This is a genomic window from Allomuricauda sp. M10 (assembly GCF_020782875.1).
GTDB lineage: Bacteria > Bacteroidota > Bacteroidia > Flavobacteriales > Flavobacteriaceae > Flagellimonas.
The window spans coordinates 288,358-346,028 of record NZ_JAJGBN010000003.1 but is presented as its reverse complement, the minus strand read 5'-3'; the positions used below and the strand labels follow the sequence as shown (position 1 = coordinate 346,028).

Genomic DNA, 57,671 nt, shown 5'->3' with positions numbered 1-57,671 from the left:
AGATTATCGAATTTCAAGAAGAGAATTTATAAGATTCTCATCTATAGGGATTAAAAAGATTAAGGATTTTTAAAGCAAATCAGCCAAGGTATTGTTTCTGTACACATCCAACGCACTGTCCCTGATCTGGATCATCAGTTTATGGACGGAGCAAGTGGCTTCATCCGGACAATCCACACATTTTTCGTAGAAATTTAGGCTTACACAGGGCACCATGGCTATGGGTCCTTCCAACACCCGCATGACGGTGGTCATCGGAATTTCATGGGGTTCTTTGATCAGGTAGTAGCCCCCACCCTTTCCTTTTTTGGAACCCAAAAAGCCATTCCTTCTTAAGGTTAGTAGGATGCTTTCCAAAAACTTTTGCGATATGTTCTCATGTTTTGCGATTTCCGCAATCTGAACAGGCTCATTTCCCTTGACCCTAGCAAGGTATGTAAGTGCCTTTAAACCGTATTTTGTCTTCTTGGAGAGCATCCCACGAATATAGGGAAAATTAACAATCCCCTATGCAAAATGTTCTATTCCGAAATCCTTATCCTAGGGCCTGATCAATATCGGCAATGATGTCATCAATATGCTCCAAACCAACTGAAATCCTGACCATTCCATCAGTAATTCCCACCGCTTCGCGTTCCGCTTTGGACAGTTTGCTATGCGTGGTGGAAGCCGGATGGGTAACGATGCTTCGGGAATCACCCAAGTTTGCTGAAAGGGACAATAGTTCTATACTATCGAAGAATTTTCTGCCGGCATCCAATCCTCCTTTTACTTCAAAAGCCACCACACAACCGCCAGCCTTCATTTGTTTTTTGGCCACTTCATACTGTGGATGCGATTTCAGGAACGGATATTTCACCCAGGCTATCTTCGGGTGATTTTCCAAAAAAGTGGCCAATTGCAGGGCGTTAGAACAATGCCTATCCACCCGTATGGCCAAGGTCTCTAAACTTCTAGACAATACCCAAGCATTGAAAGGCGATAACGCTGGACCAGTAATCCTTGAGAAACGGTACACTTTGTCCATCAACTCGTGGCCGCCAACCGTGATACCGGCCAATACCCTTCCTTGACCATCCATCAATTTAGTACCGGAATGAATAACCAAATCAGCTCCGAATTTAATGGGTTGTTGCAGATAGGGAGAAGCAAAACAATTGTCCACAATAAAAATGAGTCCATGTTTTTTGGCAATGTTGCCCAACACTTCAAGGTCCAACACATCTACTCCAGGGTTTGTTGGCGATTCGGCATAAAGAATCTTGGAAGTTGGTTGGATCAGATTCTCGATGCTCTCCAAATCATTGGCATCAAAAAAGCTGGTACTGATGTTCCATTTAGGAAAAAACTGGGTGAACAAGGTATGGGTCGAACCAAAAATGCTGCTCGATGAAATCACATGGTCCCCTGAATTCAACAAAGCCGCCAAAGTGGAATATACCGCTGCCATACCAGAAGCAAAGGCAAATCCACTTTCCGCCCCTTCCATTTTGCATACTTTTTCTATGAATTCGGAAGAATTCGGGTTGGAGTATCTGGAATAAATGTTCCTGTCCTTTTCTTCGGCGAACGAAGCCCTCATATCCTCCGCATCCTCAAATACAAAACTGGAAGTCAAATAAATAGGACTGGAATGCTCCAAATATTGGCTGCGCTCCATTTGTGTGCGGATCGCTTCTGTTTCAAATTGCTTTTTCATTGTATAATTTTTGGGTGGCTGAGCGTAGTCGAAGCCACTTTATTTAACCTCTTTAAAATATCTATAATTGCTTTCGTTCTTGCATTCGGATAAATCGGGTAATGCCTGATATTCACCCATAACAAGTGCTTCCTTCTTCGCCCTGGACCAACCTTGAATTTGCTTTTCCCTCTCAAAAGCCGATGCTATGTTTAAATATTCTTCAACATAGATCAACTTCACTGGTAATCTTTTTTTGGTATGATTTGCTCCTTTTCCATCCTGATGTTCGCTGATGCGCTTCTCCAAATCAATGGTACTACCTGTATAGTAGCTTCCGTCTGAGCACTTCAAGATGTAAACAAAACCTTTCATCCTTAGTTTGTGGCTTCGACTCCGCTCAGCCACCATTTCATTTGAATTCTGTTACCATTTCGACTCCGCTCAGCCACCATTTCAATTGTTTGCTTTTTTCATTTCGATTCCGCTAGCTGGCATTTATTTAATCACAATTCCAAATCTGAAAAGCCAGGTAGCTGAGCGGAGTCGAAGCTATATCTTCTCTGCTATTCTTAAAATATCACCAAAAACGCCCCTGGCAGTTACGGCAGCTCCAGCTCCAGCACCTTGTATCACCAACGGGTTTTCACCATAGGATTCTGTATAAATTTCGATAATGGAATCGGAACCTTTCACTTGTCCCAAAGCACTTTCTTTGGGAACCGATACCAATTTCACTTCCAATATTCCTTTGTCTTGTTGCAAATCGCCATGCAAATCACCAACATATCGCAACACATGGCCTGGCCTTTGTTGACTCTTCACTTCGGCGTAAACCGAATCCATTTCTTCAATTCGTCCTTTAAAATCATCAAAATCCAACGTCTGTAGTTCCTTTGGAATCAAATTCTGAATCTTGATATCCGAGAACTCATTTTGAAGATCTAGCTCTCTGGCCAATATCAGGAGTTTTCTTCCCACATCGTTCCCTGACAAATCCTCACGAGGATCGGGCTCTGTATACCCTTTGGCCATCGCCTCCTTCACAATATCAGAAAATTGGGCATCTTTCTCCGAAAAAGTATTGAAAATATAGCTCAACGACCCAGAGAACACCCCTTTGATGCTCGTAATGTTCTCCCCGGAAAGGTGAAGTAATTTAATGGTATCGATCAAGGGAAGCCCTGCCCCAACATTGGTTTCGTACAAATATTGTTTTTGATTGGCATCCAAGGATTTCCGAATGGATTTGTATCGTTCAAAACTAAGGGTATTGGCAATTTTATTGGAGGACACCAAATCAAAACCATGCTTGATAAAGGGTTCATAATTTTCCACAAAAGCACTACTGGCCGTATTATCCACAGCGATCAAGTTTTCCAAATGATGTTGTTTGGCAAATGTGATTATGTCCACAATCTGATAGGGTTTTCCCTCTTTTTCCAAACGTTCTTGCCAATTGGCTCCAATCCCGGAAGCATCCAACAACACTTTTCTGGAATTGGCCACCGCGAACACCCGAAGGTCTATCCCTTTTCTGGCCTCAATACTTTTTTCTGAACCCAAGATTTGGTCGATTAAAGTACCCCCCACATTTCCGTGTCCGAACAATGCAAGGTTGATACGTTTTGCAATCCCGAAAATCTGTCCGTGCACCACATTCACCGCTTTCGTTAGATCAGATTTCCGCACTACCATGCTCACATTCTTTCCTGTGACCGTATTGTTGAAAAGCAACGGTACCACCTGGTTCTTCGCCAAGGCATTGAAAGGTTTGTGGAAACTGCTCAGATCCATCCCCACGATAGAGATGACGGAAACATCTTTTACCACCGTGATTTGGTTGATATCCTGGGACGAATAATCTGTTTCAAATTCGAGGTCCAGTAATTTTTTAGCCTTGTCCGCCTTGGAAGCATCCACTACCAGACCAATACCTCTCTCGGACGATCCTTGTGAAATGATCCCTACGCTGATATCGTTTTGGCCCAAAGCTCGAAAAATCCGCATATCGACACCAACTTTGCCCAAAAGACCCCTTCCTTCCAAGTTGATGAGTGCCATATTGTCCAACACAGAAAGGGATTTGATTCCACCATTATCCGTTTTTGGACCGATTAAGGTTCCCTCGTTATCATCATTAAAGGTATTGCAGATACGCAGCGGGATATTTTTCTCGATCAATGGAATAATAGTCTTCGCATGCAAAATATTGGCCCCGAAATTGGCCAACTCATTCGCCTCGCTATACGAAATCACATCAATCAATTTGGCATCTTTTACCAACTCCGGATTGGCTGTAAAAATACCATCCACATGGGTATAATTGATCAATTCCCCTGCATCCAAGAAATTGGCCAGAAGGGCAGCGGAATAGTTACTTCCATTTCTACCCAAGGTGGTTGTGGCCCCCTCACTTGTAGATCCGATAAAACCGGTGACCACGGCAATGGTATCGGCCTTTAATTGATGAAAATAACGGATCACATTTTCTTTGGAAGCCCCTTGATCTACCTCGGCATTGCTAAAAGTGTCATCGGTCTTGATCAATTTACGGGAATCGAAGAGCTCCGCCTTCAAACCGGATTGGTTCAAAAGTGATGTTACAACTTTGGCCGAAATCAACTCACCGAAAGATAAAATCTCATCCTTGGTCTTTAAACTGTAGTCGCCGGTTAAGGAAACCCCGTTCAGAATACGCTCAATAGTCTTAAGTTCATCCTGAATATCGACTCCTTTGAAATTATTCTTTTGATAGGTGGCAAAACTCTCCAAATCTTCCTTGAAGTCTTCCCCACGAGCCGCTTTCTCCAACAAACTTTCCAGTTCGTCAGTTGCTTTTCCACGGGCGGAAACTACTACGGCAAAGTTTTCGGCAGCTTTTGACCGTTTGGTGATGATCTTCAACACACGTTCAATGCCTTCTCCATTGGCGAGGGATTTACCACCGAACTTCAATACTTTGATTCGCTCTTTTTTTCCATTTTTCTGAAAAACGGTCTCCAAGAGTTTTTCCAGCTGCTCAAACTCCATTAAAAAGGCATCGTGTCCGTGGAGCGATTGCACTTCACCATAGGTGACATTGGCATTGGCCCTGGCCAAACGTTTAAAGGTCTCACGGTTTTCTTCAGCAGTGAAAAAGAGGTCGGAATTGACCCCGATGATATGGATCTTGGTATCGCTTTCTTGTAGTACTTTGAAGGCATCGTCCCCGTTACGGGTAATATCGATAGTCTTCAACAATTGGTTCATCAACTTGTAGGCCGACAATTGAAAACGCTCCTGCAATTTCTTGCCATGGTGCATTAACCAACTTTCCACATTGAACACCTGAAGTTCCTCGTTTGTACTCCTCTTGAACCGTTCTTTGAACGACTCAGGTGTGCGATAACACAACATGGCATGCATACGTGCATCGTGTACGGGTTGTTTGGAATTGACCAAAAACTGCTCCTGAATCTGACAGTTGGCAATAAGCCAGTCCGTAGATTTCCAGTCAGATGCAACAGCTACCAAATGTTCTGTTATATTCGGATTCAAAGCAGTCATTTCCCAAGCGATCCCACCACCAAGAGAGCCACCGATGATGGCGTATAATTTTGGGATTTTCAGTTGCTGCAACCCCAAAAGGAAGATCTTGGCGATATCGCCCGCAACAAAATCCTTATAGTTTTCGATTACGAAGCCATCATAGCCATTCCCTGGAATGTTGAACGCCAAAATGGTGTACTGATCGGTATTGATACATTTTCCTTCCCCGATCAAATCGGACCACCAACCCTGTTCTCCAGCAACATTGGAATTACCGGTAAGGGCGTGATTCACCAGAACAATGGGGGCCGAATGCAGAGGCTGCCCGAACAATTGATAGGACAATTGCATGTCCTGAACCGATCCATTGATCGTTTTAAAATTTTCTATGGCCAAATGCCTTATATCCATAATGCAATGTGTGACCCAAAGGGTCAAGATTTATTAAATAATATGGTTATAAGAAAGAGGGGCAGAAACTACCTGTTGCGTTATCTATTCCCAGTGGGATAGAATGTAGCACCTTCTTGAACTTGGATGTCAAGGGTTGCTAAGGCTTCAACGGGTCTATTCCCTCCACCTTTCTTGATAACTTTTCAATACGTGTTTGAACTTCGAGCGACAAAGATACTGATGGAAAGATGGAATTTCCTAATCTTTTGGAAAAAAATCATCAAAGTTCTCCCTTTGATTCCTCTCAACAAAAGGTGCTGATTATTTCAGCACCGTAAACTCAATGTTCGAATCCGTGAAAACGGTATGCGTTTGTGTTTTGAAATCGGACTCGTCCGCGTTGAAGATATTGTCCACAAAGGTCTGTGGGTTCAAATCGATGAGCGGGAACCAAGTACTCTGCACCTGAACCTGCAACCTATGCCCTTTTTTGAAGGTATGGAACACGTCCTGAAGTTTAATGTCCACTTCGGTTTTTTGATTGGGCACGAAAGGCTCCGGATCTGAAAAACTGTTTCGGAACCGGCCACGCATCACCTCGCTACGCACCATCAAATGATAGTTGCTCATCTTAAGATGATCCTGCATTTCTTCATTGGTTTTGGTATCCGCTGGATGCACATCAATCACCTTCACGATCCAGTCGGCCGCGGTACCTGTAGTGGCGACCTTCAAATTGGCCAAAATATCCCCTGCCAAAGTCAAATCTTCCGTCAAAGGTTCCGTTTCAAAAACCAAAACGTCCGAACGGCGTGCCGCAAAACGCTGGTCGTCCGTCATGTATTTTCTTGGAGTGAAAACGGTTTTGATATCCTCAGAATATGGCACTGGTTTTTTAATGTCACTGATAAACTGGATTCCTGCGGCAGCTTTTGGTTCCATGGTCAATTCTTGGTCCTCGGAAAGATACATGGTCTGTTTGGAAGCATTGGCTGGTGGCCAGGTTGGGTATTGCTTCCATTCCTTTTTGCCTGTATCAAAAACATAGGCTTCAGGCAATCCTGAATTCTGACTTCCATCTCCTTTTAAAAAGTGATTGAAGAACTTGGTTTCAATATTTTTTTGGAAAAACAACGAAATGGAATCACCGAAATAGTAGTTACCCACCACATTTCTTTCTACAGTACGAGCCCAGCCTCCGTGGTCCCACGGACCGAAAACCATGGTATTGTAGTTGCCCTCGTTGTACTTTTCAATATTTTTATAGGTTTCCAATGGTCCGGAAAGATCTTCCGCATCAAACCAACCTCCTACAATCATGGTGGCCACGCTGCTCTTCACATCCTTCAAATGTTGGATCAAGCCCTTACTCTGCCACATCTCATCATAATTCGGATGGTTTTTCAGCTCGTTCCAAAAATAATCATCAGTAACCCCTTCTGGTCGCATGGTAGGCGTATCGGCAGTATCGTATTCAAAAAAGTGGTCCAAGTTCTTTAACGGACCTGCATCCAAAAAGAACTGATATTGATCCTCGGTGGGCAGACTTGGCAATGTATACCAAGCTGTATCAATCGGCTGGTCGCCATTGGGCCTCGGAGTCCCGAACAAGGATGTCGCCCTAAAATAGCTCAACAAATAGGCCCCGTTGTGGTGGAAATCATCAAAAAAGAAATCGCCGATACACGCCTGTGGCGATGCTGCCTTCAAAGCGGGGTGTGCATCAATAGTGGCGTAAGTAGCATAAAAACCGGGATAGGAAATACCCCAAACCCCAACATTTCCATTGTTGTTTTCCACATTGTTTACCAACCAATCAATGGTATCATAGGTATCGGAACTTTCATCCACTTGATCATTGGACGTTTTATTGGGAATGTAGGCCCTCATATTTTCGTAATGCCCTTCGCTGAGCCAACGACCACGAACATCTTGATACACGATGATGTTCCCTTCTTTCATCAAAACTTCATTAGGACCAATTTTGGGACGAAAATTTTCTTCGCCATAAGGTTGTGAACTGTAGGGCGTACGCTGCATCAAAATTGGATATTTTTTGGAGGTATCCTTTGGCGAATAGATGGTGGTATGGAGTTTTACCCCATCCCGCATAACAATATCCACTTCCTTTTTCGTGTAATGTTCGGCCACATAATTGGTGGTGGAATCCATTTCCACCGTTCCCTTTTTCTTGCAGCTCACCGTTACGAGCAATACACCGACAAATAAGATTAGGATTTTGAATACGTTTTTCATCTCTTCCAATTTTGAGCTTTAAAGCTACTAAAGTTAGCTGGGTACGACAATAAAAAAAGGAGCCTTGATCAAGGCTCCTCATCTATTTTTAATCTGATGTAGAATTTTAAAGACCAAATGCGGCTTTCACTTTGTCCACCATATCCAGTTTTTCCCAAGTGAAAAGCTCCACTTCCTTTTCGATCCTTCCATTATAGGGAGATTCGAACACCTTGGTCAATATTTGGGGTTCCTTGCCCAAATGTCCGTAGGCAGCTGTTTCCAGATAAATTGGATTCCTCAGTTTGAGTCGTTCTTCAATGGCAAAAGGTCGCATATCGAATAGTTCGGCAGCTTTTTTGGCAATCTCGCCATCGCTTAGTTTCACATTGGATGAACCATAGGTTTCCACAAAAATGGAGGTAGGTTCCACCACCCCGATGGCATAACTCACCTGCACCAAAATTTCATCGGCTACCCCGGCAGCCACTAGGTTCTTGGCCATGTGGCGTGCGGCATAAGCGGCACTACGGTCTACCTTGCTCGGGTCTTTTCCACTAAAAGCACCACCACCATGGGCACCCTTGCCTCCGTAAGTATCCACAATGATTTTTCTACCGGTCAATCCGGTATCACCATGTGGGCCACCAATCACAAACTTCCCTGTCGGGTTAATATGGTATTTGATTTTATCGTTGAAGAGTTTCTGGATATCCATCGGCAAAAGACTTTTTACCTCAGGAATAAGGATGTTGATGATATCCTTCTTGATCTGTGCCAACATGACCTCATCATCGGCAAAATCATCATGTTGTGTAGAAACCACGATGGTATCAATGCGTTGTGGCACGTTATCATCGGAATATTCGATGGTTACCTGTGATTTGGCATCGGGTCTCAAATAGGAAATCCTATCACCTTCCCTACGCATATCGGCAAGCACTTGCAAAATCTTGTGCGATATATCCAAAGCCAGCGGCATGTAATTGGCAGTTTCCTTGGTGGCATAACCGAACATCATCCCTTGGTCCCCGGCCCCTTGCTCTTCCTTACTACCGCGATCTACCCCTTGGTTAATGTCCTGTGATTGTTCGTGGATCAAGGAGATTACCCCACAGGAATCACCACTGAATTTGTATTCACCTTTGGTGTAGCCGATTTTGTTGATCACTTCCCTTGCAATACTCTGAAGATCCACATAGGTATGGCTCTTTACCTCACCCGCCAAAACAACCTGTCCGGTGGTTACCAAAGTTTCGCAGGCCACTTTGCTCTCGGGATCAAAGGCTAAAAAATTATCCAAAAGGGCATCGCTGATTTGATCTGCAATCTTATCCGGGTGTCCCTCGCTAACAGATTCTGATGTAAATAAATATGGCATTGTACTACTTTATGGGAAAGCTCTAACGGAAAGGCTCTAAGGCGTTTTTACATCTCATGGGAGATGCCTGAAGTGTATTCAGAACAAAACTGCTTTAGCATTTTTTAGAGGTTGCAATCAGTCAAATCTTTCCTCGTTTGATGAGCAAAAGTACATATTTGAAACATATTTCAAAACTTTGTTTTGTACGGTTATGAACTAACGCCATTTCAACCAGTTTTTTTTCGTCAAGTAGATATACTTTGTATATTGCGGCGATTAGAATTTTCCCTGATCCATAAACACCAACTTAAAACACAATCACCCTATGCATATTGCGGTAGCAGGCAACATTGGCGCCGGAAAGACCACTTTAACCAACTTACTTGCAAAACATTACAAGTGGGAAGCCCATTTTGAGGACGTAGTGGACAATCCATATTTGGACGACTTTTACACCCAAATGGAGCGATGGAGTTTTAACCTGCAGATCTACTTTTTGAACAGTAGGTACCGCCAGATCCTGCGAATAAGGGAAACCGGTAAAAATGTGATCCAAGATCGTACCATTTATGAGGACGCCCACATTTTCGCCCCCAACCTGCATGCCATGGGGCTGATGACCAACCGGGATTACGAGAACTATCGCAGCCTTTTCGAATTGATGGAAAGTTTGGTGCAGCCACCCGATCTGTTGATCTATCTGAGAAGTTCCATTCCCAATTTGGTAAACCAGATCCACAAACGTGGCAGGGATTATGAAAATTCCATTTCCATTGATTACCTCAGCCGATTGAACGAACGCTACGAAGCTTGGGCCAACACCTATGAAAAAGGGAAATTGCTCATTTTTGATGTGGACAACCTCGATTTTGTCGCAGAACCCGAAGATCTTGGGGTGGTGATCAACCGCATTGATGCGGAAATCCATGGGTTGTTTTAAAAACAATCTTTCCTTACATCCACTATAGCTTGGGTTACCAAACATTTGTATCTTAATCAAAATTTATTCCGATGAAAATTGATCGACTTCTCAAATGTTCCACAATTCTCCTGAGCCTATTTCTATATTTCAATGCGGGTGCCCAAGAACTGGTAAAGGTTGCACCCGAAGAAGTGGGAATGTCATCGGAACGACTGGAGGTCATGACCCGCACCTTCCAAGATTATATTGAAAACGATAAACTACCAGGCGCAGTAATCCTTGTCTCCCGAAAAGGTAAAATAGCCTATTTTAAATCCTTTGGCAAAAACGATATTGCACGTGAAATTCCCATGACGGATAGTTCCATCTTTAGAATTGCCTCACAGACCAAAGCCATTGTTAGTGTTGGAATTATGATCCTTCAGGAACAAGGGAAACTTTTGATTTCGGATCCCGTTGGAAAATACATCCCAGCCTTTATGGAAACAAAGGTTGCCATAGCCAAGGAAGATGGCACTTATGAGGTGGTAAACAGCAATAGGACCATAACCATCAGAGATTTATTGACCCATACTTCTGGTGTTTCTTATGGTGAAGGTATTGCTGCCGACCAATGGAAAAAAGCTAAAATTCAAGGATGGTATTTTGCCGATCGGGAAGAACCTATTTTGGCAACCGTTACCAGAATGGCCTCACTACCTTTTGAATCGCAACCAGGGGAACAATTCGTGTATGGCTACAACACCGATATACTAGGTGCACTGATTGAAGTTGTATCAGGCAAACCATTGGATATTTTTCTGCAGGAAAACATTATCGGGCCATTGGGAATGGCCGACACCCATTTTTATTTACCAAAAGAAAAAAATGATCGTTTGGCTGTTGTGTATTCTCCCAAGGACAATGGATTGGAACGCGCCCCAGAACCAGGTGGAATGGTGAGTCAAGGGGCTTATGTGGATGGACCCCGAAAGAGTTTTTCAGGCGGCGCAGGCCTTTTGAGCACATCGCTGGACTATACCAAATTTCTTCAAATGATGCTAAATGGTGGCATCTTTAACGGAAAGCGAATCTTATCCCCAAAAAGCGTTGAACTGATGACGGTAAACCATTTGGGTAATGCATCATTCCCTTGGGTTGGCGGAACCGGGTTTGGCCTAGGCTTTTCCGTTGTCGAAGATTTAGGGGATAGGGGCATGCTCGGAACTGTTGGCGAATATGGTTGGGGAGGCGCCTATCATTCAACATATTGGGTAGACCCGAAAGAAGAATTGACCGTGGTGTATTTCACGCAATTGATTCCCTCAGGCGACATTGACGACCATGGGAAATTGAGGTCTTTGGTTTATCAAGCTATAGTGGATTAGAACAAAAATCCATTTCCCTCACCCAAACCACCCGTTCCCTCATTCCTACTTTTAATAGGTTGATTTTCAAACTAGTTTAGGATTCAGATTACATCCATAACTATTAACTGCGCCCTTGTGGCCAAAAATTTGAAAATCATGGAACCAAAGAAAAATCCGCAATTAGATCTGAAAAGGAACAGCAAACTCTATTTTTCCATAGGGATGACCTTCATCCTCCTGCTCGCCTATATGGCGTTGGAATGGAAAAGCTACGACACCCAACAAGATTGGGATCATGCCGGTTTGAAAATCGACAAGGAATTGATTGAGGAAGCTCCCATAACCATTCAAAAAATGGAGCTTCCGAAACCTAAAATCCAAACCCCGCCAGAAATCAAGATAGCTGATGACGAAGAAAAGATTGAAGAATCTGTTATTGAAGCAGAAGATACCAATCAAGATACTGAAATAGTAGATGTTGAAGACATTGAAGTTGCAGATGATGACATCCCAGATGTGGTGCCTTTCATTACCATAGAAAATGCGCCTGTTTTCCCAGGTTGTGAAAATGAACCCGATGAAAAGGCAAAAAAAGCCTGTTTTCAGGAAATGATGCTCAAACACATAAACAAGACCATCCGTTATCCTGAATTGGCACAAGAAATGGGTTTACAAGGTAGGGTGAGTGTAGTTTTTACCGTTCAGAAAGATGGTAGCATTGGGGACGTAAAACTGCGTGGTCCGCATGAAAGTTTGGAAAAAGAAGCTGGTCGTATCATTTCAAAATTGCCCAAAATGACTCCAGGAAAGCAACGAGGTACACCAGTAAAGGTTCCCTATGCCATTCCGATTACTTTTAAGTTGAATTAGTCATTGTACCTATTGGATTTCTCACACTCCCAAGGTCGGTTCGAAAGGACAGGTGTTGGAAGAAACATTACAAATGAGATTTAGCAAATGAGTCATTTCGAAATGAGGATTGCAAAGGCGATTGAGAAATCTATACCCAAAACTGAAGAACAATGGGATTTCTCACACTCCAAGGTCGGTTCGAAATGACAGTTAGTTGATGGGTCGGTCAAAATGGGATATGGTCGATAGGTCATTTCGAAATGAGGAATGCAAAGACGATTGAGAAATCTATACCCAAAATTGAAGAACGATGGGATTTCTCACACTCCCAAGGTCGGTTCGAAATGACAGTTAGTTGATGGGTCAGTCCAAAATGGGATATGGTTGATAGGTCATTTCGAAATGAGGAATGCAAAGACGATTGAGAAATCTATACCCAAAATTGAAGAACGATGGGATTTCTCACACTCCCAAGGTCGGTTCGAAATGACAGTTAGTTGATGGGTCAGTCCAAAATGGGATATGGCAGATGGGTCATTTCGAAATAAGGATTGCAGAGACGATTGAGAAATCTATACCCAAAATTGAAGAACAATGGGATTTCTCACACTCCCAAGGTCGGTTCGAAATGACAGGTGTTGAAAGAAACTTTACGAAATGAGATTTGGCCCATGGGTCATTTCAAAATGAGATTTGGTAGACGGGTCATCTCGAAATGAGGATTGCAAAGACGATTGAGAAATCTAAACCTAAAATCGAAGAATAAAAAAACCACGCCAAGGCGTGGTTTTTCCAGCTTTACTTTAAAGCGAGAGCTAATTCTTTGCCCTAGCACTCTTGTATTCTTCAATCTTTTTTTCAAGTTCTTCCTTGGAGTTGGCCGTGAACTCTTCTACCTCTTCAACAGTTTCACCGTTGATTGTGGTACTTGAGGTCACCATCGCCTTGAAAGCACCCTCTTCGGTATTGCTTACCTCCACTCTGATTTGCTTTTCAACTTCTTTGGTTTCCTTCATATCATCAGAAGAAATGGTAACAGAAACTTCCTCTTTTACCATTGCCATATCATCAGAAGAAAGGCTCACCAAACTTGGGGCGATAACCAACGCCACTACGGACATCAATTTAAGCAAAATATTCAAAGATGGACCAGAAGTATCCTTAAAAGGATCACCAACGGTATCACCAACAACAGCGGCCTTGTGTGCATCGCTACCTTTACGGCCTTCGGCCTCAATGGTTTTTTTGGCGTTATCCCAGGCTCCACCTGCGTTGGATTGGAAAATAGCCATCAAAACACCGGCAGTGGTTACCCCTGCCAAAAGACCTCCCAACATTTCGGCACCACCAATAAAACCAACGGCAACGGGTACGGCAATGGCCAATAAACCCGGCATTACCATTTCTTTAATGGACGCCTGTGTAGAAATGGCCACACACTTTTCATATTCGGCCACCCCATCGGCAGCTTCAAAAATTTCCATATCCTCCTTGGTTGCCTTGGAAAGATCGGAATCGTATTTTCTCATGATTTCCAAAGCTGCTTTTAGTTTTGGAATTTCTTTGAACTGGCGACGCACCTCTTCGATCATGGACATGGCCGCTCTACCTACTGCATTCATGGAAAGGGCTGAAAACACGAAAGGCAACATACCTCCGATCAAAAGTCCGGCCATGATATCTGGCTGGGAAACGTCAATCGATTTTACATTGGCTGTCTTCATAAAGGCTGCGAACAAAGCCAAGGCCGTCAATGCAGCAGAGGCAATGGCAAAACCTTTACCAATGGCAGCAGTGGTGTTTCCAACGGCATCCAATTTATCGGTACGCTCACGTACTTCTTTTGGCAATTCGGCCATTTCGGCAATACCACCTGCGTTATCGGAAATCGGTCCATACGCATCAACTGCCAACTGAATACCTGTATTGGCCAACATTCCCACTGCGGCAATGGCAATTCCATATAAACCTGCGAAATAATGTGAAACCAAAATTGCAGCTGCGATCAAAATAATCGGAATGGCAGTGGACATCATACCCACACCCAAACCGGCAATGATGTTGGTAGCGGAACCTGTTTCGGATTGGCGAACAATGGAGTTCACCGGTTTGGTTCCTGTTCCAGTATAGTATTCGGTAACCTTACCAACCAATAGGCCGGCAACCAAACCTGCAATCGTGGCCCAAAAAACACCCATTGCGCTATATTCTTTTCCGCCTTCCATCCAAGATTCAGGCAGCATTCCTTTAATGATGAAATAAGATGCGATCAACATAAGTGCTGCGGAACCGAATTCCCCAATATTCAAGGCAGTCTGAGGATTTCCTCCATCCTTCACTTTCACAAAGAAGGTTCCAATGATGGACATCACAATCCCTACCGCAGCCAATGCCAATGGCAAATACACGGCACCTAGGCCATCAAAAGCTGTCTGAAACTCTGGTAGTCCTGCAAAAATGGCACCCAATACCATGGTACCGATAATGGAACCTACATACGATTCAAAAAGGTCGGCACCCATACCGGCCACGTCACCTACGTTGTCCCCAACGTTATCGGCAATGGTAGCTGGGTTCAAAGGGTGATCTTCAGGAATTCCAGCCTCTACTTTACCCACAAGGTCAGCACCCACGTCGGCAGCTTTGGTGTAGATACCACCGCCCACACGAGCAAACAATGCGATAGATGAAGCTCCAAGCGAAAATCCGGACAGTACGTTCAGGATTTCACCCAACTCCCATCCTTGACCACTATAGATCATGAAAAGTCCACTTAGGCCCAAAACACCAAGGCCCACAACACCAAGGCCCATAACGGCGCCACCGGCAAAAGCTACCTCAAGGGCCTTACCCAAAGAGGTACGGGCCGCCTGTGTAGTTCTAACGTTGGCTTTGGTGGCCACTTTCATACCAATAAAACCGGCCAGGGCGGAACAAACGGCCCCTACCACAAAGGAAACGGCCACCATTCCATTGGAGCCTGCCTCATTGCTTCCCTTGAAATAAAGCAATATGGCAACAGCTACCACGAAAATGCTGAGTATTTTATATTCTGCCTTTAGGAAGGACATTGCCCCATCGGCAATGTTCTTGGCAATCCTTGCCATTTTTTCATCCCCAACTTCCTGTTTGGAGATCCATACGTTTTTAATAAACACGTACAATAGGCCCAGGATACCAAAAACGGGCAAAAACTTAATTATTAAATCCATAGATTGAGTTGTTTAGAAAATTTTTAATGGCAGCTAATGTAGTAAAATACGAAGTAATAAAAAAAATGCGCTTTTCATTACAAAAAGCGCATTTTATTAAAGTTATTATTACCTATATGGTGTAGGTCCGTTTCTTTTTGTGTTCGCTTTCTTCGTAGCGTTGTACACATTCGTGATAAATTTTAATGGCTTCGTTCACATCGCCCCAACCACCAGTATCTACTTTCTTTTCTTCCAAATCCTTGTACACTTGGAAAAAGTGTTCAATTTCCTTCAATCTGTGTGGGTTCAGTTCGCTGATATCTTCCCTCTGGCTCCAAATGGGATCGGATACCGGAACACAGATCAATTTTTCATCAGGACCTTTTTCATCGGTCATGTGGAACACACCTACCGGTTTCACTTCCATCACCACCATTGGATAGCTAGGCTCGGTGGCCAATACCAATACATCCAGTGGATCTTTGTCCAATGCCAAGGTCTCTGGAACAAAACCATAATCGCCAGGATACATCATGGACGAAAACAGGGTTCTATCAAAACGGATCTTGTGAAGGGTAAAGTCGTATTCGTACTTATTTCTACTACCTTTTGGGATTTCTATGAGCACATCAAAGGTAACTTGTGGTTTTTTAGACATTTCAGAGATTTATTTATTGCAAAAATAACCAGTACAACTGGATTAGGGCGCATAAATTGCCTTATTCGTATTAATTAAAAATTAAATCCGAAGGTTCCTGTAATGCCAAAAGGTCTTGCATCTGGATTTTGGAGGTAATTACCCCTAAAATTGAAGTCAATCCTGAGTATTTTGAAGATATTCCCCACCCCGAAAGAGTATTCCCAATAGATCTGATCCTCCGGTGCCGACAAAGGAATATTGGTCGGAGCGCTCAAAGCAATATTCTCATCCGAAAGTTGACCCCATGCACCACGAAGGCCCACAATTTCACGTAGGTTAAATTTTCTCAAAAAGGGTATTCTGGAAAACAAACGTCCGTTGAAGTTATGTTCCAAATGAACGGTGGCATAGGTGTCGGTCACAAACTCGTAAAAATCCAGGTTTGGAAACGCATTGTACAAAGAGAAAAGGGTCTGGTTACCCGGCACCACACTCAAAAGTCCCAAAGGAACGGCTCCAAAGGTCTTACCGAGTTCCACGCTACTTGTCAATCTTCCCAATCCACCAATCTGCCATGGTTGACGATAGGAGAACTGGATTTTTTCATAATCGAAATCACTTTCCAAAAAGCCACTTACTCCTTTGGTATAGTTCAGAACCAAGGTGCTGTAGTTATCATTCACATTAACACGCTCCACCCCATAACCAATGGTTTTTTTACCTGGCGTGTAGATCAAGGTGGTATTGAGATCAAATTGTTTTACTTCCGAAGAAATGCCAGTTGGAGAAGTGGGATCCATATAATCCAGACTGAAAGCATCCGGCAAGGCCGAACTCAGGGTACGGAAGGAACTACCCACACTTATCCTGAAGTTTTTTACCGGTTCCATTTCCACATTAAAGGTGGATAGGTTGATATTGGTCAACCTGTTGTTGGAGCCAACGGTCACCAAGGACGACGAAGCGATGCTCCTTCCCATGACATCGGTGGTGCTGGTCAAGCTTAGACCCAATTGTTCAATATCCCTTCGGTTACCGCCAGAGATGATGAGCCGATTTTTCCGATCCAATAAAAACTTGCCCGAAAAGCCATGCTTGAACTTTCTATCATCAAAACCGTAGGCCATATATCCTTCCAATCGCCAAGTATCGTTCTGCCCAAAATAGGTTCGCGCCCCTCCACGTAAACGGATTCCTTCTGCATCGTTGTAACCGAAAGTGCTGTAAATATCGCCAATGTCGATGTTCCACTTATCGATTTCCACATACCCGGAACCCAAAATGCTCACAATGTCATAATAGGTTCGGAACTTGGGTACCGTCTTTAAGGTATCCAACAGTTTGAAGATACCCGATTCATCTGCGTTCAGGTTCTCCAGTCGGGCGTTCTTCCAAAAAACACTGTCCTGTGCAAAAACCCGCGGATCATAAGGATCGGAAACTGCCTTGTAAAAATCTTCGGAACGGTTGGTATCAAAAATATAATTATCAAATACCGTAGTACGCTTACCATACACTCCCCTTGACTCTTCTTTTTTGGAAAAACTAAAGTCGCTCAGCATATAATCCCGCTTCAACAAAAACACGGAATCACTCACCACATCAAATTCCTGTTCAATATAAATTTCCTTTACCCAGTTAATGTTGGCACTCTTGGTGACCTGCATGTTGATCTTCTTGATGGCAAAAGTGGTATCGTTCACCCAAAAATCGCCTTTAAAGGTGAGCTCGTTTTTACGCCGTGGGTAATAAATAATGTTGTAACACCATTTATTGTCTATGAACGTACTGTCGGAAAGCACATAATTATACACATCTACACCAGTTTTGGACAAGGGACTGGTAAAACTTTTGTCGAAAAACTTGAGGTAATTGTCATAGATGTCATAGTCGGAATAAAGGTCCTCGACAAATGCAGCAATGGCCTGGTTACCACTAAACCCGGAATTTTTGTTCCCCAACACATCCTCTTTTTCCTTATCAATGACATTGTCCCCATACACTTTGGAGAACGTTTCGTTCAAGAAAATGGGCAGATAGGTCTTTCCTGTAATTCGGGAGGTATCGAGGTCTTCAAACATAAACTCAAGACCCTTGAACAGTTTACTCTTGATGAGGGCACTATCTATGGTATTGAGGTCGAACTCTATTTTCTCGTATTTATCGAATTGGTATTGCTTGAACATCCTAACCCCGTTCTGCCTTTCCTTCGCCCAAATTTTTCTGAGGATGTCAATGGCAGGATTGTTCTTTTTGGATTGCTTTCCGGTATACACCACCACTTCCTTTAACTCTTCGGTCGATTCGGCCAGAACTATCTCTAAGCCGTAGTTCACTTTTTGGGCGAGTTCAATTTCCTTGGTCTCGTAGCCTATAAAAGAAACTATGATGGTATTATAGGTATTGTCCGATTCAAAATAGAAACGGCCATTATCATTGGTGATGGTTCCTTCGGAGGAATTTTTGAAAATGATATTGGCAAAAGAAATCGGTGCTCCGTATTCATCCAACACAATACCTTCTATTTTGGTTTGTGCGGATACAAGTAAAATGGATAGAAAGAAAAAAACGGTCAGGATTCTTTTCATGTTCGGATTTATGGGACACAAAGAAAGACTACAAAGGCTTTCCTTTGATTAACTTAGGTCAAATTTGGTTCAAAGTATTTTCTTATCAAAAACTGTTCCCTAAAAAAAGCCCCGCCAACAGGGTTGACGGGGCTAATATACCCTAGAAATGGGTTATTCTTACTTATATAACACTTTCTTAACAGCCTTGATCACATCTTCGTGGTTAGGCAACCATTCCGCCAAAAGTACTGGCGAATAGGGTGCTGGAGTGTCGGCTGTGTTCAATTTTACGATAGGGGCATCCAAATAATCGAATGCTTTGTCCTGAACGTGATAGATGATCTCGGTTGCCACGTTACCAAATGGCCAAGCCTCTTCCAAAATAACCATCCTATTGGTTTTTTTCACGGAAGTGATGATGGCATTGATATCCATTGGACGCACGGTACGCAAATCGATGATCTCGCAACTGATACCTTCTTTTTCCAACTCTTCGGCAGCTTTGTAGGCTTCTTTGATAATTTTTCCAAAGGAAACAATGGTCACATCGGTACCTTCACGCTTAATATCGGCCACACCCAATGGAATGGTATACTCACCTTCTGGCACCTCACCTTTGTCACCATACATTTGCTCGGACTCCATAAAAATTACAGGGTCGTTATCGCGGATGGCACTTTTCAACAAACCTTTGGCATCGGCCGGGTTCGATGGAACCACCACTTTTAGACCTGGACAGTTGGCGTACCAACTTTCAAAAGCCTGTGAGTGCGTAGCGGCCAACTGACCTGCAGAAGCAGTAGGACCCCTAAAAACGATTGGGCAGTTGAACTGTCCGGCAGACATTTGGCGGATTTTCGCCGCGTTGTTGATGATCTGGTCAATTCCCACCAAGGAGAAGTTGAAGGTCATGAATTCGATGATAGGTCGGTTGCCGTTCATAGTAGAACCTACGCCTACACCGGCAAAGCCCAACTCGGAAATTGGGGTATCCAAAACCCTTTCAGGTCCAAATTCATCCAACATTCCTTTTGAAGCTTTGTAGGCACCGTTGTATTCGGCTACCTCCTCACCCATCAAATAAATGGAATCATCCCTTCTCATTTCTTCGGACATGGCCTCAGCAATGGCTTCCCTAAACTGTAGTGTTTTCATTAAATCGAGCTAATAAATTGAATTGGCGTGCTTAAAAACGCAAGCAAAAATAGCAAAAACTCACCGAACAATGCCTGACACTCCATCAAAAAAAAGAACAAAATTTATTATGCATGCATAATAAATTTAATTATTATTGGCTATATTTGACAACATAAACCTTAAGTATATATGAAGATTTTAGTTTGCATAAGCAACGTACCGGATACTACTTCCAAAATCAATTTTACGGAAGGCGACACCAAGTTTGATACAAACGGGGTTCAATTTGTGATTAATCCCAACGACGAGTTCGGATTGACCCGTGCCATGTGGTTCAAGGAAAAACAAGGTGCAACCGTGCATGTGGCAACCGTTGGAGGTGCCCAAACGGAACCCACCATCAGAAAAGCACTTGCCATCGGGGCCGATGAAGCGATCAGGGTAAATGCCGAACCAAAAGATGGTTTTTTCGTGGCCAAGCAATTGGCCGAGGTCGTCAAAAATGGCGGTTACGACTTGGTTATAGCCGGTAGGGAATCCATTGACTATAATGGTGGTATGGTACCCGGAATGTTGGCTACCCTGTTGGACATGAACTTTGTAAATACCTGTATCGGTTTGGAAATCGAAGGAACCCAAGCTACCGCACTGCGTGAAATCGATGGAGGAAAGGAAAAATTGAGTACTTCCTTGCCATTGGTCATCGGAGGCCAAAAAGGGTTGGTTGAAGAAAGTGATCTACGCATTCCCAATATGCGTGGAATCATGATGGCCAGACAAAAAGCCTTGAATGTCTTAGAGCCTGTGGATGCCCCACAATTGACCAAGGACGAAAAATTCGATAAACCCGCACCAAAAGGAGCCGTTAAATTGGTAAGTCCTGATAATGTTGGGGAACTGGTAGACCTATTGCACAACGAAGCTAAAGTGATTTAAGGCGTAGCCAAATCATTCCGAACTAGTTTCGGAATCCATTATAAAGTCATAAAGTTCCTGAACCAAGTTCAGGAAAAAATTTAAAGAAATTTTTATGTCAGTATTAGTATATACCGAATCCCTCAAGGGAAAATTGAAAAAGAATGCCTTTGAAGTGGCTTCTTATGCCTACAAAGTGGCCCAAGATTTGGGCACCACCGTTACGGCTGTAACGTTCAATGCACAGGACGATGCAACCTTGGGCACCTATGGGGTTTCCAAAGTTTTGAAAATCACCAATGATAAAATGGACACCTTCAATGCGAAGGCCTATGCCGATGCTTTGTCACAAGCCGCAAAAGCGGAAGGAGCCAAAGTCATTATATTAAGCTCCAGTTCAGATACCAAATTTTTGGCACCGATCCTTGCAACCAAATTGGATGCAGGTTATGTTCCAAACGTAGTTGCAGCTCCAGATAGCACTTCCCCTTTCGTGGTAAAAAGAACAGCTTTCAGTAACAAGGGCTTTGCCCATACTGAGATTTCTTCCGATGTAAAAGTGATCGGGGTATCCAACAATGCATACGGAGTCGTGGAAAATAATGTATCGGCCACTGTGGAAGCTTTTAATCCTTCATTGACCGATGGCGACTTTGCCGTAAAATCCGTTGAAGTGGACAGGGTTTCCGGAAAAGTGACCATTGCCGATGCCGATATCGTGGTGTCTGGTGGTCGCGGGTTGAAAGGACCTGAGAATTGGGGCATGATCGAAGAATTGGCCCAAGTTTTGGGTGCCGCTACGGCCTGTTCCAAACCGGTTTCCGATTTGGGATGGCGTCCACACGGTGAACACGTGGGGCAAACAGGGAAGCCTGTTGCGAGTAATCTTTATATCGCCGTGGGTATTTCTGGGGCCATTCAACATTTGGCAGGTGTAAGTGCCTCCAAGGTTAAGGTAGTCATCAACAACGATCCCGAAGCTCCTTTCTTCAAGGCCGCGGATTACGGAATTGTTGGGGATGCCTTTGAGGTGGTACCCAAACTCATCGAAAAATTAAAGGAATTTAAAGCCCAAAACGCTTAAATTTTGTTAATTTGCCCATTGCAAGGGGCTGTTCAGATAACTGGTAAAGCCACTTATTTGGACAGCTTTTTTGCTTTAGGAGGAGATTATGAGTTTAGTACGGTTAAAAATAAAGGGAATATCATATAGTCAAACACAGAATGGTGCATATGCCCTTATTTTAAATGAAGTGGAGGGAGACCGAAAACTTCCCATTGTCATTGGGGCTTTTGAGGCACAATCCATTGCCATTGCCTTGGAAAAGGACATTAGACCTCCCAGACCTTTGACCCACGACCTATTCAAAAATTTTGCGGACAGGTTCGAAATTGTGGTGAAACAGGTCATCATCCATAAATTGGTGGATGGTGTTTTCTATTCCAGCATCATCTGTGAACGCGATAAAGTGGAAGAGATCATTGATGCCCGCACCAGCGACGCCATTGCTTTGGCCCTTCGGTTTGACGCGCCCATCTTTACATACAAGACCATTTTGGACAAGGCAGGTATTTTCTTGAAATTCTCATCCAAAGAGGAAGAAAAAGAAGATGAAGACGACAGCATTGTAGTGGATGAAATCCTTCAAGAAGGCGAAACCGTTGAAATTGAATCGGGTGCCGGGTCCCATGGCTACCGTGAACTTTCCTTGGAAGAACTACATAAAGAATTGGACCAGGCAGTGGCCAATGAAGACTACGAAAAAGCTGCCAAATTAAGGGACGAAATTTCCAAGCGAAAATAAACGAGTACATGGCGAAAAAGACCAAGAGTTTCCTGATTCTTCTGTTCATTTGTTCGATCGCCCTAGGGCAAAATTCCGTACCAACCGATTCCTTAATTGTTGCCTCAACCGCAAACTTAGTCACTCAGGCATCACCAGAAATCATTGCCAATCAAGGTTTCACCCTAACCACACTTTTGCGTGGGGCATTGGGTATGGCCGTATTGATCTTGATTTCCTTTTTGTTCAGCAATAACCGAAAGGCCATCAACTGGAAAACGGTTGGGATTGGACTTTCTTTGCAAGTATTGATTGCCATTGGCGTCCTCAAAGTCCCTGTTGTGCAATATGCTTTTGAAAAAGTAGGGGCCGTATTTGTGAGTATTTTGGAATTCACAAGGGCAGGTAGTCAATTCTTGTTTGAAGGTCTTGTAGTGGACATGGATACATTCGGATACATCTTCGCTTTTCAGGTATTGCCCACTATTGTATTTTTCTCGGCATTAACCTCCGTACTTTACTATTTAGGAGTGATACAGTGGGTTGTTAAAGGAATGGCATGGCTGCTCAGTAAAAGTTTGGGCATTTCAGGTGCCGAAAGTTTATCCGTGGCTGGAAACATCTTTTTAGGTCAGACCGAAGCTCCGTTATTGATCAAAGCCTATTTGGAAAAAATGAACCGGTCCGAAATCCTTTTGGTTATGATCGGTGGAATGGCCACTGTTGCTGGAGCAGTTCTTGCTGCTTACATTGGATTTTTGGGTGGGGATGACCCTGTGCTAAGATTGGTATTCGCAAAACACCTTCTGGCCGCCTCCGTTATGGCAGCCCCAGGTGCTATCGTTATTTCAAAAATATTATATCCCCAGACCGAAGCGGTAAACACCGATGTTAAGGTATCCGCTGAAAAAATTGGCACCAACATATTGGATGCCATTGCCAATGGTACAACCGAAGGATTGAAATTGGCCCTTAACGTAGGCGCCATGCTATTGGTCTTTGTGGCCTTTATTGCCATGATCAATGGCATTTTGGGCTGGATTGGTGACTTGACCACTTTCAACACATGGATCGCTGCCAATTCCCCATACGAAAGTTTTTCCCTTGAAGCCATCTTGGGAACGGTCTTCGCTCCACTGATGTGGCTCATCGGTGTGGCCAATGAAGATGTGATGCTTATGGGACAATTGCTCGGTATTAAACTTGCTGCCAGCGAATTCATAGGCTACATTCAATTGGCCGACCTGAAAAATGTGGCCAGCGGAGTCCATTTCACTTACAACAAATCCGTGATCATGGCCACGTACATGCTTTGTGGATTTGCCAACTTTGCTTCTATCGGTATCCAAATTGGCGGTATCGGTTCCTTGGCACCTGGTCAGCGTAAAAACCTATCCGAATTCGGCATGAAGGCCGTTTTGGGTGGCTCTTTGGCGTCCTTACTTTCCGCTACCATTGCGGGGATGATTTTAGGGTAACCCATCATCAATACGTTGATAAAATTTTCATAAGTCCGTTCAAGAACCATTTCGTATGCTTTATTCTTGATGTACTTTAGTCCAGTTGATTTTTTGTCAAATCGAGCTGAGTACCCTGAGCGTAGTCGAAGGGGCTGTCGAGATGTTTGGATTTCTCCTCACTACATTCGTTCGAAATGACAGCTAAAGCAACATATAAAATACATACACTAGTGTCAGTTTGAGTGAAATCCTAAAAGGATTTTGTATCGAAAACTGATTTCTCGATACAATTTTCCGCTAACGGAAAATCACTCGAAATGACAACTAACTATATTACGCATGAAACAATACCACGACCTCCTCAAACATGTATTGGAACACGGGAACCAAAAAGGGGACCGTACAGGAACAGGAACCTTGAGCGTTTTTGGCTATCAGATGCGGTTCGATCTTTCGGAAGGTTTCCCCATGGTGACCACCAAAAAATTGCATTTAAAGTCCATAATTTATGAACTGTTGTGGTTTTTGAAGGGAGATACCAATATTGAATACCTGCAAGAGAACGGGGTACGTATTTGGAACGAATGGGCCGATGAAAATGGGGACCTCGGTCCTGTATACGGACATCAATGGCGCAATTGGAACAGTGAGGAAATCGACCAGATACAGGAAGTGGTGGACACGTTAAAGAACAATCCCAACAGTCGTCGCATGTTGGTCTCTGCCTGGAACCCCAGTGTATTGCCGGACACTTCGGTATCCTTTGCGGAAAATGTGGCGAATGGAAAGGCCGCCCTCCCTCCCTGCCATGCTTTTTTCCAGTTTTATGTGGCGGATGGGAAACTGTCCTGCCAATTGTACCAACGCAGTGCCGATATCTTTTTAGGGGTACCCTTCAACATTGCCTCTTATGCTTTGTTCACCATGATGATGGCACAAGTGTGTGGCTACCAGCCCGGGGAATTCATCCACACCTTTGGTGATGCGCATATCTACAACAACCATTTGGAGCAAGTGGAGCTGCAATTGAGCCGCGACCCTCGCCCCTTGCCCACCATGAAGATCAACCCTGAAGTAAAGGACATCTTTACCTTTACCTTTGATGATTTTGAACTGCTCAACTACGACCCACATCCCCATATTAAAGGCGTTGTTGCCGTATAAATTTGATTTGAGCTTATGCAAAAAGGCGGGGTAATTTTTGATTTTAACGGCACCTTATTTTGGGATTCCGAATACCAGGAAAAGTCTTGGGACGAATATTTGGCGGCGCACCATATTTTCTTGACCGAGCAGCAAAAAAGGGATTATATCCATGGCCGTAATGGCAAAGATACGCTTGAAATTCTCTTCAAACGACCTTTTAGCAATGAAGAAGTGCATCAGTATTCCGAAGAAAAAGAAGTGCTGTACCGCAATGAATGTCTGAAACACAAAATGGAACTGGCACCCGGTGCGCTGGACCTTTTGGATTATTTAAGGGCGAACGATATTCCCATGGCCATTGCCACGGCTTCTGGAAAATCGAATGTGGACTTTTTTATAGACCATTTTAACTTACTCGATTATTTTGCCGAGGAGCATATTGTGTACAATGATGGCACCGTAAAGGGAAAACCGCACCCCGACTTATTTGACAGGGCCGTTGAACGATTGGGCGTGGGTAAAGCAGGTACCGTTATTTTTGAGGATTCCCACTCTGGGGTACAGGCAGCCCTGAATTGCCGAGTGGGCCATGTGGTCATCGTAAACTCCACCAACTCGGATTATGCCGATTTTGACCTCCCCATCATCACCCATTTTGATGGGTTTGACAGAAGGCTTTTAAAAAATTGATTATCTTTTTTCTCTGAAAATATGGGACAAGCATGTCGGATGATTCCCTTTTTAACACGTATCGAGATAAATCATATCGATTTATTTCCTTTGATGGCCTTTATAGTACAATTGAAAACCAAAGACTAAGGTTTTCAAGGGCAGACCAATTCAATGACCCTTTAGATAATAGTCCATTTTTGATGGATTTGGATTGGGAAAACTTATCCAAAAAAGGACATAAGCTTATTCAACATGCTACAAAGATTGCATTTGAAAGAGCCTTTTCATCAACATATATATGTTGTTTTTCAAAAACCTATACTACTGAAAAGTCATATTTGATGTGGGCACATTATGGAAAATCTCATACGCAAGTCTGTTTTGAAATAGATTTCTCAAAACATGACTATTGTGGTAGTCCTTCGGAAGTCGTTTACCCAGAAAGCCTACTTGAAAAAAGAAATTTAAAAAAAATAAAAGAAGGGGAATTGGGCATGTTTGTGGTAACAAATAAAAGTAATATTTGGGATTACGAGGAAGAAGTACGCCTTGTTTTTGACATTCGCTACGTCAAAAACCTAATGGATTTAAAAATTACTGATGATGGAAAAAACTTGGATGTTCCTTTTAATCCAAAATTGATATCCAAGGTCATTTTTGGATATAAATCACTAGAATTTGACCAATTGAAAACTATTTCGTTTTTCAATAACATTGGTCATATGCCAAGATATGAACAAATGATAGTTGACCCCTTAACATTAAAACTAAAACCCATAATGTATAAGCCTTCGATATAACACAAGTTCAAGATTTTCCCCTCAAAACCCCATTAATATCTCTTAACGCACCCACCACCCGTTGCATTTCCCTTTGGGAAAAGACCCCTTCCTCCACATAAAAAAGCATTTCCAGACCCAAGTCCAGTATGTTGGCCAGTTCGGCGGGGGAGCCATAGGCATCTTCAAACAAATCCAACAATTTTATCTCCTTTTGCGTCATGCTCAAATGTAAATTACCCGATTGGATAACCCGTCATAATCAATTATGACTGTATTTATTTTTTTAACTTCAGCTAATAAAACAAATCCATGAACTCCATCATCCAATACACCATCGCCCAATTTGAGGAAATCCAAGAGGGTTACCCTTGGGTAGGTAGTTCGTATGCCAGTAAATTGTCAAAGGTTGATGAAAGTCTATATTTTGAAAGGCCATTGGAAGGTTTACACAGTATTGCCGAGACTATTTCCCACCTCACTTTTTGGCGAAAAGAGGCTTTGCTAAAAATCAAAACGGGCAAGGGCAGCAAAACGGACGATTGCCCGGAAAATTGGTTGCCCAACGACATCCTAAAACAAAAAGGCTGGGAGCAAATCCAAAAGGAATACGATGATACCCTGGCGGAGCTTATCACCTTACTCCAAGACAAAGAAGATGCATTTCTTTCGGAAACCTATTACGATACCGACTTTAAGGGCGACTACCCATATAGCTTTCTCATCAATGGCATGTTGCATCATGATGTGTATCATTTGGGGCAGTTGGGCATCATCATCAAATTTCTGAAGGAGAAAAACACTTAAATTGCTAGTTGTCAATTAATACTAAACAAGCCACCATGGACAAACACAGAATCTTCACCACCTCAGTTGCCAGCGTATATCCACATTATATCACCAAAGCGGAGAAAAAAGGCCGTACCAAAGAAGACGTGGATACCATCATCCAATGGTTGACCGGTTATGACCAAAAGGCCTTGCAACACATCATCGACAACCGAACGGATTTTGAAACCTTCTTTGGGGAAGCTCCCCAATTAAACCCCAATGTTTCCAAAATAACAGGGGTGATCTGTGGGTATCGGGTAGAAGAGATGGAAGACGGACTCATGAAAAAAATCCGGTATTTGGACAAACTCGTGGACGAACTGGCCAAAGGGAAGGCCATGGAGAAAATTTTAAGGAAGTAGCGTTCCGTTTTGCCTATCCAAGGCCAAGGGCCTTAAAACCTGTTGCAAGTAAATCCTTGTACCACGTCTTTATATCAACTATCTTTAATACATGAGAATTTGGGCCTAGGAAGCCTTAAAATGAAACATTATGGGTTGGGTTACTATCAAAAGTTCGCACTATGAAACCGATTTACTCCCCCTGAAAAGCAGGTTGGAAGCAGAAGGCATCCAATGCTTTTTACGCAACGAACACACCTCACAGGTCATGAGTCACATGGTCACCTTTGTTACGGAACTTCAAGTTGCCGAAGAGGATATGGAGAAAGTGAGGGAAATTATGACGGAAATAGAACATACTCCTTAAACCAAGAGTTCTCTTGAAGAAACAATTCCTTATCCCACTTTTTTTCCTTCTCCTTTTTAGCAGACAAATGGTTGTGGGTCAAGACAGGAATACCATAGAACTGGGGCATTCCATTTCCATACCCTCCACTATTCTAAATGAGGAAAGGTCTATTTTGGTGAGTCTTCCCGATTCCTACAACGACCCATCGAAAACGGACCAGCTGTATCCTATTATTATTTTATTGGACGGGTATGTCCATTTTAACACCACATCGGCCATTGTCCATTTTTTGGGTTCCCGTACCAACCGAAACTACCTGATGCCGGAAACCATTGTGATGGCCATAGAAAATGTGGATCGCGAACGGGATTTCACTATTACCAAGTTGCAGACCAAGCGTGCCAACACCATGGGCGGGGGCAAAAAATTCCTGGATTTTATTGAAAAGGAATTGATTCCTTATGTGGACAACCATTATCGTGCAGCCCCACACCGCACCTTGATAGGGCATTCCCTTGGAGGTTTGTTGACCGTAAACGCCTATCTGGACCCGAACAGTCTATTTGATGCGTATTTGGCCATTGACCCCAGTATTTGGTGGGACGATACCATCATGGAAAGTAAAATGGCCTCAATGACCCGGACCTCCATCGACAAAAAATTATACTGGGCCACCGCCAACCAAGGAGAAGCCAATTATGAGCGCAATAAAAAACGACACGACCAATTTGTGGCCATGATGGAGGAACGCTGGCAAGAAAAACTTCAAGTACAACACGACTATTTTGAAGAAGAAGACCATCGGTCGGTGCCACTACCGGCACTTTATGAAGGCCTAAAGTACCTTAACGAGACCCATGAGTAAAAAACGTTTTTTTGAAGGGTAAAATGTGAAGGTGGTGAGACCCTGAATCAAGTTCAGGGTGACGACTCCGTCAAAGGATCCATAAAAAAGAATACTGGCAAAACAAGGGTTAGTTAGTCATGCTGAACTAGTTTCAGCATCCCATACAAAAAAATAAGGGTTGAGACCCTGAATCAAGTTCAGGGTGACGTTCAATAAAAAACCGCCATCAGCTTGGGGAAACTGATGACGGTACATTAAAATTACACGTTCTGTAACTGTTATACTTCCAACACGGCATTTTCTGTGCCTGCATACTCGTTCCACTGGAAACGATCAGCTTCTGCATCGTTGGAATAATTGCCATCGATCAAATATCTGAACTCGTAAGAGTTCTCAACAGGAAGTTCAAAAGTTCCTTTGAAGGTTCCATCCTTCAATTTTTTCAATCCGCTGCCCTTGGGGTTCCATTTATTGAAATCGCCGACTACCGCAACGGTCTCCGCCTCATCTGCAGGAACACTGAAAGTGACTTTGCAAACAGGCTTGCTTTTTAGGTATTGTTTCTTAATTGCCATGGTACCAAAAATTTTAATTCCAGCACAAAGCAATACATAAAACTGCTTATTTACAATTAGTTACCGTCGATTTATCAAATTGATAAAATGCGCCTAACAATAGGGTTACTTTTGTCAAATTAGCTTAGGGAATTTTACCAATTATTATTTTGACATCCAACGTTTTAGAAGTGTAGCAATAACATCTACTTCTTCCTCCGTATTGTAAAAATGGAAGCTCAATCGTACTCCCCCGCCACGCAAGGAAGCCACTATATTTTTTTCCCAAAGTTTATTGAAAAGCTTCTCATCTCCCTTGATACTAAAGATGGTACTGTGTTGTTTTCTTTGGCCTACAAAGGGTTGAAGCAGTCCCAGTTCCGAGAATGCGGACATGGCTTTTTTGGACAATTTATCGAGTTGGGCCTGAATATTTTCCTGCCCGATATCGTCCAAAAATTTAAGGGCAAACTCCAAACTTCCAAAATTAAAGGAATCCAAATGCCCTGGCTCCAAAAACTTACTAAAGGGAATACTGTTCCTTTTGGAGGCATCATTGTTCACAGATCCGTTGCCAATTCCCTTTAATTCAAATTGGTCTTTGATCTCATCCTTTACCAGAAAAAAACCATTCCCGTAACCTGCCAACAGCCATTTATAGGCACTGGCTCCTAAAATATCGATACCAGATTCTTCAAAGTTGAAAGGTTCCATTCCACAAAACTGGGTTCCATCGGCAATGATCATGACATTCGGGAAATCCTTTTTTACCTGTTTTAAAAAGTCGAGATCCACTTTCACCCCGTTCACCCATTGCACCAAACTCAAGGCGAGGATATCAAATTTCCCTGTTTCCAGTTTTTCATGGATCTGTTCTTCCATGTGCTCATCAATATCCACATAATCCCGCTTAAAATTTCGGGTTTCGAAGGGCCAGTTCAACGAAGGGTAATCGTTGTTCAGCAACAATACGGTTTTGTCCTTGGAAAGACCTTCCAACAACAGATTGAACCCCAAACTAAAATTGGGCACCAAAGAAACATTCTCGGGCTTGCAGTGAAAAAAGTTCCCAACCGTTTTTTTGATTTCCGGCATGTGTGCAAATCCCTTGTTCTTCATCTCGCTTCCACCGATCAGATAATCGAGGTCATGGCCTTGCCGCCATTCCATCAAATCTTCACTTAAAAGTCCGGCCGAGGCCGTGTTCGCATAGATACATTGATTTAAAACTGGGAATTTTTTTCTGAGTTTTTGCATTACCGGGTATTTGGATACAATTCAATTATATTTGTTGTTAAAGATAGCCATTCCATGTTGTCATTTGGTAAAAAGAAAGCACCTGAATTGGACCTTGAGCAGCACGAACTTTTGGAGAATGCCCAAAAACGCATCAAACAAAAGAAAAGGCTGTACTCCCACTTTGTGGTTTTTTTGATCGGAAGTATTTTTTTGATCCTGATCAACAAAATCCTAAAATATGGCGAATCGTACAATTGGTTTGTTTGGGCCATTACTTTTTGGGCCTTTTTGTTCGCGATCCATGCCTTTAATGTTTTTGTAACCCAAAAGTTCATGGGACAGGATTGGGAACGCCGCCAACGCGAAAAATTGGTGGCCTTGCAGAAGAAACGGATTGCCGAAATCCAAAAAGAAATTGAGACCGAATTCCCGCTTTCCAACATCAATAAAAAAAAAGATCAATGACGCGATTGATCATTATCGCCGCAGCAGCGGAGAACAATGCCCTGGGCAAGGACAATGATCTCGTGTGGCATCTTCCGGACGATTTTAAACGATTCAAAACGATCACTACAGGGCATAAGATCATCATGGGTCGAAAAACGCTCGAAAGCTTTCCAAAACCCCTTCCTAACCGGGAACATATCGCCATAACCCGAGAAAAAGATTATCAACCTAAATTTCCGTGTACCCTTGTGCATTCCCTTGCCGAAGCGATTGATTTGGTTCAGGATGGGGAAACTGCTTTTATCATTGGCGGGGGAGAAATTTACAGGCAATCCATGGATAGGGCCACCGACATTGAACTTACCCGTGTTCATGCCACTTTTGAAGCCGATACTTTTTTCCCTGAAATTGATGAAGAAGCTTGGGAACTGGTAAATGAAGAATTTCATCCGAAGGATGATCGTCACGAATATAGTTTTACCTACCTGACCTATAAACGCAAATAGGGTTCAAAAATCGAGGTATGAAACCTCGCAGTCAGGAACATCAACAAAACTTTTCAGGATATCTACATCCTTGTTTGTGTACAACGTATGTTTTGGGCGGTAGGTTTCCGGTGCCAATAATCCATTTTGTTCCAAGATGGTCTTGGTCTGTCGGGCCACCGCTTCCCCAGAATCGATAATGGTGATGTTTTCTGGAAGCATTTCCTTCAATACCGGAATCAAGTATGGGTAATGGGTACATCCCAACACCAGGCAATCGATTTGTTGGTCCAACATGGGATTTAAAAAGGTGGTCAATAGCTCCCTCATTTCGACGGAATACACTTTATTGGCCTCGATCAATTCCACCAGCCCTTTTCCTTCCTGTTCCAACACGGTAATCCCTTCGGCGAAGAGTTTGGAAGTATTATGGAACAAACTGCTGGAAAGCGTTCCTTTTGTAGCCAGAACGCCTACTTTTTTGGTTTTGGTTTGAAGTGCAGCAGGCTTAATGGCAGGTTCTATCCCAATAAACGGTACGGGATAATTTTTCCGGAGGTAATCAATGGCATTTGTGGTTGCCGTATTACAGGCCACTACAATGATCTTGGATCCTTTTTCCAAAAGAAATTCTGTATTCTTGATGCTGAGATTGAGGATCTCTTCCTTGGACTTTTCACCATAAGGGGCATTGGCACTATCGGCCAGGTATAGGGTGCTTTCATGGGGAAGCATTTTCACCACTTCTTTCCAAATGGAGGTTCCCCCTACTCCTGAATCAAAAATACCAATGGGTGCTTGCATACTTAAAAATAGCTACAAAAAATTTTATGGCACAAAAAAACCGCTTCATCCTAAGAAGAGCGGTTCATTATTTTGTAAATGGGAAGTTCTTAGAATCCCAATTCCTTCTTAACAGCGGGCAAAAGGTCTTTTCCTTTGGCTACGATCAAGCTCAAACCTGGGCTAGCATCGATTACATATTCAAAACCTTGGGCAGCAGCTACTTTTTCAATGGCGGCTTTGGCCTTGTCAGAAATAGGAGCGAACAATTCTTGTTGCTTTTGTTGCATGGCTTGCATGGCAGCATTTCTGGCGTCGTCTATATTTTTTTCAAAACCTTGAAGCTCCTGGGCCCTTTTTTGGTTCTCTTCCTCTGTTTTGGAAGTGGCCTCGTTGGAGTATTGGTTGTATTTGTTCTGAAGTTCTGTCATAGAACCTTGAATATCGGCTGTATAGGTTTCCTGCAATTTTTTCAATTCGGCCTGTGCAGCTTTCATCTCTGGCATTTCAGTCAACAGTTGCTGTACGTTGATATGGGCAATCTTACTCTGTGCATTTACAAAACCCGTAGCCGCCACAAACAATATAAGGGCTACCGCAATCCTTTTAACATTTTTCATGATTCTCAAAGTTACTTATTTCGATTTTTAAATTTAGTGTTTCAATATTTAGTTCTGTACTGAATCCTTTTCCTGTTCCGGTTTGTTCCGGTCCTCTATTTTGGCTTGGCGTTTTGCCTCGCGTTCTTCCAATAATTTTTGTCTTCTGGCTTCGTAGGCCTTTTTACGTTCCTCCCTCAGTTTCAACTGCTCCGTCCTTTTGTCCTCTGCCGCTTTGGCGTTGGCCTGCTGAATGGAATCGGTTCGGGCCTGTCTGTCCAAGAGCGCTTCGCTTATCTCCTCATCAGCTTCTTCCTCATCGGCCTTGAACTGCTCCAAACGGTTTTTCTGGTCTTGTTTTTTATTGGAGGCACTTACCTTTCTGGTCCGTGCTATTTCCCTTAAAACCAAGTCACTGATATCGTGCCGTTTTTCGGAGTACAACATTACAACATCTGCCGATTTATCAAAAATAAAATCGTATCTTTTATTGGCCCCGATTTTTTGTACCTCGTTGAAAACTTGGTCTTGGATCGGTTGTACCAAAAGCTGTTTCTGCAATACCAAATCCCCTTGTGGCCCGAATCGGTCCTGTTGGTAATCCAACATTTCCTTTTCCAAAATCTGGATTTCCTCTTCGCGTTCGGCGATGAGTTCATCCGTCAAGAGCACTTTTTCGGCCATCAGATCTTTTTTCATTTGATCGATGGAACTTTGCTTGAGCTCTATCTCCTGTTTCCACTTTAGGGCCTTTATGTTCAGTTGTTCCGTTGCGTCCCTGTACTCCTCCACATTTTCCAGGATATATTCCATGTCCACATATCCTATGCGCACCCCTCTTGAAGTTTGGGAAAACCCATAAAGGGACGACATCAAAACCACTAATGACAAAAGAACTTTCGTATTCATCTTTGATTCCGCATTTTACATAGAAAATATCGTGCCAAAATAAATCATTTATTTAAAATGAATCATTTATAAATGATCAAGACACTATTTTCCTTTGATTAAAACTGCTGCCCGATGATGAAGTGCGTTTGCCATCCACTTGGTCCGGTAGATCCTGGTCTGGCATCGCTATCGAAACCATAACCAAAATCAATTCCCAAGAGTCCGAATGCCGGCATAAAAATACGTAGCCCCACTCCGGCAGATCTTTTTAACTCAAACGGATTATATTCATTAAAATTGTTGAAGGCATTACCAGCTTCCAAAAATGACAGGGCATAAATGGATGCCGTGGGCTTTAATGTCAGCGGATACCGAAGCTCCATGGAGAATTTATTATAGATGGTTCCCCCGTCTTGCTGAAGTCTACCTGTAATGGCATTGGTCACATAAGGTGTCAAAGATTGGTTTTGATATCCTCGCAACTGGACTACGTCCCTACCATCCAACGTAAAGTTTCCAAGTCCGTCACCTCCCACATAAAAACGTTCGAAAGGCACATCGCCAATATCATGATTATAGGCCCCTAAGAAACCGAACTCGGCATTGGTACGCAAGACCAACTTGTCCACCAAAGTGGTGTACCAATCCCCTTTAAATTTAACTTTGTAGTATTCCAACAACTTGAAGCGCTCCTCTTCCATATCCTCCAACTCTTGGCCCAATTGAATGTACTCCAAATCTTCTTCGGTATTTCTGTCAATGTTCTGAAGCTCGTACAATCTTTCCGTTGTTGAATTAATATCCTCCTTTAACTGCTTGTAATCTTTGGAACTGAACAAAGAATAAGGAGGAGTGAATTTTGCCGTCAATTCAAAATTGGAACCTGACATTGGGAAAATCCTGCTCGGACCTTGTGAGCTCCTTGAAATACCAAGGGTATAGCTCAAAGAGTTGGAACTACCATTACCAAAATTGAACAGACCACTGTTATAGTTGTTGAAATCATACAACTGATAACTTGCCGCATGGGAAATGGTAAAAAAATCATCTGGCCATTGTACCCTTTTTGCCAACCCTGCAGAGACCCCTGTAATGGCAAATCCACGTGATTTATCCACATCCAGCCTTCCACTTTCGGTAAATCCAGTACCGAATTGTTGGGTCCTAGAAAGGGAGAGATTGAACCTTACCGGTTTTTTACCTCCCAACCATGGTTCGGAGAAATTCAAACTATAGACCCTAAAAGTTCTACTGGCCTGCAGACGAAGGGCAAAGGTCTGCCCATCACCCATTGGCACAGGCTTATAAGCCTCACCATTGAAAATATTTTTCAGGGAGAAGTTGCTAAACGAAAGTCCCAAGGTACCGATGAAACCACCACCACCAAAACCACCTTGTAGTTCTATCTGGCTGGAACCGGATTCTACCAAACTGTATTCAATATCTACGGTTCCTTCATTAGGGTTAGGGTTTTCAATGTTGGGTACGATCTGTTCGGCATCAAAAAAGCCCAACTGTCCTAATTCCCTAATGGTTCTTACAATATTCTCCTTGCTATATTTTTGACCGGGACGCGTTCTTAATTCCCTGAAAATTACGTGGTCATTGGTCTTGTCGTTTCCTTTTACCGTAACATGGTCCAAAAAGGTTTCCTTTCCTTCAATGATCCTAATCTCAAAATCGATGGTATCGTTTACTGCGGAAACCTCAACTGGGTTAATGCTGGAGAACAGGTAACCGTTATTCTGGTAAAGGTTGGTCAGGTCGATGGCATCCGGCTTGGAGTCGTCCGCCACACGTTCCTTCAACAAAACCCCATTATAGGTATCCCCTTTTTTGATACCCAAAATTTGGCTCAATTGCCTATCGGTATACACAGAGTTACCTACAAAATCAATATTTCCGAAGTAATATTTATCGCCTTCTTCTACCTTAATGGTCAGGTCAATGTTGTGCTCATCCACTTTAACGAAAGTATCCGAAAGCACCCTGGCATCCCTATAACCTCTTTCGGCATAGGTATCGACCAAATTGGATAGATCTTCGTCAAAATCGGCGGCAATATATTTTGATTTTTTCCAGAAACGGAACAGTTTCTTCTTCTTGGTGTTTTTAAGGGCCTTGCGCAATCTTTTGCTGGTCAACTGGTCATTCCCCTCAAAAGTGATCTTTCTGATCTTTACCTTATCTCCTTTGTTCACATTGACCACCATGTTCTGCACATTGGTACCCGAGGTGTCGGCCGCCGTGGCAATGCTCACTTTTGCATTGAGGTAACCTTGCTTTTTATATTTGTTCTGAAGGTAGTTTTTGGTATTGGCGATCAAACTTTCGGTAATCTTCTTCCCTTTTTTAAGGTCGGTATCGTTGATGATGTCCTCTACCTTACGCTTTTTGATACCATAAACAGTGACATTGTTCAAGGTAGGACGCTCCAGAATATGGAGTTCCAAATAAATTTGGTTGCCCTCGATCTTGGTATAAAACATCTCCACATTGCTGAAGAGTTCCAAGCTCCATAGCTTTTTAATCACGGCGCTGATCTCGTCCCCGGGCACTTTTATAGGCTGCCCTACCCTTAACCCGGTATAGGACTTAACGGTCTGCTCGTTATAACTTTGCAATCCGGTGACGGTCAATCCGCCCAAAATGTATTCCTTACCATCCTCAAAGGTGGTTTCTTGGGCAAATCCTGTTCCGGACAAGAGTAAAAATGCTGCGGAAAGAAAAATTCTGAGATAAACCGGTATCAGGTTATCAATACCTTTAGTTAAGTTGTTCGCTAGTTTTTCCAAATCGTCGTTCTCTATTTTGGTAACTTAATATGGCCTCTACCAAATGCTGCTCGTTAAAATCGGGCCAAAATACATCAATAAAATATAATTCGGCGTATGCAATTTGCCAGAGTAAAAAATTACTGATCCTACATTCGCCACTGGTGCGTATAAGTAGGTCAACATCAGGCAAAAAGTGCGCGTAAAGATGTGTATTTATAACTTGTTCGTCAATATTTTCGGGCGAAATTATGTTATTTTTAACTTTGACCGCAATCTCCCTCATGGCAGATGTAATCTCTTCCCGAGAGCCATAACTCAATGCAAGGGTAACGGTCATACCCGTATTGTTTGCGGTTTTGGAAATGACCTCCATCAATTCCTTATGGACCTTTTCGGGCAGGGTTTCCATCCTACCTATGGCCTTTAACCTTATGTTGTTCTTTTTAAGATTTTTGAGCTCCTTCTTCAGTGCGGTGACGAGAAGCTTCATCAAAGTGTCCACTTCAATTTTGGGTCGGTTCCAATTTTCTGTGGAAAATGCATAGAGGGTAAGGTATTGTATCCCGAGCTTAACACAGGATTCCACGGTGCGCTTTACCGCCTCGGCCCCATTTTCATGGCCGAACACGCGAAGCTTGCCCCGTTCTTTGGCCCATCTGCCATTACCGTCCATGATAATGGCCATGTGTCTTGGAAGCTTATCCTTGTTTAGGTCCTCTAGCGTATGCATTATTTATTGAAAACAATCCTGGCAGGGCTTGCGTCCAAAGGTATACGTCAATGTAAAACCTGTGAACACATACCAGTCATTGCTCAATATGTTCCCAAACCTGAACTGCTCATAATTGGAACCTTCGGGATTACTTGCGTCCAAATTGTCCGTCAAAGTATATCTGGCCCCAATTTCGGCCCCAAGGATAAGGAACTGACTTAACCGGTATTTTGCCCCAACCGTCATTGGAATTGCAAAACTACCGTCTTTTTGGTTAATATCCTGCACTTGTAGGGCATCAAAATAATTAAAATCGTACCTAAAATAGGTAAAACCCGTGTACAGATAGGGTGTAAAGGCCGGACCGAGCTTGTGAAGGTTGTATTCCACGAAGTTGATTTCGAGCCCCGCGGAGAACTCCAATACCGAATTATCCACCACATAGGCACGTTGTTGACGGGATTGCATGCTGGATTTTGTATCGTCTGCGGTAAATTGTCCATAGATAACACTACCCCTCCAGGCGTAGCGTTTTCCCTTGTTCCATTTAAAAATGCCACCAAATGCCGGACCGGAAGGTAAAATGTAATTGGTCCTTCCCACATCGCCCACCATATTGGCACCTCCAGCAAACAATCCAATCTCATAGGTCTGTGCGCTGACCTTGATCACACAGCATAGAAATACAGCCAAAACTATCCGCATACTAACCAAAAAATTCAAGTTTTAAGAGTAAAGGAAGGTCGATATTTATCTTGTTTGATTTGTTCTCCCTTGTAAAACAGTTTTTCGCTCCATTTATTGTTCGCCCCAAGTTCAATTGCGTTTATCTTCCCCCCAAAGCAATTTATTGCGAAGCGTTTTTAGGAAGCTTTCCGATTTGTACTCGATCATCTTGATGGTGAAATCGGATTTTTTGATTCGGATTTCCTTGCCATTCGGAATATCAGCAATCCTGGAATCCAATGAAACCAAATGCGTTTTTTCCCTACCGGAAACCTTTAACCTGATCTGGGTATCGTCTGAAATGACCAATGGACGTGCATTCAAATTATGAGGCGCTATGGGTGTAAGTACCAATGATTTTGCCGTTGGCGCAATCACTGGTCCGCCACAACTAAGGGAATATCCTGTGGAACCTGTTGGTGTGGATACGATCAATCCATCGGACCAGTAAGAAGTGAGGTACTCATCGTTCAACCAGGTTTCTACCGTTATCATGGAAGTGGTATCCTTGCGGCTTACCGTTACCTCGTTCAAAGCAAAATTAAGCCCTTTGAATTCATCCAATTCCGAATTCAACTCCACCTCTACCAAAGTACGCTCCTCAATAGTGTAGTGCCCGGCCACAAATTCCGTGACCAGTTTACGCACGTTTTCCTTTTTAAAAGTGGACAAAAACCCCAATCGGCCTGTGTTGACTCCAACTATTGGAATGCCGTAATCCTTGATATAAGTCACGGCGCGCAACATGGTGCCATCACCACCAAAACTCACGAACATATCAAAAGTGGAGTCCAATCCTTTGGATACCGTAAACTCGCCATCAATATGGTCTTTGGTGACTTCGGAAACAAGTTTGTTGAAGTTCTCCTCAACATAAATGGTCGCATCCAACTTTTCGAGTTCCTCCAAAAGTTCCTGAACACAACACTTGTCCTCTTCCTGAAAGGATTGACCGTAAATGGCTACCTTCATGTTATACGTTGAGATATTTTTCCAGATAGCCCGATCGTTGTTTCAAATCCTCAAGGAACTGATCATCACTATTTCCGAAAACTATGGTGTAATTGTATCGTCTAAAAGTTTGGGCCACCTCATTCATATTTTGGGTACCGATCTTAAGGGTAATCTGCACCACATCGTTTTCAGAATCGGTAATGAAGGCGCCTAGCAAACGGGCATTGTTGCTTTCCACAATCTGGGCGATCTCACTAAAGGAATAATCCTTGACCCCTGTGGAAACGACCAAAATGGCCCCAGGCTCCTTAAAAAATGGGGTATCGATAAAAACGCTTACAATATCTTCCAGGTCATAATACCCCAAAATCAATTGGTTCTCATCTACAACGGGCAAAATATTGGCCTCGTTACGCGAGAACATTTCCAATACATCCAACCAAGCCGTTTCTTTGGTCACGAAGAAACTATCCAACTCGTACCTAAAATCCTCAATGGATTTTTCTGGCTCAAAACAGGGTAGATCGTTCTCCGACAAAAGTCCAAGGTAAACCCCGTTTTCGGTAACGGCCACATGGGAGTATGTGGTCTCCTCAAAAAACTTGATCACCTCCTTCAAGGTTTCGGAAACCTCGAAAATCGGCACTGTGGTTATAATTTGGTCTTGGATGTACATATCGCTGTTATTAGGTGCAAAATACTAATTTTTAATGGCAAAAGGCGTGCCTAATTCCTATTTTTGCCAATCTAAAAAAGAACTTCATGACAAAGTTGAGCGTCAACATAAATAAACTGGCAACATTACGAAATTCTCGCGGCGGCAACGTACCCAACCTTATCACATCTACCCAGGACATTGAATCTTTCGGGGCGGAGGGTATTACGGTCCACCCAAGACCGGATGAGCGACATATTCGTTACCAAGATGCTAGGGACCTCAAAAAAATTGTCATGACCGAATTCAATATCGAAGGAAATCCGGTGCCGAATTTCATAGACTTGGTCCTAGAGGTAAAACCCGCCCAGGTCACTTTGGTGCCCGATGCTGAGGATGCCATTACATCCAATGCGGGCTGGGATACCATTAAACACAAGGATTTTTTGATTGATGTGATCAAGACCTTCAAATCGAACGGAATTAGAACGTCCATTTTTGTGGATCCCGACCCCAAAATGGTCGAGGCAGCAGCCTTGACAGGTACCGATCGTGTGGAACTCTATACCGAAAGCTACGCCCATGAATTTGCCAAAGGCAACAAGGAATCGGCCATTGCTCCTTTTGTGAAAGCTGCAGAAGCGGCCCAAAAAGCAGGACTTGGACTTAACGCTGGACACGATCTTAGCTTGGACAACATCCAATTTTTCAAACAACATATTCCCAATTTATTGGAAGTTTCCATTGGCCATGCACTGATTTGCGAATCCCTTTATTTGGGCTTGGAAAATGTCATCAACATGTACCTACACAGATTGAAATAATGGAAATACTGCATTCAAAAATAATGGGCAAAGGCCAACCGTTCCTCATTCTACATGGTTTTTTGGGGATGTCGGATAACTGGAAAACCCTTGGCACCCAATATGCCGAAAACGGATTTCAGGTACATTTGATTGACCAACGGAACCATGGCAAAAGTTTCCATTCCCCTGATTTTGATTACGAACTGCTTTCCCAAGATGTCATCAACTATATGGACCACCACCACTTGGATTCAGCAATTGTGCTTGGGCATTCCATGGGCGGAAAAACGGCCATGCAATTGGCAACTTCACATCCCGAAAAAGTGACCAAATTGTTGGTTGCCGACATCGCGCCCAAGTTCTACCCGCCGCATCATCAGGATATCGTGAACGCGCTGGACAAGTTGGATTTTGACAAGATTACAAGCAGAACGGAAGCCGATGAAGAGCTGTCCAAATACCTCAGAAATTTTGGAATTCGTCAATTCCTGTTGAAAAACCTGTATTGGGTGGAGCAGGGAAAATTGGGTTTCCGGTTCAATTTTGAAGTGCTAAAAAACAAAATGGAAGAAATTGGGGACAATATCTCCGCATTGGCCATTTACGAAGGCCCTACCCTATTTTTAAGGGGAGATCGGTCGGAATATATTATGCCGAATGATTATCTCGAGATCAAAAAACACTTCCCCAATGCACAGATTGAAACCATCGATAATGCTGGGCATTGGTTGCATGCCGAAAACCCCACCCAGTTTTTCGAAAAGAGCTTCTCTTTCCTAAATTCTTAAAATTTTACCCTTTTTATTATGCATGCATAATTTTTTTGTCCATTTAATTGCCTGTATAACAAATTTGATATAGATTTGGTTTATTGTGATTTTACCATAAAAGTTAACATAAACTAACTCTAACAGATTTTGGATATGAAAAAGTATTATGCCTTACTACCAGTTTTAGGCTTATTCTTGATGGCATGTGAAGACGATACGACCCCAATTGACAACACGACCGAACCCATTGAATACACTTCTGGAACCGCGGATTTCTCCAATTATGTAGCGGTAGGAAACTCACTTACAGCAGGTTACTCCGATAACGCTCTTTTTATTGCAGGCCAGGAAGCCTCCTTCACCAATATGTTGGCTACTAATTTTGCCTTGGCCGGTGGAGGGTCTTTCGATATTCCATTTATGGCGGACAACCTAGGGGGCATGACCCTTCAGGGAACCCCAATTGCAGGGAACAGGCTATTTTTGGCTTTCACCGCCAATGGTCCCGCCCCAACTCCAGTATCCGGGCAAGGCGCCACCGAGGTATCCAGTAAACTATCAGGTCCTTTCAACAACATGGGAGTACCAGGGGCAAAAAGTTATGAATTATTGGCTCCGGGCTATGGTAGCGTAGCAGGAGTAGCTTTGGGTACCGCCAATCCATATTTTGCACGTTTCTCATCTAGCGAATCCGCAACTGTAATCGGAGATGCTGCCGCACAAGGCGCAACCTTCTTTACGCTGTGGGCAGGAACCAATGACGTAGTCTTATATGCTGTTGGCGGAGGTGAAGGTGAAGATCAAACAGGAAACTTGGACCCAAGTACCTATTCAAGGGATGATATTACCGACCCTAATGTGTATGCAAGTGTTATGAGTGGTATTGTTCAAACGTTGAAAGCGGGTGGCGCAGATGGTGCCATTGCCAACATTCCATATGTGACCGACATTCCCTATTTTACTACCGTTCCACATAACCCTATTCCGTTGGATGCCCAAACTGCCGCTTACTTGAACAGTATGGCAGCTTACGGTGCTTACAATGCAGGATTGGCCCAATTGCAAGCTTTAAATATTATTACTGCGGAAGAATTGGCAAAAAGAACTATATCCTTTTCTGCAGGGGAAGGAAATGCTGTGGTTATTATTGATGAGGACCTGACTAATTTAACAGGTTTCAACCCAGCCTTGATCAATATGAGGCAAGCCACTGCTGAAGATTTGCTGGTATTGACCTCTAGCAGCTTTATTGGAACTTTGGCTGATCCCAACAATCCCACTTCCATTAATGGAGTAGCCGTTCCTTTGGCTGACAAATGGGTCTTGACCCCTGAAGAACAACTAATGGTTAAAACGGCAACCGATGCCTACAACCAAACCATCGCTGCCTTGGCTTCAGCTTATGATCTAGCATTTGTAGATGCCAACTCATTGTTGAGCACTATTAATTCTACAGGTCTTTCATTAAGTGATGGTAGCGTGGTGACCAGCGATTTTGCCACTGGTGGTGGATTTTCTTTGGACGGGGTTCACCCAGCTCCAAGGGGTTATGCCATCATTGCCAACGCATTTACCACAGCCATCAATACAAAATTTGGGTCCAACTTGCCGATGGTCAATCCATTGGATTATACCGGGCTCTATATTAACTAGACAAACATTATTTCGTTATCTTAAGGGCACCGTAAACACGGTGCCTTTTTTATTAAAACAACTTCAAAAATCACCTTTATGAAACTTATATTGAGATTATTATTGAACGCCCTTGCCGTGGTCATCCTTGCCTATGTTTTACCAGGCGTTGGTGTAGATTCCATGGTCACCGCCATCATTGTGGCCGTTGTATTGAGCTTGCTCAATTTTTTGGTGAAACCGATCCTTGTTATTTTAACGCTGCCGATCACCATTCTCACCTTAGGGCTTTTCTTATTGGTCATCAATGCGATCATCATTCTTTTTGCCGCAAAATTGATTGATGGGTTTCAGGTGGTCAACTTCTGGTGGGCCATTATTTTCAGTTTGTTGCTGTCCATTTTACAGTCCATTTTACACTCCATTTTGAAGGAAGACAAATAGATTTCGTTTGGTTTGAAATTCAAGGGTTTAAAAAGTTGCTGTCAAATTAAAAATGCATTACTTTTGCATCCCATTTTTGAACAGCAAATTAGGTAGGAGATGAATATTACTAAAGAGCAGATTGACGATCTTAATGCAGTTGTAAAAGTCGCCATAAGCAAAGAAGACTATCAGGACAAGGTAGAAAAAATCCTTAATGACTACAGAAAACAAGCCAATATTCCAGGTTTTAGAAAAGGTCAGGTTCCCATGGGACTGATCAAAAAACAGTACGGAAAAGCTGTTTTGGTGGATGAGGTGAACAAACTGCTTCAGGACAATCTGAACAAATACCTTACTGAGGAAAAATTGGATGTTTTGGGCAACCCGCTTCCCAAGCAGCCAGAAAATTTTGATTGGGACAACGAAAATCTCGATTTCGAATTTGAATTGGGATTGGCACCAAGCTTTGACGTTCAGTTGAAGACCAAAAAAGCCGTGACCCAATACAAGATCGTGGCCGATAAGAAAATGATCGATGATCAGGTGGAGCGCATCCAAAAACAATACGGAAAGTTGGTTTCCAAAACCGAAGTAGGCAAAGCCGACGAGGTGACCGGAACATTTGCCAACGAAGCCGAGGACATCAACAACAAGACCACTATTGAAGTGGACAAGGTAAAAGCCAAAAAAGCTGTGGATGCCTTGGTTGGTAAAAAAGTAGGTGACGTTGTTACCCTTTCCACCAAAGGACTTTTCAAGGAAGATTACCTATTATCCAGCGCATTGGGCATCAACCGTGACAAGGCAGACAGTCTTGCTACCGAGGTTACTTTCACCATTGAGGAAATCAACGAAAGACAACCTGCCGCATTGGATCAAGAATTGTTCGATAAATTGTTCGGCAAGGACAAGGTAACTTCCGCCAAAGAATTGAAGGACCGTATCAAGGAAGATTCTGAAAACCAGTTTGAGCAGCAGTCCGATCAAAAATTGTTGAACGACATCACCGAGAAATTGATCGAGGAAACCAAATTTGACCTGCCAGCAGGGTTCTTGAAAAAATGGATTCAAGTGAGTGGTGAGCAAATGCTATCTGACGATCAGGCCAATGAAGAATTTGAAAGGTCTGAAAAAGGTTTGCGTTACCAATTGATCGAAGGCAAGATCATTCAAGAGAACAGTCTTCAGGTACAGTTTGATGAATTGAAGGAATTTGCCAAAGGTTTCATCAAATCACAAATGGCCCAATACGGACACATGGACCCCAAAGAAGAAGAATTGGAGAACATCGCCGTGCGTGTTTTGAGCAACCAAGACGAAGTGAAACGACTTTCAGAACAGTTGATGAGCCAAAAATTGTTGGACCTTTACAAAGAGAAGGCCAACCTTAAGGTGAAGGAAGTATCTTATGACGACTTCATCAAGGAGGCATACAGCTAGTCTGCTAAAAGAAAAATAAGTATCTTTACGGTGCCGAAAAGCTAATTTTTCGGCACCTTTTTTTTAAGATAAATCGAGTACTATCCTATGGATTACGGAAAAGAATTTAGAAAGTATGCTACCCAGCATCACGGTATAAACAGCATGCACTATGACCAGATCATGAGCAGCATGTACCCTATGAACATGACCCCCAACATTATAGAGGAACGCCAGCTGAATGCAGTTGCCATGGATGTTTTCTCCCGATTGATGATGGACCGTATCATTTTCATGGGAACAGGAATCAACGATCAAGTGGCCAATATTGTACAGGCACAGTTGCTCTTTTTGGAGAGTGCGGATGCCTCCAAGGACATCCAGATCTACATCAACTCCCCAGGTGGAAGTGTGTATGCCGGATTGGGCATTTACGATACCATGCAGTTCATCAAACCCGATGTAGCTACCATATGCACCGGTATAGCCGCCTCTATGGCAGCCGTATTGCTCTGCGCGGGACAAAAGGGCAAAAGAAGTGGATTGCCCCACTCAAGGGTGATGATCCACCAACCCCTTTCAGGAGCCCAAGGCCAAGCCAGTGATATTGAAATCGCAGCTAAAGAAGTGTTGAAGATCAAAGACGAATTGTATGAGATCATCTCCAACCACTCCGGTCAACCTTTTGACAAGGTGTATGACGACAGTGACCGAGACTACTGGATGAAGGCCGAAGAAGCCAAAGCTTATGGCATGATCGATGAAATTTTGATAAGGGAAAAATCCTAATTCATACCCATTAAATAAGAAGCCAACCCCTTAACGCAGACCAAAATCCATTTTTTTGCGTTATTAATGGTTGAATAGTTGAGAAATATGGCAAAGGAAAACTTGGAATGTTCTTTTTGTGGAAGAAAAAAGCCAGAAACCAATTTATTGATCGCTGGTCTTGATGCGCATATTTGCGACCGATGTATAGAACAGGCCCATAGCATTGTTGCTGAAGAATCCAAACAATCCAAAAACCACGACCTATCCTCCGAACTGGAACTGAAAAAACCAGTGGAGATCAGTGATTTCTTGGACACATTTGTTATTGGTCAGGAAAGGACCAAAAAAGTAATGTCGGTAGCGGTGTACAACCACTACAAAAGACTCTTGCAACCCAAGGGCAAGGATGACGATGTAGAGATCCAAAAGAGCAACATCATTATGGTGGGGCAGACCGGTACGGGTAAAACCCTTATCGCCAAGACCATCGCCAGGATGCTCAATGTGCCCTTGGCCATTGTAGATGCCACGGTACTTACCGAAGCTGGTTATGTTGGGGAAGATGTGGAAAGCATCCTTACCCGTTTGTTACAGGCTGCCGATTACAATTTGGAAAAAGCGGAAAGAGGCATTGTCTTCATCGATGAGATCGATAAGATTGCTCGCAAGAGCGATAACCCATCCATCACCAGAGATGTTTCCGGTGAAGGGGTACAACAAGGGTTGCTGAAACTGTTGGAAGGTACCGTGGTGAACGTTCCACCTAAAGGTGGCCGTAAGCACCCGGACCAAAAGTTCATCGAGGTAAATACAGAAAATATTCTTTTTGTGGCCGGTGGTGCTTTTGATGGTATCGAACGCATCATTACCAAACGATTGAACATGCAGGCGGTTGGCTATAGTGCATCCAAAGCAGATGACAAGTTGGACAATGACAATATTTTGCAATACATCATCCCAAAAGATCTAAAAGAATTTGGTTTGATTCCAGAAATCATCGGGCGACTACCTGTACTCACCCATATGAACCCATTGGATGCAAAAACATTGCGCGCCATCCTTACCGAACCTAAGAACGCTATCATCAAACAATATGAAAAGCTGTTTGCCATGGACGGTATCACCTTTACCATTACCGAACAGGCATTGAGCTATATTGTAGACAAGGCGGTTGAATACAAGCTTGGGGCGCGGGGATTACGCTCCCTTTGTGAAGCTGTGTTCACAGATGCGATGTTCACACTACCGAGCAGTGATGAAACCGAGTTCAAGGTTAGCAAGGCGTACGCAGAGGAAAAGCTGTCGTACGAAACGATAAAAAAACTAAAAGTGGTCTCTTAATTAGACCACTTTTTTTGTGACTTGCTCCAAAAGTTCCAAACAGACTTCGGAAATTATTTTTTCATCGGAATAGAGCATGTGGCCAAAGCTAGGTACAATCCTAAAATCCACTCCTACTTGTTGTGACCATTTCATATCCGGTTTATTGGCATCACATTCCCCATAAATAAGATTCAAACGGGTATCAGGTCTATCCTCCTCAAATCGGATTCGGGTAGCCGAAATCGCCGTCAAGGATTTCATGGGCAAACCTTGTAAAGCCGCCTTATAGGCTATGGTACCACCGGTGCTAAAGGCCAAATAATGGGCTGGCTTTATTTCCTTTTTGAGCAAATTGGCAACGGCCAGTTCAATACCGCCTTCCACAAAGGCATGGTGCACATTTTCTTCGGAAGAAACAGGAACATCTATATTGCCCAATTGTTGGCAATCATGAAATACGATGTCATAGTATTGTTGGAGGTATCCAAAATAGGATGCAATCCAAAGTCCTTTTTTTGCCCCCCACATATCGGAGATAACAACTAGCTTTTCTGCCATGATCTTTATGGTTTAGTGTTTGAAAGATTAGCGAGGGGGAATTTCTACATTAAACGGGGAAAAACCGTTTTTATTTGTTCAAAAGGAAGCTTTGCACGATAAAAGGTCAACTTTACGAAAACGTTTTCGTAAATGTGTAAAAAACACCTTACACCTTTGTTTCCATGTTCATACGGAGCAGTTCATCCAAATAATCACGTTCATTGGAAAGCCTAGGAATTTTATGTTGGCCGCCCAATTTGTTCTTGGATTTGAGCCAGTCATGGAATAAATTTTTACGGGCCACATGCACTTTTGGCATTTTTAAGGTGATGTTGTTATACCGTTTGGCCTCATAGTCGGAGTTGAGGGATTTCAGTGCATTGTCCAACACTTCGGTAAAATAGGCCACGTCTTCTGGCGGTTTCCTAAACTCGATGATCCATTCGTGGGCACCCTTTTCCTTCCCGGTCATGAATATGGGTGCTGCTGTATAATCCATGATCTCGGCATCTGTCTTCTGGCAAATTTGCCGCAATGCCTCCTCCGCATTTTCAATGATCAATTCTTCCCCAAAAACATTGATATGATGTTTGGTCCTGCCTGTAATTTTGATTCGATAAGGGTTCTTGGAGGTGAACCGGACCGTATCCCCTATCTTATACCTCCAAAGCCCTGCATTGGTAGTAATCACTATGGCATAGTTCACCCCCAGTTCCACTTCCCATAACGGAATGGCCCAATCTTCACTCCTATTGGAATCCATGGGTATGAACTCATAAAATATACCATAGTCCAACATCAACAAAAGCTCATCCGAGTTGTTCCGATCTTGTATCCCAAAAAATCCTTCGGAGGCATTGTAGGTTTCATAAAAATTGAACTTTTTTCTCGGGAGCAAATTTTTGTACTGGTTTTTATAGGGCGTAAAACTGACCCCACCATGAAAATACACTTCCAGATTTTCCCAGATCTCGAACAAATGATTTTTTCCGGTTTTTTCCAATACTTGATTGAGCAAAACCAACATCCAAGATGGCACGCCGGCCAAACTGGTCACATTTTCCTGAATGCTTTCTTCAATAATGGCCTCCAGTTTAGACTCCCATTCGCTCATTAACGAAACCTTGCTACTGGGCGTACTGCTATATTCGGCCCAAAGGGGCATGTTATCAATTAAAATGGCGGATAAATCGCCAAAAAAGGTGCCATTGTCTTCGTAAAGTTCCTTGCTCCCACCCAATCGCAGGCTCTTACCGGTGAAGAGTTGGGAGTTTTCATTGTTGTTGAGATACAGGCAAAGCAAATCTTTGCTGGATTTGTAATGGCAGTCCTCCAAAGCCTCATTGCTTACAGGGATAAATTTGCTCTTCGCATTCGTGGTACCACTACTTTTGGCAAACCATTTAATGGTAGTGGGCCAAAAAAGGTTCTGTTCCCCACGACGGGTACGCTCGATCATGGGAGCCACATCTTCATACCCTACAATGGGAACCCGGTTGCGGAATTCCTCGTATTTGGGAAGGTCCTCAAAACCATACTGCTTTCCGATCATGGTTTCTTGGGAAAAATCGAGCAATTGTCGTAACACCTCATCCTGAACATCCAACGGGTATTTGAGAAAAAGTTCTATTTGGTGATAGCGCTTTCTCAATAACCAAGAAGCTATGGAGTTGAATAATGGTATGGGCATTTTTAGGTATCTTTAGCCAAGAAATTCAGTTGGGTGCAACAGCTAAAATAGCTTTTCTCGCATTCATTTTCAAATAAGAAACAAACATTCATAACAACATGCTGTACGAAGGAGTCCTGCGCAAAATGCATACAGAGAACGGCCAACCCATTCAATACTTTTTAACCTTGGGAAGCGATTTTTTGAACCTGAACCAGTTGCTGGACAAAGAGCTGAAAATTGACCTTATCAAATTTCAATGTTTGAACTGTGGGGAGGACAGACCTATTTACCGACAAGGGTTTTGTAAATCATGCTTTTATGAAACACCCTCTGCTGGTGACTGGATCATGAAACCCGAATTGAGCACGGCCCATTTAGACCAGGAAGACCGCGATTTGGAGTATGAGAAAAAAATGCAATTACAGCCCCATATCGTGTACTTGGCCAATTCGAGCAACATTAAGGTTGGGGTTACCCGAAAATCCCAGGTTCCCACCCGTTGGATTGACCAAGGGGCCCATGAAGCCATCGAAATTGTGGAAGTACCTAACCGCTATTTGGCCGGAATTACCGAAGTGGCCCTAAAAGACCATGTGAGTGACAAGACCAGTTGGCAAAAAATGCTCACCAACCGAATTGAAGATGTAGATCTAGTGGAATGGCGCAATAAATTGAAACCATTCATCCCCGATGAAGTAGCCGATTATTTTATAAATAACAACCAAGAGACCCATTTGGACTTCCCTGTGCTGCAATACCCCGAAAAGGTAAAAAGCCTAAATCTGGACAAAACACCAAGTTACCAAGGAATCCTAAAGGGCATCAAGGGACAGTACCTTATTTTTGAGGACAGTATGGTTTTTAACGTTCGTGGCAGTGAGGGATACTACGTTGGGGTAAGTATTTAGGAGCGATTCGTTGCTCCATTCATCAATATCGAAGTTTCAAGATCTTTGATGTATATTTATGAAAACCAACCACATGAAAAACTTTCCCAATGCCGTGTTGATGCACATTGAGTTACTTCTTGATCATCACCCCATGGCCGTTGATTTCATCGGTAATTACTAAAAAGCGAATACTACCTAAGAATTGAACATGCTTAAAATATTCAGAAGCAAAAGAAAGGGACTGATCGAAGAAAAAAAAATCAGGAATTATATCGTTTATGCCATTGGAGAAATTGTATTGGTGGTCATCGGAATCTTGATAGCCCTTGCCATTGACAACGCCAATGAACAACACATCAAGCGCGAAAAAGAACAGGTATACCTTATCGGGCTAAAAAAGGAATTCGAAACGAGCCAAATTAAATTGAAGGAACTCATCAGCGTCAACAAAAAAAGCTATGAGGATTCCAAAAAGATCATTGGCTTTATGCAAAATCCCACGGACCTTCCCAATGAGGAAGAATTGTCCCATCTTTTTTACAATGCCTTCGCCTTTGATATTTCCTTCAACCCAAACAACTCGCTGCTTCAAGAAATGATCAATTCTGGCAGTTTAAAGGACCTTTCCAATCCTCAACTTCGTGTTTTGCTCACCAACTGGATTTCCAACTTGGAGGATATCACCAAACAAGAGGCAATGCTGGATCATGAAAGGAATCAGATCATCAATATGTTCAGGACCAACGAAAACAGTATCAAAACCATCTATGATTTCACAGGGGTTTCTGGCGACCTGGGATTGCCTATCGGAAAGGAACAACTGAGCAACCTTCCTCTTTTGCAATCCACTAAATTCGAGAACAATATTTTGATGTTCATCCTCACCAGCATCACCACGGAAACCATGCACTACAGCCCGTTGATGCAAGGGATGGATGAGATTCTGGCTACCATTAATAGTGAGATTAAAGAATAAGAAAAGTTGTCCAAAAAATACCTTGGCGTCAACCTGACTTGTTTCAGTTTTCCACAACAGTCAATAAATCCTGTTATGAGATTCCGAAACAAGTTCGGAATGACGATCGAATAAAATTTGTACAGCCTCCCAGGTTAATTAACCGTATCCTTTTTCTTTTTCCCCAGCAAACCGCCTAAAACGGATTTTGCCGTGTTCTTAACATCTTCTTGCTTGGTAGTGGTCTTGGTGGTATCGGTCGTGGTCGTCTTTTCTCCACCCAGCAAATTACCCAAGGTTTCTTTTACGCCAGAAGATTTGGTCGTTGTGGTGGTGTCTCCTTCGGCCTTTTTGAACACATCGGACAAAAGCTCTTTGGCGGTATCTTTCCCTTTGTTCACCAATTTCTGTTTTTGGATTTCCACCAATTTGGTTGTCAAGGTTTTTACCCCAGAGGTGAGGTCCGTACTAACGGTCGGGTCGGTAAAACTTCCCCCAATGTTGGCCGTAACAGGTATGGTCACTTCTTGCAGGCTGTTGTCGTTCAATTGCGCTATCAAGTTGTTCACTTCGGTGCCCAAATACTTGGCTGGAACATCCAAGGTAGCAGTGTATTTCATCTGCTTGTCAAACGTATGGCTACCTGCCACGTTTATGGCAATATCCTTGTATTTTAAGGCAAAGGGTTTTACTTGAACCGTTCCATTATCAAAACTCAAGGCGGTCTTTAAACCTTCCAAATTGATTTCCTTGGTATTCAAAAAATTGAGTTTGCTGTCCAATGCCGAGACCAAGGGAGCCTTTTGTGTGTCTACTTTTGGTGAAAGCAATTCGGCCAATAAATTCCCTGAAATCGTCGCTAGGTTCGGCGTGAAATCCTCCTTTAAATTTCCTGCAAGTTTGATTTCGGAATTCAACTTACCCTGAATAGCGGTTGCCAAAGGTGTCAATACCTTGAAGAGTTCCAATCCGGCAAAAGACTCCCCGATATTGAAATTACTCATGCCCAAATCCACATCGAAAGTGGAATTTTCCCCTTTAGTTGAAACAGCACCACTCAGACCCAAGGTTCCTCCAAACAAATCTGAAGTCAGATTTTTTACGGTGGCAGTTTCATCCTTGATCACCAGGGTTCCTTTCACATTTTTCAGTTTCAGATCATCATACAACACGGTATTGGCAGCCGCTTCCACGGTACAGTCCAAAAAAGATGGGATTTTGATGCGTTCCTCGCCAGTGGTGGTGGTCTCGGTTTGTGTCTGGCCCTCTTCAACTGTATCCTCCATCATAAAATCGTTCAGAGCGAATTGATTGGAAGTCAACTTGAAATTCCCTTCCACATTTTCATTGTTGAACATAAAGCCCAACAAGTTGGTCAAGGTTCCCGTAGCATTAAAATCTGTACTTCCCGTTTTTCCTTCAAAGGAATTCAGGGTGACGGTCTGCGGATTAAAGGTCATGGCCGCATTGCTAATGGCCACCGGGTTCTTCATTTCTTCGGAAGTGTACTCAAACCCGGTCAATTGCATAGTACCGGAGGTTTGGGTGTTTTGGTATTGCTTTTTCTCCAAAGAGGCCATATCAAAACTAGTGGTCACATCCGCATTCAGCATCCCCTTCAAATTAAAATCTTCGGGCATGGGATAAGCATTGGAAAGATTGGCCAAGTTGATCTTGCCATCCATATGGGCGTTCACCTTGGTGTTGCCCATCAGTTCCTTGATCTTGGCGTTCATATTGAACTTATCTTGATCAATGGTGAAGGACAATTTGTTGATGTTCACATAAGTATCTTCCGTGATGCCCGTTTCGTTGTTGATCTCGGTGTCGATATACACGTTACGAACCGCTTTGGGCAGATCCGGATATTTGAACGAGGCATTGTCCGAATTGATGGCAATTTTAAAAGTAGGGATGTGTTCATCGTCCACAATTCCTTTAAATTGACCGTTCACCTCAAAGTTTCCGGTGGTTTCAACGGTTTCAATGTTTTTGGAATACGCTTCGGGAATTACCGCCAAAAAGTTTTTGAAATCCGAAGAAGGCGTCTTGAAGGTGATATCCACCTCTTGGTTATTGTCGTTCAACTTCACAAAGCCATCAAAAACCAAGGGCAACTGGTTAACCATGGCTTTGTTCTCCAAAAAGGAATATTTACTCTCGGCTAGGTCAATATCGATCAAGGCATCCAAGTTGATTTTGTTCTTGTTCAGGTACAACGTGCTGTCCATCTCAAAAGAAACCAAGGCATCGGTCATGGTTTTCAATTCGGACTTTTCGAGGGACAAGTCCCCGGTACCCGTATGGTTCATTTCAGAAATGGCCAATCGCATACCACTGGAAAGATCGTGGTACACAATCTCCGAATTGGTAATGCTATAGGAATCCATGGCCAAGGTGAAATTGTCATCTGATGCATCTGCAGTTTCCGCCGAAGCACTTTCGTCCTCCTTGGCGATGTCGTAATTGGCATTTTCATTGACATCCACCTTAATGTTCACTTTAGCATGATCCAAGTTCAATTTTTGAAGCACGATGGGCTCATCCGCTGACTTGAACAATTCCTTGATGGACATGGTGAGTTGAATATCGCCTGCATAAAACAGCGTGTCCCCTTCAAAAGGGGCTTTGTTTACGAGGGAAAGATTCGTGAGTTCCAAATTGGCATTCGGAAAACTTTTTAGTAAACTCAAACTGGCATCTTCAAAATCGAAGGTGGCGTTGATGCTGTTGTTGACTTTGTCTTTGATGATCTGTTCGATCTTCTCTTGAAGGAACAATGGAAGGGCAATGATCAGAACAAGTAGGATAAGTAGGGTTATACCGGCAATCTTTAGGACTTTTTTCTTCATACCTTGATGTTTTACAACAAAATAAAGGAGAAGTTGTCAATCCAAAGAAATTTCCTCCCCTATTTTTAAGTTAAATCTTTTACGCATGATATATACGAGCAAATAGAGGAAAGGGGTGTCCAACACGGCAATAATCAACTTAAAAATGACCCCACTGACCAATAAACCATAAAATTTGTCCCAAGGCAATACCCCAAAAAGACATAATAAAGTAATTACGGTCAGGGTATCAATAAACTGGGAAGAGAAGGTGGAAAAGTTGTTACGTAGCCATAACATGCGGCCTTCGGTCACTTTTTTCCAATAATGGTAAATTTTTATATCGATGTACTGTGCGGCCAGATAGGCCAACATGGAGGCCAAAACACCTAATGGAGACAACCCGAAGACCTTGCTAAAGGTGGCATCATCCACAGGGGAAGTAGGAATTGCTTCGGAATAATTAGCCAAAAGAATGATGCCCATGGAGAAGAAAGAAGCAAAAATACCTGCCGTAACCACCTGATTAGCCTTCCTTTGCCCATACACCTCCGAAATCAAATCCGTGATCAAGAAAGTGACCGGGTAAGGTAGAATCCCCACGGAAAGCTCAAACAACGGCGCACCAAAAACAGTGACTTCCCCAAAGGGGTTCCAGTGAAAAAACTTTTGAAAAATAAGGTTGGACACCACCAACGAGGTAATGAAGAGGGCCCCCAGATAGAGGTAAATGGTAAATGCCGCTCTTTTGTCCCTTTGCGTCATCCTCCTATTTGATGTTAAGACTAAAAGGCATTCTGGCCTGAATTCCCTCCTGCTTGCTCAAATCTTTAAACTCCTTCAACATCTTGTATGCTTCGGTTCCAATTTCTTCTTGAATGAGTTCCTGCCCAATTTTGGTCTTCATTCCACCCAAATCTTCCATGAAGCGTTCAAAATCGCTTTTGTATTTGGGATATTGGCGAATGCCATAGGATTCCAATCCTGCCATTTCGGCTGCAGCGGCAATGGCATCGTCCAAATTCCCCAATTCGTCCACCAAACCGTTGGCCTTTGCATCAATACCGCTCCATACCCTACCTTGCGCCAAGGAATCCACCTGGGCAACGGTCATATTTCGACCTTGGGCCACTCGCTCCAAAAAGGTACCATAGGTCTCCTCGATACTTTCCAAAACCACATCTCGGAACGAATCGCTCATGGGTTCAAATAAGGAATAATCCACAGAGTTCTTGTTGGTGCCGACCTGCTCTGCATTGATACCTACATTCTTGGCCAGTTCATTTACGTTGGGAATGGTTCCGAATACCCCAATGGAGCCGGTAATAGTAGTGGGTTCGGCAAAAATCTTGTCGCCACCTACACCAATATAATATCCGCCGGAAGCTGCCACATTTCCAAAGGAAACGACCAAAGGTTTTTTGGCCTTGGCCAATTGCATTTCCCTCCAAATAATGTCGGACACCAAGGCACTACCGCCCGGGGAATCAACCCGAAAAACAATGGCTTTTACATTTTCGTTCTTGGTGGCCTTTTGCAGTGCATCCACGATCAAACCCTGACCGATATAGTCTTTACCACCTTCCCCGAAAAAGATTTCGCCTTGGGCGTAGATCACTGCAATTTTATCCGACCCGGTAAGCAACTTGCTACTATTGGTATTTTGAACGTAATCCATCAAGGAGACGTAGTTCAGTTCATCATCTTCCCCAATACCCGTTTTTTCCTTGAGCAATCCTTCGTACTGATCAAAATGCAAGGTACCATCCAGCAACCCCGATGCAACGGCCAGCTTTGGAGTCCTTCCTCCCAACGTATCGGCGATGATATTCAAATCTACTTTGGAAATGTTCCTCGATGCCGAAACATCGTCCAAGATCACATCCCAGATGGAGGTGAGCAATTCCTTGATCTGCGTACGATTCTCATCACTCATGGTATTGGACAAAAAGGGCTCCACCGCACTTTTGTACTTTCCATGGCGGATGACTTCCATCTTGATTCCTGTTTTTTCCTGAAGGTCTTTATAGTATAGTACTTCCGTGGCCAATCCTTTAAAATCCAACGCTCCAACTGGGTTCACATACACCTCATCGGCCGCACTGGCCAAATAATAATCCTTTTGGGAATAAAAATCGGAATGCGCCATGACAAACTTGCCTGATGCCTTGAAATCGAGCAATGCCTGCCTGATCTCCCTTGTTTGGGCCATCCCTGCCTGTAAAAAACTGGTGGTGATGCTGATTCCCTCAATATGATCATCTTCCTTGGCCACCTTAATGGCGTGTATGATCTCATCCAGACCCATTTCCGAAGCCCACAGGCCACCGAAGGGATCGGTATCATCAACTCCCGTATAATCCATGATGGGCATCATCAGTCCGATTTCCAAAATGGAATTCTTTTTTACCAGTACTCCTTCCTCCGAATTTCCCATCAAAATCAAAAAGATGAAGAACATCCCCATGATTATCGCAAATGCCACCAAGCTCCCTAAAATGGAAGCCAAAAGGTTCCTCAAAAAGTTCATCCAACAAAATTTATTACGTGCCAAATATAACCATTGTAGTATTGTTTTGTTTACTTTGTTCCTTCGATTATGGGCAAAAAACACAAGGTATATTTATCATTCGGAAGCAATTTGGGCAATCGGATTGCGAACCTGCAAAAAGCTATTTTTCGGACACAACAGCAGGTTGGTCTTGTGTTGGATATTTCTTCGGTATATGAAAACCCCGCCGTTGGTTTTGAAGGGGACGATTTTCTGAACATTTGTATTTCTGTACTGACACCCCTTGAACCAAAAGCCCTGTTGGATACCCTTTTGGACATAGAACAAGAATTTGGACGGGTACGTTCCCATGGGGATGGTTACAGCTCCCGAACCTTGGACATTGACATCATATATTACGGTCAAGAAATCATCAATACCGACGATTTGGTAATTCCGCATCCGCAGATGCAAAACCGCAATTTTGTACTGAAACCGTTATCGGATATTGCCCCCCAGTTTTACCATCCCATTTTTGAGAAAGACACCCGAAACCTGCTCCAGGAATGCAGGGACAAAAGCAAGTTGACCAAAACAAAGCACAAACTGTTCAAGGACCGAATCGGCCTTTTTTCGCAGTTGCAGCTGATTTCCATTGAAGGGAACATTGGTGCCGGAAAGACAACCCTTTCCACCATGATTGCCCATGATTTTAATGCCAAATTGATTTTGGAACGATTTGCGGACAACCCTTTCCTACCCAAATTTTACGAGGATCAGTCGCGATATGCTTTTCCTTTGGAAATGTCCTTTTTGGCAGATCGTTACCAGCAGTTTATGGATGACACTTCCCAGTTTGACCTCTTCAAGAATTTTATGGTGAGCGATTATGACATCTTCAAATCGTTGATCTTTGCCAAGGTGACCTTGCAGCGTGAAGAGTACAACCTATACCGAAAGGTCTTCAATTTTATGTACAAGGAGGTAAAAAAGCCGGAAATCTATCTATATCTCTACCAAAACACAGAACGGTTGCTGGCGAACATAAAAAAACGGGGAAGGGATTATGAGCAAAACATTGACCCTGAATATCTTGAGAAAATAAATAGGGGCTATCTGGATTTTATCAAGAGCCACCAAGACCAGAACAGTTTGATCGTGGACATCAGCGAAATGGATTTTGTACAACAACCCGAGGATTACGAAACCATTTTACAAAAGCTGGAAGACAACATTCTATCCTCAACCATTTAAGAGAATTTTTGCAAAATATTTGGATATAACGATTGGTTTTATTTTCTTAGAGCCCTCAAAATACGAGACTAACTAACTCAA

General features: G+C 43.1%; 52 protein-coding genes and 1 riboswitch. Of the genes, 26 read left to right on the top strand and 26 right to left on the bottom strand.

The window, feature by feature from the left end; translation table 11 throughout:
• Positions 1-69 precede the first annotated feature (69 nt).
• From LKX84_RS10465 to metK, 6 genes are all read right to left on the bottom strand, one after another.
• Entirely contained in the window at positions 70-477 is a 408-nt protein-coding gene (locus LKX84_RS10465) for an RrF2 family transcriptional regulator (RefSeq protein ID WP_228237112.1), read from the bottom strand.
• A 58-nt stretch (positions 478-535) separates the two neighbouring features.
• Positions 536-1,699, bottom strand: coding sequence for a trans-sulfuration enzyme family protein (locus LKX84_RS10460; protein WP_228237111.1), 1,164 nt, complete (start codon positions 1,697-1,699; stop codon positions 536-538).
• A gap of 39 nt (positions 1,700-1,738) precedes the next feature.
• Entirely contained in the window at positions 1,739-2,053 is a 315-nt protein-coding gene (locus LKX84_RS10455; RefSeq protein WP_228237110.1) for a GIY-YIG nuclease family protein, read from the bottom strand.
• Positions 2,054-2,230: 177 nt separating this feature from the next.
• The gene (thrA, locus tag LKX84_RS10450) at positions 2,231-5,620 is read right to left on the bottom strand and encodes a bifunctional aspartate kinase/homoserine dehydrogenase I (protein ID WP_228237109.1); all 3,390 of its coding nucleotides are present in this window, start codon (positions 5,618-5,620) and stop codon (positions 2,231-2,233) included.
• A gap of 77 nt (positions 5,621-5,697) precedes the next feature.
• A riboswitch (SAM riboswitch) is annotated at positions 5,698-5,804 on the bottom strand.
• A 119-nt stretch (positions 5,805-5,923) separates the two neighbouring features.
• Positions 5,924-7,858 (bottom strand): CocE/NonD family hydrolase, encoded by a 1,935-nt coding sequence (locus LKX84_RS10445; protein ID WP_228237108.1) that lies wholly within the window; start codon positions 7,856-7,858, stop codon positions 5,924-5,926.
• 106 nt (positions 7,859-7,964) lie between these two features.
• Positions 7,965-9,218 carry a methionine adenosyltransferase gene (gene metK / locus LKX84_RS10440; protein ID WP_228237107.1) on the bottom strand — a complete coding sequence of 418 codons (1,254 nt, stop codon included), beginning with the start codon at positions 9,216-9,218 and terminating at the stop codon, positions 7,965-7,967.
• Positions 9,219-9,525: 307 nt separating this feature from the next.
• Here metK and LKX84_RS10435 point away from each other — a divergent pair, with 307 nt between their 5' ends.
• The 3 genes from LKX84_RS10435 (at position 9,526) to LKX84_RS10425 (ending at position 12,341) form a co-directional block, all read left to right on the top strand.
• Positions 9,526-10,140, top strand: a complete 615-nt coding sequence (locus LKX84_RS10435; RefSeq protein WP_163634897.1) for a deoxynucleoside kinase — start codon at positions 9,526-9,528, stop codon at positions 10,138-10,140.
• A gap of 71 nt (positions 10,141-10,211) precedes the next feature.
• Positions 10,212-11,489: a serine hydrolase domain-containing protein gene (locus LKX84_RS10430; RefSeq protein WP_228237106.1), complete on the top strand. Its 1,278-nt coding sequence runs from the start codon at positions 10,212-10,214 to the stop codon at positions 11,487-11,489.
• Positions 11,490-11,627: 138 nt separating this feature from the next.
• The gene (locus LKX84_RS10425; protein WP_228237105.1) at positions 11,628-12,341 is read left to right on the top strand and encodes an energy transducer TonB; all 714 of its coding nucleotides are present in this window, start codon (positions 11,628-11,630) and stop codon (positions 12,339-12,341) included.
• Between the two features lie 797 nt (positions 12,342-13,138).
• Here LKX84_RS10425 and LKX84_RS10420 read toward each other — a convergent pair.
• The 4 genes from LKX84_RS10420 to LKX84_RS10405 form a co-directional block, all read right to left on the bottom strand.
• On the bottom strand, positions 13,139-15,535 hold the full coding sequence (locus LKX84_RS10420) for a sodium-translocating pyrophosphatase (protein ID WP_228237104.1): 2,397 nt from the start codon (positions 15,533-15,535) through the stop codon (positions 13,139-13,141).
• 112 nt (positions 15,536-15,647) lie between these two features.
• The gene (locus tag LKX84_RS10415; protein WP_163634893.1) at positions 15,648-16,175 is read right to left on the bottom strand and encodes an inorganic diphosphatase; all 528 of its coding nucleotides are present in this window, start codon (positions 16,173-16,175) and stop codon (positions 15,648-15,650) included.
• Between the two features lie 74 nt (positions 16,176-16,249).
• Positions 16,250-18,745 carry a DUF5686 and carboxypeptidase-like regulatory domain-containing protein gene (locus LKX84_RS10410; protein WP_228237103.1) on the bottom strand — a complete coding sequence of 832 codons (2,496 nt, stop codon included), beginning with the start codon at positions 18,743-18,745 and terminating at the stop codon, positions 16,250-16,252.
• Between the two features lie 159 nt (positions 18,746-18,904).
• Positions 18,905-19,882, bottom strand: a complete 978-nt coding sequence (locus tag LKX84_RS10405; protein WP_228237102.1) for a pyruvate dehydrogenase complex E1 component subunit beta — start codon at positions 19,880-19,882, stop codon at positions 18,905-18,907.
• Between the two features lie 171 nt (positions 19,883-20,053).
• Here LKX84_RS10405 and LKX84_RS10400 point away from each other — a divergent pair, with 171 nt between their 5' ends.
• From LKX84_RS10400 to LKX84_RS10370, 7 genes are all read left to right on the top strand, one after another.
• Positions 20,054-20,800, top strand: coding sequence for an electron transfer flavoprotein subunit beta/FixA family protein (locus LKX84_RS10400; protein WP_228237101.1), 747 nt, complete (start codon positions 20,054-20,056; stop codon positions 20,798-20,800).
• A gap of 94 nt (positions 20,801-20,894) precedes the next feature.
• Positions 20,895-21,863: an electron transfer flavoprotein subunit alpha/FixB family protein gene (locus LKX84_RS10395; protein ID WP_228237100.1), complete on the top strand. Its 969-nt coding sequence runs from the start codon at positions 20,895-20,897 to the stop codon at positions 21,861-21,863.
• 88 nt (positions 21,864-21,951) lie between these two features.
• Positions 21,952-22,584 carry a bifunctional nuclease family protein gene (locus tag LKX84_RS10390; protein ID WP_163634888.1) on the top strand — a complete coding sequence of 211 codons (633 nt, stop codon included), beginning with the start codon at positions 21,952-21,954 and terminating at the stop codon, positions 22,582-22,584.
• Between the two features lie 8 nt (positions 22,585-22,592).
• On the top strand, positions 22,593-24,041 hold the full coding sequence (locus tag LKX84_RS10385) for a NupC/NupG family nucleoside CNT transporter (protein ID WP_228237099.1): 1,449 nt from the start codon (positions 22,593-22,595) through the stop codon (positions 24,039-24,041).
• A 321-nt stretch (positions 24,042-24,362) separates the two neighbouring features.
• Entirely contained in the window at positions 24,363-25,187 is an 825-nt protein-coding gene (locus tag LKX84_RS10380; RefSeq protein WP_228237098.1) for a thymidylate synthase, read from the top strand.
• 15 nt (positions 25,188-25,202) lie between these two features.
• Complete coding sequence (locus tag LKX84_RS10375) at positions 25,203-25,859, top strand: HAD family hydrolase (protein WP_228237097.1); 657 nt, start codon at positions 25,203-25,205, stop codon at positions 25,857-25,859.
• 32 nt (positions 25,860-25,891) lie between these two features.
• Positions 25,892-26,641 carry a DUF2971 domain-containing protein gene (locus tag LKX84_RS10370; protein WP_228237096.1) on the top strand — a complete coding sequence of 250 codons (750 nt, stop codon included), beginning with the start codon at positions 25,892-25,894 and terminating at the stop codon, positions 26,639-26,641.
• 7 nt (positions 26,642-26,648) lie between these two features.
• Here the strand turns inward: LKX84_RS10370 and LKX84_RS10365 are convergent, their stop codons facing one another.
• Entirely contained in the window at positions 26,649-26,843 is a 195-nt protein-coding gene (locus LKX84_RS10365) for a hypothetical protein (protein WP_228237095.1), read from the bottom strand.
• A gap of 89 nt (positions 26,844-26,932) precedes the next feature.
• Between LKX84_RS10365 and LKX84_RS10360 the strand changes: the two genes are divergently transcribed.
• From LKX84_RS10360 to LKX84_RS10345, 4 genes are all read left to right on the top strand, one after another.
• Positions 26,933-27,427 carry a DinB family protein gene (locus LKX84_RS10360; protein WP_228237094.1) on the top strand — a complete coding sequence of 165 codons (495 nt, stop codon included), beginning with the start codon at positions 26,933-26,935 and terminating at the stop codon, positions 27,425-27,427.
• A gap of 35 nt (positions 27,428-27,462) precedes the next feature.
• Positions 27,463-27,813 (top strand): DUF2200 domain-containing protein, encoded by a 351-nt coding sequence (locus LKX84_RS10355; protein WP_228237093.1) that lies wholly within the window; start codon positions 27,463-27,465, stop codon positions 27,811-27,813.
• 130 nt (positions 27,814-27,943) lie between these two features.
• Entirely contained in the window at positions 27,944-28,159 is a 216-nt protein-coding gene (locus LKX84_RS10350) for a DUF2007 domain-containing protein (protein WP_228237092.1), read from the top strand.
• Positions 28,160-28,172: 13 nt separating this feature from the next.
• Positions 28,173-29,006: an alpha/beta hydrolase gene (locus tag LKX84_RS10345; protein ID WP_228237091.1), complete on the top strand. Its 834-nt coding sequence runs from the start codon at positions 28,173-28,175 to the stop codon at positions 29,004-29,006.
• 260 nt (positions 29,007-29,266) lie between these two features.
• On the opposite strand, the gene LKX84_RS10340 is transcribed toward LKX84_RS10345, so the two are convergent.
• Together LKX84_RS10340 and LKX84_RS10335 are read right to left on the bottom strand one after the other, a co-directional pair.
• The gene (locus LKX84_RS10340; protein WP_228237090.1) at positions 29,267-29,563 is read right to left on the bottom strand and encodes an isoamylase early set domain-containing protein; all 297 of its coding nucleotides are present in this window, start codon (positions 29,561-29,563) and stop codon (positions 29,267-29,269) included.
• A 144-nt stretch (positions 29,564-29,707) separates the two neighbouring features.
• Complete coding sequence (locus LKX84_RS10335; RefSeq protein WP_228237089.1) at positions 29,708-30,799, bottom strand: aminotransferase class V-fold PLP-dependent enzyme; 1,092 nt, start codon at positions 30,797-30,799, stop codon at positions 29,708-29,710.
• A gap of 54 nt (positions 30,800-30,853) precedes the next feature.
• On the opposite strand from LKX84_RS10335, the gene LKX84_RS10330 reads away from it, so the two are divergent.
• Both LKX84_RS10330 and LKX84_RS10325 read left to right on the top strand, forming a co-directional pair.
• Positions 30,854-31,246, top strand: a complete 393-nt coding sequence (locus LKX84_RS10330) for a 2TM domain-containing protein (RefSeq protein WP_228237088.1) — start codon at positions 30,854-30,856, stop codon at positions 31,244-31,246.
• Complete coding sequence (locus LKX84_RS10325) at positions 31,243-31,734, top strand: dihydrofolate reductase (RefSeq protein WP_228237087.1); 492 nt, start codon at positions 31,243-31,245, stop codon at positions 31,732-31,734. The genes LKX84_RS10330 and LKX84_RS10325 overlap by 4 nt, the downstream gene beginning before the upstream one ends.
• A gap of 3 nt (positions 31,735-31,737) precedes the next feature.
• Here the strand turns inward: LKX84_RS10325 and murI are convergent, their stop codons facing one another.
• From murI to LKX84_RS10285, 8 genes are all read right to left on the bottom strand, one after another.
• Positions 31,738-32,517 carry a glutamate racemase gene (gene murI, locus LKX84_RS10320; protein WP_228237086.1) on the bottom strand — a complete coding sequence of 260 codons (780 nt, stop codon included), beginning with the start codon at positions 32,515-32,517 and terminating at the stop codon, positions 31,738-31,740.
• Positions 32,518-32,606: 89 nt separating this feature from the next.
• On the bottom strand, positions 32,607-33,116 hold the full coding sequence (locus LKX84_RS10315; RefSeq protein WP_228237085.1) for an OmpH family outer membrane protein: 510 nt from the start codon (positions 33,114-33,116) through the stop codon (positions 32,607-32,609).
• A 48-nt stretch (positions 33,117-33,164) separates the two neighbouring features.
• Positions 33,165-34,004, bottom strand: a complete 840-nt coding sequence (locus LKX84_RS10310) for an OmpH family outer membrane protein (RefSeq protein ID WP_228237084.1) — start codon at positions 34,002-34,004, stop codon at positions 33,165-33,167.
• A 98-nt stretch (positions 34,005-34,102) separates the two neighbouring features.
• Positions 34,103-36,781 (bottom strand): outer membrane protein assembly factor BamA, encoded by a 2,679-nt coding sequence (bamA, locus tag LKX84_RS10305; RefSeq protein WP_228237083.1) that lies wholly within the window; start codon positions 36,779-36,781, stop codon positions 34,103-34,105.
• Positions 36,753-37,493, bottom strand: coding sequence for an isoprenyl transferase (locus LKX84_RS10300; RefSeq protein ID WP_228237082.1), 741 nt, complete (start codon positions 37,491-37,493; stop codon positions 36,753-36,755). Before LKX84_RS10300 ends, bamA begins: the two co-directional genes overlap by 29 nt.
• Before the next feature lie 3 nt (positions 37,494-37,496).
• On the bottom strand, positions 37,497-38,180 hold the full coding sequence (locus tag LKX84_RS10295; RefSeq protein ID WP_228237081.1) for a DUF6089 family protein: 684 nt from the start codon (positions 38,178-38,180) through the stop codon (positions 37,497-37,499).
• A 111-nt stretch (positions 38,181-38,291) separates the two neighbouring features.
• Positions 38,292-39,173 carry an NAD kinase gene (locus LKX84_RS10290; RefSeq protein ID WP_228237080.1) on the bottom strand — a complete coding sequence of 294 codons (882 nt, stop codon included), beginning with the start codon at positions 39,171-39,173 and terminating at the stop codon, positions 38,292-38,294.
• Position 39,174: 1 nt separating this feature from the next.
• Positions 39,175-39,831 (bottom strand): CBS domain-containing protein, encoded by a 657-nt coding sequence (locus LKX84_RS10285; protein ID WP_228237079.1) that lies wholly within the window; start codon positions 39,829-39,831, stop codon positions 39,175-39,177.
• 86 nt (positions 39,832-39,917) lie between these two features.
• Between LKX84_RS10285 and LKX84_RS10280 the strand changes: the two genes are divergently transcribed.
• From LKX84_RS10280 to clpX, 7 genes are all read left to right on the top strand, one after another.
• Positions 39,918-40,634, top strand: coding sequence for a pyridoxine 5'-phosphate synthase (locus LKX84_RS10280; protein WP_228237078.1), 717 nt, complete (start codon positions 39,918-39,920; stop codon positions 40,632-40,634).
• Positions 40,634-41,404, top strand: coding sequence for an alpha/beta fold hydrolase (locus LKX84_RS10275; protein ID WP_228237077.1), 771 nt, complete (start codon positions 40,634-40,636; stop codon positions 41,402-41,404). The genes LKX84_RS10280 and LKX84_RS10275 overlap by 1 nt, the downstream gene beginning before the upstream one ends.
• 135 nt (positions 41,405-41,539) lie before the next feature.
• Positions 41,540-43,039 carry a G-D-S-L family lipolytic protein gene (locus LKX84_RS10270; RefSeq protein WP_228237076.1) on the top strand — a complete coding sequence of 500 codons (1,500 nt, stop codon included), beginning with the start codon at positions 41,540-41,542 and terminating at the stop codon, positions 43,037-43,039.
• A 78-nt stretch (positions 43,040-43,117) separates the two neighbouring features.
• Entirely contained in the window at positions 43,118-43,462 is a 345-nt protein-coding gene (locus LKX84_RS10265; RefSeq protein WP_228237075.1) for a phage holin family protein, read from the top strand.
• 99 nt (positions 43,463-43,561) lie between these two features.
• The gene (gene tig, locus LKX84_RS10260) at positions 43,562-44,884 is read left to right on the top strand and encodes a trigger factor (RefSeq protein ID WP_228237074.1); all 1,323 of its coding nucleotides are present in this window, start codon (positions 43,562-43,564) and stop codon (positions 44,882-44,884) included.
• A gap of 87 nt (positions 44,885-44,971) precedes the next feature.
• Positions 44,972-45,652: an ATP-dependent Clp endopeptidase proteolytic subunit ClpP gene (gene clpP, locus LKX84_RS10255; RefSeq protein WP_163634860.1), complete on the top strand. Its 681-nt coding sequence runs from the start codon at positions 44,972-44,974 to the stop codon at positions 45,650-45,652.
• Between the two features lie 87 nt (positions 45,653-45,739).
• On the top strand, positions 45,740-46,975 hold the full coding sequence (gene clpX / locus LKX84_RS10250) for an ATP-dependent Clp protease ATP-binding subunit ClpX (protein ID WP_228237073.1): 1,236 nt from the start codon (positions 45,740-45,742) through the stop codon (positions 46,973-46,975).
• On the opposite strand, the gene LKX84_RS10245 is transcribed toward clpX, so the two are convergent.
• Positions 46,976-47,515 (bottom strand): hypothetical protein, encoded by a 540-nt coding sequence (locus LKX84_RS10245; RefSeq protein ID WP_228237072.1) that lies wholly within the window; start codon positions 47,513-47,515, stop codon positions 46,976-46,978.
• Positions 47,516-47,663: 148 nt separating this feature from the next.
• On the bottom strand, positions 47,664-49,187 hold the full coding sequence (locus LKX84_RS10240) for a GH3 auxin-responsive promoter family protein (RefSeq protein ID WP_228237071.1): 1,524 nt from the start codon (positions 49,185-49,187) through the stop codon (positions 47,664-47,666).
• Positions 49,188-49,285: 98 nt separating this feature from the next.
• On the opposite strand from LKX84_RS10240, the gene LKX84_RS10235 reads away from it, so the two are divergent.
• A complete protein-coding gene (locus tag LKX84_RS10235; RefSeq protein ID WP_228237070.1) occupies positions 49,286-50,077 on the top strand; it encodes a DUF2797 domain-containing protein in 792 nt (263 codons plus the stop codon).
• A 190-nt stretch (positions 50,078-50,267) separates the two neighbouring features.
• Positions 50,268-51,035 (top strand): DUF6090 family protein, encoded by a 768-nt coding sequence (locus tag LKX84_RS10230; protein WP_228237069.1) that lies wholly within the window; start codon positions 50,268-50,270, stop codon positions 51,033-51,035.
• A gap of 134 nt (positions 51,036-51,169) precedes the next feature.
• Here LKX84_RS10230 and LKX84_RS10225 read toward each other — a convergent pair whose 3' ends face one another.
• From LKX84_RS10225 to sppA, 3 genes are read right to left on the bottom strand one after another with little or no spacing between them, the layout of a single operon-like run.
• Complete coding sequence (locus LKX84_RS10225; RefSeq protein ID WP_228237068.1) at positions 51,170-53,866, bottom strand: AsmA-like C-terminal region-containing protein; 2,697 nt, start codon at positions 53,864-53,866, stop codon at positions 51,170-51,172.
• A gap of 36 nt (positions 53,867-53,902) precedes the next feature.
• Entirely contained in the window at positions 53,903-54,610 is a 708-nt protein-coding gene (locus LKX84_RS10220; protein ID WP_228237067.1) for a queuosine precursor transporter, read from the bottom strand.
• A gap of 4 nt (positions 54,611-54,614) precedes the next feature.
• The gene (sppA, locus tag LKX84_RS10215) at positions 54,615-56,375 is read right to left on the bottom strand and encodes a signal peptide peptidase SppA (RefSeq protein WP_228237066.1); all 1,761 of its coding nucleotides are present in this window, start codon (positions 56,373-56,375) and stop codon (positions 54,615-54,617) included.
• Positions 56,376-56,444: 69 nt separating this feature from the next.
• Here sppA and folK point away from each other — a divergent pair, with 69 nt between their 5' ends.
• Positions 56,445-57,590 (top strand): 2-amino-4-hydroxy-6-hydroxymethyldihydropteridine diphosphokinase, encoded by a 1,146-nt coding sequence (gene folK / locus LKX84_RS10210; RefSeq protein ID WP_228237065.1) that lies wholly within the window; start codon positions 56,445-56,447, stop codon positions 57,588-57,590.
• Positions 57,591-57,671: the final 81 nt, after the last annotated feature.

What these genes read in the sequence shown, in the direction of transcription:
- LKX84_RS10465 (WP_228237112.1), bottom strand. Translation starts at nt 477, where the DNA reads ATGCTCTCCAAGAAGACAAAATACGGTTTAAAGGCACTTACATACCTT.
- LKX84_RS10460 (WP_228237111.1), bottom strand. Translation starts at nt 1,699, where the DNA reads ATGAAAAAGCAATTTGAAACAGAAGCGATCCGCACACAAATGGAGCGC.
- LKX84_RS10455 (WP_228237110.1), bottom strand. Translation starts at nt 2,053, where the DNA reads ATGAAAGGTTTTGTTTACATCTTGAAGTGCTCAGACGGAAGCTACTAT.
- thrA (WP_228237109.1), bottom strand. Translation starts at nt 5,620, where the DNA reads ATGGATATAAGGCATTTGGCCATAGAAAATTTTAAAACGATCAATGGA.
- LKX84_RS10445 (WP_228237108.1), bottom strand. Translation starts at nt 7,858, where the DNA reads ATGAAAAACGTATTCAAAATCCTAATCTTATTTGTCGGTGTATTGCTC.
- metK (WP_228237107.1), bottom strand. Translation starts at nt 9,218, where the DNA reads ATGCCATATTTATTTACATCAGAATCTGTTAGCGAGGGACACCCGGAT.
- LKX84_RS10435 (WP_163634897.1), top strand. Translation starts at nt 9,526, where the DNA reads ATGCATATTGCGGTAGCAGGCAACATTGGCGCCGGAAAGACCACTTTA.
- LKX84_RS10430 (WP_228237106.1), top strand. Translation starts at nt 10,212, where the DNA reads ATGAAAATTGATCGACTTCTCAAATGTTCCACAATTCTCCTGAGCCTA.
- LKX84_RS10425 (WP_228237105.1), top strand. Translation starts at nt 11,628, where the DNA reads ATGGAACCAAAGAAAAATCCGCAATTAGATCTGAAAAGGAACAGCAAA.
- LKX84_RS10420 (WP_228237104.1), bottom strand. Translation starts at nt 15,535, where the DNA reads ATGGATTTAATAATTAAGTTTTTGCCCGTTTTTGGTATCCTGGGCCTA.
- LKX84_RS10415 (WP_163634893.1), bottom strand. Translation starts at nt 16,175, where the DNA reads ATGTCTAAAAAACCACAAGTTACCTTTGATGTGCTCATAGAAATCCCA.
- LKX84_RS10410 (WP_228237103.1), bottom strand. Translation starts at nt 18,745, where the DNA reads ATGAAAAGAATCCTGACCGTTTTTTTCTTTCTATCCATTTTACTTGTA.
- LKX84_RS10405 (WP_228237102.1), bottom strand. Translation starts at nt 19,882, where the DNA reads ATGAAAACACTACAGTTTAGGGAAGCCATTGCTGAGGCCATGTCCGAA.
- LKX84_RS10400 (WP_228237101.1), top strand. Translation starts at nt 20,054, where the DNA reads ATGAAGATTTTAGTTTGCATAAGCAACGTACCGGATACTACTTCCAAA.
- LKX84_RS10395 (WP_228237100.1), top strand. Translation starts at nt 20,895, where the DNA reads ATGTCAGTATTAGTATATACCGAATCCCTCAAGGGAAAATTGAAAAAG.
- LKX84_RS10390 (WP_163634888.1), top strand. Translation starts at nt 21,952, where the DNA reads ATGAGTTTAGTACGGTTAAAAATAAAGGGAATATCATATAGTCAAACA.
- LKX84_RS10385 (WP_228237099.1), top strand. Translation starts at nt 22,593, where the DNA reads ATGGCGAAAAAGACCAAGAGTTTCCTGATTCTTCTGTTCATTTGTTCG.
- LKX84_RS10380 (WP_228237098.1), top strand. Translation starts at nt 24,363, where the DNA reads ATGAAACAATACCACGACCTCCTCAAACATGTATTGGAACACGGGAAC.
- LKX84_RS10375 (WP_228237097.1), top strand. Translation starts at nt 25,203, where the DNA reads ATGCAAAAAGGCGGGGTAATTTTTGATTTTAACGGCACCTTATTTTGG.
- LKX84_RS10370 (WP_228237096.1), top strand. Translation starts at nt 25,892, where the DNA reads ATGTCGGATGATTCCCTTTTTAACACGTATCGAGATAAATCATATCGA.
- LKX84_RS10365 (WP_228237095.1), bottom strand. Translation starts at nt 26,843, where the DNA reads ATGACGCAAAAGGAGATAAAATTGTTGGATTTGTTTGAAGATGCCTAT.
- LKX84_RS10360 (WP_228237094.1), top strand. Translation starts at nt 26,933, where the DNA reads ATGAACTCCATCATCCAATACACCATCGCCCAATTTGAGGAAATCCAA.
- LKX84_RS10355 (WP_228237093.1), top strand. Translation starts at nt 27,463, where the DNA reads ATGGACAAACACAGAATCTTCACCACCTCAGTTGCCAGCGTATATCCA.
- LKX84_RS10350 (WP_228237092.1), top strand. Translation starts at nt 27,944, where the DNA reads ATGGGTTGGGTTACTATCAAAAGTTCGCACTATGAAACCGATTTACTC.
- LKX84_RS10340 (WP_228237090.1), bottom strand. Translation starts at nt 29,563, where the DNA reads ATGGCAATTAAGAAACAATACCTAAAAAGCAAGCCTGTTTGCAAAGTC.
- LKX84_RS10335 (WP_228237089.1), bottom strand. Translation starts at nt 30,799, where the DNA reads ATGCAAAAACTCAGAAAAAAATTCCCAGTTTTAAATCAATGTATCTAT.
- LKX84_RS10330 (WP_228237088.1), top strand. Translation starts at nt 30,854, where the DNA reads ATGTTGTCATTTGGTAAAAAGAAAGCACCTGAATTGGACCTTGAGCAG.
- LKX84_RS10325 (WP_228237087.1), top strand. Translation starts at nt 31,243, where the DNA reads ATGACGCGATTGATCATTATCGCCGCAGCAGCGGAGAACAATGCCCTG.
- murI (WP_228237086.1), bottom strand. Translation starts at nt 32,517, where the DNA reads ATGCAAGCACCCATTGGTATTTTTGATTCAGGAGTAGGGGGAACCTCC.
- LKX84_RS10315 (WP_228237085.1), bottom strand. Translation starts at nt 33,116, where the DNA reads ATGAAAAATGTTAAAAGGATTGCGGTAGCCCTTATATTGTTTGTGGCG.
- LKX84_RS10310 (WP_228237084.1), bottom strand. Translation starts at nt 34,004, where the DNA reads ATGAATACGAAAGTTCTTTTGTCATTAGTGGTTTTGATGTCGTCCCTT.
- LKX84_RS10300 (WP_228237082.1), bottom strand. Translation starts at nt 37,493, where the DNA reads ATGCATACGCTAGAGGACCTAAACAAGGATAAGCTTCCAAGACACATG.
- LKX84_RS10295 (WP_228237081.1), bottom strand. Translation starts at nt 38,180, where the DNA reads ATGCGGATAGTTTTGGCTGTATTTCTATGCTGTGTGATCAAGGTCAGC.
- LKX84_RS10290 (WP_228237080.1), bottom strand. Translation starts at nt 39,173, where the DNA reads ATGAAGGTAGCCATTTACGGTCAATCCTTTCAGGAAGAGGACAAGTGT.
- LKX84_RS10285 (WP_228237079.1), bottom strand. Translation starts at nt 39,831, where the DNA reads ATGTACATCCAAGACCAAATTATAACCACAGTGCCGATTTTCGAGGTT.
- LKX84_RS10280 (WP_228237078.1), top strand. Translation starts at nt 39,918, where the DNA reads ATGACAAAGTTGAGCGTCAACATAAATAAACTGGCAACATTACGAAAT.
- LKX84_RS10275 (WP_228237077.1), top strand. Translation starts at nt 40,634, where the DNA reads ATGGAAATACTGCATTCAAAAATAATGGGCAAAGGCCAACCGTTCCTC.
- LKX84_RS10270 (WP_228237076.1), top strand. Translation starts at nt 41,540, where the DNA reads ATGAAAAAGTATTATGCCTTACTACCAGTTTTAGGCTTATTCTTGATG.
- LKX84_RS10265 (WP_228237075.1), top strand. Translation starts at nt 43,118, where the DNA reads ATGAAACTTATATTGAGATTATTATTGAACGCCCTTGCCGTGGTCATC.
- tig (WP_228237074.1), top strand. Translation starts at nt 43,562, where the DNA reads ATGAATATTACTAAAGAGCAGATTGACGATCTTAATGCAGTTGTAAAA.
- clpP (WP_163634860.1), top strand. Translation starts at nt 44,972, where the DNA reads ATGGATTACGGAAAAGAATTTAGAAAGTATGCTACCCAGCATCACGGT.
- clpX (WP_228237073.1), top strand. Translation starts at nt 45,740, where the DNA reads ATGGCAAAGGAAAACTTGGAATGTTCTTTTTGTGGAAGAAAAAAGCCA.
- LKX84_RS10245 (WP_228237072.1), bottom strand. Translation starts at nt 47,515, where the DNA reads ATGGCAGAAAAGCTAGTTGTTATCTCCGATATGTGGGGGGCAAAAAAA.
- LKX84_RS10240 (WP_228237071.1), bottom strand. Translation starts at nt 49,187, where the DNA reads ATGCCCATACCATTATTCAACTCCATAGCTTCTTGGTTATTGAGAAAG.
- LKX84_RS10235 (WP_228237070.1), top strand. Translation starts at nt 49,286, where the DNA reads ATGCTGTACGAAGGAGTCCTGCGCAAAATGCATACAGAGAACGGCCAA.
- LKX84_RS10230 (WP_228237069.1), top strand. Translation starts at nt 50,268, where the DNA reads ATGCTTAAAATATTCAGAAGCAAAAGAAAGGGACTGATCGAAGAAAAA.
- LKX84_RS10225 (WP_228237068.1), bottom strand. Translation starts at nt 53,866, where the DNA reads ATGAAGAAAAAAGTCCTAAAGATTGCCGGTATAACCCTACTTATCCTA.
- LKX84_RS10220 (WP_228237067.1), bottom strand. Translation starts at nt 54,610, where the DNA reads ATGACGCAAAGGGACAAAAGAGCGGCATTTACCATTTACCTCTATCTG.
- sppA (WP_228237066.1), bottom strand. Translation starts at nt 56,375, where the DNA reads ATGAACTTTTTGAGGAACCTTTTGGCTTCCATTTTAGGGAGCTTGGTG.
- folK (WP_228237065.1), top strand. Translation starts at nt 56,445, where the DNA reads ATGGGCAAAAAACACAAGGTATATTTATCATTCGGAAGCAATTTGGGC.